Origin of the sequence: Cellulomonas cellasea, assembly GCF_030372105.1 — a bacterium.
GTDB lineage: Bacteria > Actinomycetota > Actinomycetes > Actinomycetales > Cellulomonadaceae > Cellulomonas_A > Cellulomonas_A cellasea_A.
Window position 1 is genome coordinate 56571 of record NZ_JAUDBQ010000008.1, and the last position, 55787, is coordinate 112357.

Genomic DNA, 55787 nt, shown 5'->3' on the forward strand with positions numbered 1-55787 from the left:
CGCGGAGCAGCCAGCCGCCCGCCAGCACTCCGCCGCCCTCCCGCACGTCGGGACCTCCTCCTTGCGCGCACGCGGGCTGTCCTGCGGCTGGCCCGGGCGGAGCCCCGTCATCGAGGGGCTGGACCTCGACGTGCGCCCCGGCCGCTCGATCGCCGTGGTCGGCCCGAGCGGGGCCGGAAAGACGACGCTGCTACTCACCCTCGCAGGCCTGATCCCCGCACGGGCGGGCGACCTCGACGTGGACGGCACGCCGATCAGCGCCCTGGACCACGAGGCGGTCGCACGCCACGTCGTCCTCACGTCGGAGGACGCGCACGTCTTCGAGACCTCCGTCCTGGAGAACCTGCGGGTCGCGCGCGGCGACGTCACCCCCGACGAGGCAGTCGGCGCGCTCGAGCGCGCCGGGTTGGGCCCATGGCTCGCGGCGCTGCCCGACGGCGTGGACACCGAGCTCGGCCCCGACGCGCAGAGCGTCTCCGGGGGCGAGCGCCGCAGGCTCCTGCTGGCCCGGGCGCTGCTGTCCCCCGCGCCGCTGCTGCTGGTGGACGAGCCAGCAGAGCACCTCGACTCGGCCACCGCCGACCGCCTCGTGCGGGACCTGCTCTCCCAGGGGTCCGAGCGCGGCGTGGTGCTGGTCACACATCGCCTCTCCCCGCTCGACTCCGCCGACGAGATCGTGGTGGTTGACGGGGGACGCGTGACGGGACGCGGCAGTCACGCGGCGCTGCTCGCCTCCCACCCGGGCTACCGTGAGGGCTTCGCACGAGAGCACGAGGCACCGGAGGAACGATGACCGACCGCCCGACCAGCGGTGGCGCCACAGTCGACGAGCCATCGACCGGCGACGGTCTGACCGAATTGCTCAACGCCGTCCTGTCTGTCGCCAGCGACCTGGACCTGACGGGCGTGCTCGAGCGGTTCGTGCACCTCAGCGCGGACCTCACCGGCGCCCCCTACGGCGCGATCAACGTGCTCGACAAGCGCGGCGCCTCGACGACGTTCGTGCAGACCGGCGTGCCCGCGGCCATCGCGGCGATGCTCGGCCACCCTCCGCACAAGATCGGCGTGCTCAGCCGGATCCCCGCCGACGGCGTGCTCCTGCTCGACGACCTCACGCAGCACCCGGCATTCGAGGGCTTCCCCGCCGGGCATCCCCCGATGGGCTCGTTCCTGGGCGCCGCCGTTCGCGTGCGCGACCAGGTGTACGGCTACCTCTACCTGTCCGACAAGCCGGGCGGCTTCACGGAGCACGACGCGTCGGTGGTCGTCGCGCTGGCCGCCGCCGCGGGTGTCGCCGTCGCCAACGCGCAGCTCTACACCGAGGCCGCCCGCCGCGAGCACTGGCTGCGCGCCGGCCAGGACATCACCACGATGCTGCTGTCCGGCGTCGACGAGGAGGACGCGCTCGCCCACATCGCGGCCACGGCCCGTGATGTCGCAGACGCCGACACCGCCGCGCTCGCACTGCCCGGCATGGGCGGCGAGCTCATGATCGAGCTGGCCGACGGCCACAACGCGGACAGCCTCATCGGCGAGGTGATGCCGCGCGACGGCCGCTCGTGGTCGGTGATGACCGAGGGCCGCGGCCTGCTCGTCGAGTCCCTGTCGAAGTCCCGCGTCGTGCGCGTGGTGCCCATGCGGGCATTCGGGCCGGCCCTCTTCGCCCCGCTGCAGACCTCGGGCCGCGGCGTCGGCGTCCTCATCCTGCTGCGCCGCATCGGCAGCCCCGCGTTCGACCCGAGCGACCTGGTGACCGCCGAGTCGTTCGCGTCCCAGGCCGCCCTGGCCTTCGTCCTCGCCGAGGCGCGGCATGCGCAGGACGTCGCCGCGCTGCTCGACGAGCGGGAGCGCATCGCCCGCGACTTGCACGACCTCGCCATCCAGCAGCTCTTCGCCACCGGCATGCAGCTCGAGACGGTGCGCCGTCGCGCGGCCCGCGGCGTCGACCCCAGCGAGCTCACGAGCATCGTCGAGGAGGCGCTGGACAACGTCGACGGCTCAGTGCGCCAGATCCGGCAGATCGTCTACGCGCTGCGCGACCCCGACGCCGCCACGGGCCTGGTCGAGCGGCTGCGCCGGGAGGCCAGCCTGGCCCGCACCGGCCTGGGCTTCGCGCCGTCGCTGGTGGTCTCGCTGGACGACGCGACGGTGCCGGACGGCGACTACCTGGAGGCCGACCAGCTCGACGCGCGCGTGGGCGCCGACCTCACCGACGACGTCGTCGCGGTGGTGCGCGAGGGCCTGGCGAACGCGGCACGGCACGCGCACGCCTCGGGCGTCACCGTGCGGGTGTCGGTGCGCGGAGCCGGGCCCACCGGCACGGTGCTGGTCGAGGTGGAGGACGACGGCTCCGGCCTGCCGCCCGTGCGCGACAGGCGATCCGGCACCGGCAACCTGGCGGCCCGCGCGCGGCAGCACGGCGGGTCCTTCAGCCTGGGCGTCTCGCCGAGCGGCGACGGCACCCTGCTGAGCTGGTCAGCCCCGCTGGGCTGACCAGCCCCGACGGGCTCAGCGACCGGTCTCGGCGCGCCAACCGCTGTGCTTGCGGGCCGAGACCCACGCCGCGACCTGGGTCCGGCGCTGCAGGCCCATCTTGGCGAGCAGCGACGTGATGTGGTTCTTGACGGTCTTCTCCGCGACGCCGAGCCGCTCGGCGATCTCACGGTTGGACAGGCCCTCGCCGATCAGGTCGAGCACCTTCATCTCGCTCGGTGTGAGGTTCTCCGTCGGGTCGTCGTGCCCGGCGCGGCGGCGCGTGACGGTCCGCTCGTCGAGCAGCGTCCGGCCGGCAGCCACGGCGCGCACCACCTCGGTGATCTCCGCGCCGCGCACGCTCTTGAGCAGGTAGGCCGACGCCCCGGCCTCGAGGGCGGCGGTGAGCGCGTCGTCGTCGTCGAAGGACGTGAGCACGATGGCCCGCGCCTCGGGGTGGAGCTTGCGGACCGCGGTGATGAGGTCGATGCCGGTGCCGTCGGGCAGCTGCAGGTCGACCAGCAGGATCTGCGGCTGGACCAGCGCGGCACGGCGCACGCCGTCGGCGACCGATCCGGCCTCGGCGATCACTGTCATGCCCTCAGCGCGCTCCACGACCTCCGCGATGCCGCGCCGCACGACCTCGTGGTCGTCGACGATCATCACGGTGATGGGGCCGCTGCGTTCGGGCTTCGGTGCAGGATTCGTGGGGGGCACACCTCATCGTATCCAGGGACTCGGGCACAGCCTCGCGAGACCCACCGATCGGACCGAGTTCGGCTGGGCCTGCGGCTACCAGCGGCCGTTGCGCGGGCGCGGCTGGCAGACCGGGCAGGTGTACGACGACCGGTTCATGAAGGTGTCGCGTCGCACCAGCGTCCCGCAGCGCGGGCAGGGACGCCCCTCCTGGCCGTAGACCGCCAACGAGCGGTCGAAGTACCCCGACGCCCCGTTCACGTCGACGTACAGCGCGTCGAAGCTGGTGCCGCCCTGGGCGAGCGCCTCCCGCATCACCTCGGTGGCGCCGTCCAGGGCCCGCTCCACCTCCGCCCGGCGCAGGGTGTCGGTGGGCCTGGCGTAGTGCAGCCTGGCGCGCCACAGGCCCTCATCGGCGTAGATGTTGCCCACTCCGGAGGCGAGCGTCTGGTCGAGCAGCGCACGCTTGAGGCCCGTCTTGCGCTGCCGGATCCGGGCCACGAGGGCCTCCCGGTCGAGGGCCGGGTCGAGCAAGTCGCGCCCGATGTGCGCCACCGGCTCGGGCACGAGCGGCAGCGGCGACCCGGTCCCGCCAGGGGCGCCGTCGGGGGTGGGCGCCAGCTCGGCCACCGACAGGTGCCCGAAGGTCCGCTGGTCGACGAAGTCCAGGGCGCCGCCGTCGTCCAGCCACAGCCGCACGCGCAGATGCGGATGCGGCTCGGCGGCGGCGGCGTCGGCAGCGGTGCTGCGCACCAGGAGCTGCCCGCTCATGCCCAGGTGCGCCATCAGGGCGGCGTCGGGCAGCTCGGTGTCCGGCGCGTCCAACAGCAGCCACAGGAACTTGCCCCGGCGTGCCGCGGCGTCGAGGCGTCGGCCCCGGAGCCGTCCGGCGAAGTCGAGCGGTCCGCCCTCGTGCCGGCGCACGCTGTAGTCGCGCCGCACCTCGACGTCGGCGATGGCGCGCCCGATCACATGGCGCTCGAGCCCGTCCCTGACGGTCTCGACCTCAGGCAGCTCCGGCATGCCTGGCCCGGCTCAAGCCGAGGGGGCCGTGGAGCGTGGCAACGCCTCGAGGGCGCCGTAGGCGTTCGCGGCGGCCTCCTGCTCGGCGAGCTTCTTCGCCGGGCCGGTGCCGGTCCCCCGCGCCTCCCCGCCGACGATGGCGCGCGCGGTGAACGTGCGCGCGTGGTCGGGGCCCTCGCCCACCACCTCGTAGACCGGGGCGCCCAGGCCCAGCTCCGCGGCGAGCTCCTGCAGGCTGGTCTTCCAGTCGAGCCCGGCGCCCAGATCGGCCGCCGCAGTGAGCGTGGCCCCGACGAGGCGCAACACCACGCCGCGGGCCTCCTCCAGCCCGTGGGCGAGGTAAACGGCGCCGAACAGCGCCTCGAGCGTGTCCGACAGGATCGAGTCCTTGTCGTTGCCCCCGGTCGCGAGCTCGCCCTTGCCGAGCAGCACGTAGGACCCGAGGTCGAGCTCGCGGGCGACGGAGGCCAGCGCGCGCTGCGAGACCGTGGCGGCGCGCATCTTCGCCAGCTCGCCCTCGGACAGCCCCGGGTGCGTGCGGTACAGCGTCTCGGTCACGACGAGCCCCAGCACCGTGTCGCCGAGGAACTCCAGGCGCTCGTTGGTCGGGATGCCGCCCGCCTCATGGGCGAAGGACCTGTGTGTGAGGGACAGCACAAGAAGCTCGGGGTCCAGCTGGACCCCGAGCTTCTCGATGAGCTGTGTGGCCGCGTCGCTCATGACCAGGTCAATGGACGGCGCGTGCGCAGCATGGTGATGCCTCTCAACGGTCGGAAGACCGTCAGCGTGCCTCGTGCTCGGTGCGGACCGCCTCGGCGTAGCGACGGTTGTTGTACGCGCCGCACGACGGGCAGGCGATGTGCGGCTGCTTGTCGGCCTTGCACTGGGGGCAGGTCATGAGCGTCGTGGCAGTGGTCTTCCACTGCGACCGACGCGCACGGGTGTTGCTGCGCGACATCTTGCGCTTCGGAACAGCCACGGCTAGCTCTCTTTCGTCTCGTCGAACGTGCCCTGGAGGCGCCCGAGGGCGGCCCACCGAGGGTCAAGGATCTCATGCGTGTGGTCCGGGTCGTCCGCCAGGCGTGCTCCACACTCGGAGCACAGGCCCGGGCAGTCGGGTCCGCAGAGCGGTTGAAAGGGTAGCGCAGGCACCACCGTGTCCCGAATCGCGGGCTCGATGTCGATCAAGTCGCCCTCGAGCTCGCGCACGTCCTCCTCGTCGTCGCCGTCCTCGACCGCGACCGCCGCACGCTCAGGGTAGACGTACAACTCCTGGAACGGGACGTCGAAGTCCTCGACGACCTCCTCCAGGCAGCGCACGCACTCCCCCACCGCACGGCCGCGGACGGATCCGGTGACCAGGACCCCCTCCATCACAGCCTCGAGCCGGACATCCAGCTCCAGGTCGCTCCCGACAGGGACGCCGATCACCTCGGTGCCGAGATCCTCTGGGGCGGGCACCGTCCGCTGCACGGTCCGCATCGATCCCGGACGTCGTCCGAGCTCATGGGTGTCGAGCACGAAGGGCGAGCGGGGATCGAGGTGTGTCGCGCGCTGCACGGTCCAGGTTCCCGTCATAGAGGTGTCTCGGTCCGCACGATGACCGGCAGGACCAAAGAAGAATCCTACGGCACCGCGGGCCGCGCCCCAAACCGGCGCGGGCTAGCCGTCGGAGCCGGCCAGGCGCCCCGCGAGCTTCGCCCTCCCCGCCTGGACCTGGCTGAGCACCTTGCCGAGGTCGATCTCGAAGTCGGCGAGCCGCCGGTCGCAGTAGTCGTCAGCGTCCCGGCGCAGGCCCTCGGCAGTGCGCTCGGCCTCGGCGATCAGCTCCGCGGCGCGGGCGCGGGCCTGCTCGACGACCTCCTCGCGCTCCACCAGGCGGGCGGCTTGCGCGCGGGCCTCGCGGAGCATGACGTCGGCGGAGGCCTGCGCGGCCTCCCGGGCGGCGTCGGCGTCCGCCAGCACCGCGTCGGCCTGCACGAGCTGCGTGGGCAGCGCGTCCAGCGCCTGGGAGACCAGGTCGAGCAGCTCGGCGCGGTTCACCAGCACCGAGGACGACATCGGCATCGCGCGCGCCGTCTCGATGGAGGCCGCGAGCGCCTCGAGTATCCCCGTCAGCCCCTCGGGCTGGGTCCGGTCCTCGGCGCCGTTGTGGGCGTCTGCCGTCGTCATGTGCTGCCTCCCCCCGCCGGGCGTGCGCCCAGCGCGTCGCGGACCGCCTGGGACACGCCAGGCGGCACCAGGTCGTCGATCTCCCCCCCGAACCGGGCCACGTCCTTGACCAGCGAGGACGCGATGTGGGCGAGGGCGGTGTCGCCGATGACGAACACCGTCTCCACCCCGGTCAGGTGGCGGTTCATGAGGGCCATCGGGGCCTCGGCGTCGAAGTCGGCGCCACCCCGCAGCCCTTTGACCACAGCCACGGCGCCCACCTCGCGCACGAAGTCGGCCAACAGGCCGGGGATCACCTCGACGCGCACCCCGTCGAGGCCGTCGAGGGCCGCGCGTGCCAGCTCGACGCGCACGTCGGCCGGCAGCAGCGCCTTCTTGGACGAGTTCTGGGCGACGCCGACCACCACCTCGTCGAAGAGGCTGTGGGCCCGGCGCACCACGTCCAGGTGGCCGAGGGTGATCGGGTCGAAGGATCCCGGGCAGACGGCTGTGGTCACGGATGCCAACCTACGCGAGCACGTCCCCCGAGGGCTGCGTGACAGGCTGGGCGCTCCACACCCGGGTCTCCCCGTGGGCGCGCTCGTCGAACCGCTCGAGGCCCGCCGGCCAGGTGGGCTCGGGGCTGCGGGTGGACCGCTCCACGACCACCACCGCATCGGGCGACAGGAAGCCGGGCAGCCCGGCGAGCACCGCCGCCAGGTCCTTCTCCGGCACGTCGTACGGCGGGTCGAGCAGCACCAGGTCCCAGGGGTGCGCGGCGCCACGGGCGGTGAACCGCTCCGCGCGGTCTGCGACGACAGTGACCTGGCCGCCGAGGCCCAGCGCGGCGACATTGCGCCGGCACACCTCGACCGCGGGCCGCGCCGCCTCGACGAGGGTGGCGTGCGCCGCGCCCCGGCTGACGGCCTCGAGGCCCAGCGCCCCCGAGCCCGCGTACAGGTCGAGCACCCGCGCGCCGTCGACCACGCCCAGGTGCTCCAGGCGCGCGAACAGCGCCTCCCGCACGCGGTCGCTGGTGGGCCGGGTGCCCTTGGCCGGGACCTGCAGCGTGCGCCCGCCAACGGCGCCGGACACGATCCTGGTCATCGGCGCACCGCCCCGGTGGGCTGCGCGGAGTCCTGGCCGAGCGCGTCGTTCATGCGGTCCATCATCGTGCGGCTCGCTGAGGACACGGCCACGACGATCACCGAGAGCACCATCTGCACCAAGAGCAGCACCGGCAGCACCGAGCCGAGCAGGATGGCGATGGCCACCGGGATCATGCCGAGGATCACCACATCCGGCCCCCGGGACAGCACGGACGCGACCCCCGTGGGCAGCGCGCCCATCGGCGTCGAGACCAACGGGCCCGCCCAGTCCGGGGCCGGCCGGTAGGCCGAGCGGATCGCCGCGCCCGCCCACACAGGCGCCGACGCGATCCCCAGCGCCAGCCAGGTGGGCAGATCGCCCGCCCAGACGCCCACGGCGCCGAACGCGACGATCGACCACAGCAGCATCACCACGCCGGGCACCACCATGCGCCAGCGCCGCACCTGCCCGGCCGGCAGGGGCAGCAGGCGGTCCAGCACGGGCGCCATCTCGGCACGACGGGCGCCCTCGCCGGTGGCCGTCATCGCCACGTAGCCGCCCAGCAGCACCGCGATGAGGAAGCCCACCGGCCCGGCGAGCTGCGGCACCAGCGCCACAAGCACCGGCACGAGGGCCGCGACGGCGATCTGCACCAGGTGCCGGGTCGAGCGGAGCAGCACCATCACGTCGGCCACGACGAGCGCCGCCGGAGCCCCGGACACGCCGCGGAACCGGACCGAGCGCCGCCGGCGGGTGCGGGCGGCGCCATCGGTCAGGGCGCGGCCCAGCTCACGAGAGTCGAGGGACACCACAGCCCCGACGGCGTGGTTGGCCACGGAGCCGCTCTCACGCAGCGACCGGGACGGGATGCGGTCGAGCCTGCGGTCCAGCGTCCAGGCGAGCAGGGCGGCCACGGCCGCCAGGACGCCCAACAGCCAGGCGGGCGCGACGGGCAGCACATCGAGGGTCCAGCCCGCGAGCGCGCCGGCCAGTGCCAGGAGGGGCGCCGCGGCCAGCACCAGGTCGCCCACGAGGGCGGTGGCCCGGCGCGTCACCAACAGCGTCTGCCCGACGCCCGCCGCCAGCACCACCACTGCCGCGCCGAGGGCCGCGCCGAGCGCCGCGCGGACGACCCGGGCGGGATCGTCCGCGGCGAGCAGCCCTGTGTCGAACAGGGCCACGACGACGGCCCCCGCGCCAGCCGCCAGCAGTGGCAGGCGCCGGGACGCCGGGCGCAGCAGGCCGCGCCGGTCCACCGGCAAGGGCAGCCACCAGGCGGCCTCCGCGCCCCCCGCGCCGACCGGGCCGAGCCGCCCCGCCAACGACAGCAGGATGCCGGCCAAGCCCACCACCATGACGGTGACGAGCGACGGCAGGCTGAGCCCCGCGTCGACACCGCCCGCCGGTGGCTTCGGCAGCGCCTCGCGCAGGGTCCCCGCGATGCCCAACGCCATCCCGATGCCGATGGCCATCGAGATCGCCGCGTAGTACACGTCATTGAGGAGCTGCCCGATGCTCGCGCCGGAGCGCTGGTTCGCGGCGGCGGCGGTGTACCGGCGGATCGACCGGCCCGAGGGGGGCGACGAGAGGTCTGCGGGGCCGACGAGGGGCGCGTCCCAGGCGTCGGCCGCCTCGTCGGGCGAGATGTCGTCGGGCGCGCTGTCGTCCGGCGCGAGGTCGTCGGGGTCCACGTGTGCGCTCACAGCACGCCCGGGGCGATCGCCGCGGCGGCGTCCTCGGCGCTCAGCAGCCGGCACTCGTCATCGGCGATCAGCACCGCGCGATCGGCCACCGCGCGCAGCAGCACCGGGTCGTGGGTGGCCAGCAGCACCGAGCCGCCAGCGGCCCGCTCCTCGACCAGGCGCTCCGCGAGCCGGCTGCGCATCGACAGGTCGAGCCGCTGCTCCGGCTCGTCGAGCACCAGCAGCCCGCGCGGGCGCACGAACCCGGCGGCGAGCAGCAGCCGTCGCCGCTGCCCCGAGGACAGCGCCACGGGCAGCGACGTGCCGTGCTCGGTGAGGCCGAAGTCGTCGAGCGCCTGGGCGACCACGTCGTCGGCGTCGCGCACGCCGTGGCCGCGCGCCGTCAGGTACAGGTGCTCCGCCACCGTCAGGGCCGGGAAGTACGCGTCGTCGTCGAGCACGCTGGCGACCCGCTTGCGGAAGCCGGTCTCGCGCTCGTCGACGGGGCGGCCGAACGCCTCCACGGTGCCGCCCGCCGGGTCGAGCAGGCCGAGCACCGCGCGCAGCACCGTGGACTTGCCGGAGCCGTTGGCGCCCACCAGCGCGAGCACCCGGCCGGGCGCGAGCGTGAATGTGACGGGCGCGCAGACGGGATCACCGCCGTACCCGACGAGGAGGTTGCGGGCGCGGACGACAGGAGCCTTGGACACGCGCGCCAGGGTACGCGTCCAGGGCCCCCATGCGCGGGGCCCTGCAGTCGTCGAGGGCAGTCCCCACAGGCCGGGGGCGTGCCGTCAGGCGCGGTCGAGGAACTCCTCGCGCTCCCCCGCGAGCTGCTGGTCGATCGCCGCGCGCAACGCCGGCCAGCCGTCCAGCTCGGGGTCGGCGTCGACGAGCTCGCGGGCGTCGGCGCGCGCGTCGGCGATCACCTGGGCGTCGCGGGTCACCCGCAGCAGCCGCAGCGAGCTCGCGGCGCCGGACTGCGCCGCGCCGAGCACGTCGCCCTCGCGGCGCAGCCCCAAGTCGACGGCGGCCAGCTCGAAGCCGTCCGAGGTGGCGGCGAGGGTGGCGAGCCGCGTCGCGGCAGGAGTGCCGTCGGGCGCGCTCGCGACGAGCAGGCACAGCCCGGGAGCCGAGCCCCGGCCGATCCGCCCCCGGAGCTGGTGGAGCTGGGAGATGCCGAACCGGTCCGCGTCGAGCACCACCATCACGGTGGCCTCGGGCACGTCGACGCCCACCTCGATCACCGTGGTGGACACGAGCACGGGGACGCGTCCGGCGGCGAAGTCCGCGAGCGCCCGCTCCTTCTCGTCCGGGCTCATGCGCCCGTGCAGCTCCCCGACCTGCACTCCTGAGAGCGCCGGGCGGGCCCGCAGCTCTGCGGCGACCTCCACGACGGAGCGCAGCTGGCGGGCTGGCGGGCCGCCGTCACCGGGGCCGCCCGCAGAGCCCCCAAGGCCCTCGAGGAGGTCGTCGGCGAGCAGGTCGGCGCCGTCGTCGTCGCGGCCGCGCCGGGGGGCCTTCTCGTCGTCGGGGTCGATGCGCGGGCACACCACGTACGCCCGCCCGCCGCGGTCCACCTCCTCGCGCACGCGCTGCCAGGCGCGTTCCACCCAGGCGGCGTTGTCCGCGGGCACCACATGCGTGGTGACCCCGCTGCGCCCGGCCGGGATCTCGCGCAGCGTCGAGGTCTCCAGGTCGCCGAACACCGTCATCGCCACGGTGCGCGGGATGGGCGTGGCCGTCATCACCAACAGGTGCGGGGTCTGGGCGGCCTTGGCGCGCAGCAGGTCCCGCTGCTCGACGCCGAAGCGGTGCTGCTCGTCGACGACCACCAGGCCGAGGTCGGCGAACTGCACGGTGTCGGTGAGCAGCGCGTGGGTGCCCACCACGATGCCAGCGCGCCCGCTGGCCGCGTCGAGCAGGTTCTCCCGGCGCGCCGCGGCCCCCTGCGACCCGGTGAGGAGGGCGACCCGGGTGCTCACGTCCGTGCCGCCCAGGAACCCGCCCTCGGCGAGGTCCCCGAGCAGCGCGCGCAGGGTGCGCACATGCTGCGCGGCGAGCACCTCGGTGGGCGCCAGCAGCGCCGCCTGGCCGCCCGCGTCGACGACTTGCAGCATCGCGCGCAACGCCACGACCGTCTTGCCGGAGCCGACCTCGCCCTGCAGCAGGCGCTGCATGGGGTGGGCTCCCGCGAGCTCCTCGGCCAGCACCGCGCCGACCTCGTGCTGCCCGGCGGTCAGCGTGAACGGCAGCCGCTCGTCGAACAGGTCCAGCAGCCGGCCGGGGACCCGGGGCCGTGCCACGGCCTCCTGCTGGGCCGTGCGCGCCCGGCGCCGGGCCAGCTCGGCCTGCAGCACGAACGCCTCCTCGTAGCGCAGCCTCTTCAGCCCGCGGCGCCACTCGTCGTCGTCATAGGGCTCGTGCACGAGCTGTAGCGCCTCGCGCAGCCCCGCCAGGCCGTGCCGCTCGCGCACTTGATCGGGCAGCGGGTCGGGCAGGTCGGCGTCCGTGAGCGGGTCCAGGACGGTGCGCACGCACCGCTGGACGCGCCAGGTGGGGGCCGCGGCGGACGCCGGGTAGATCGGGATGGGACGGCTCGCCTCGACCAGGGCGGCGGCCTCGTCGTCGGCGTCGACGCCCACGAGCTGGTAGTCGGGATGCGTGAGTTGGCGCTGCCCCCGGTAGTCCGAGACCACCCCCGTGAACATCCCGGTACGGCCCGGCAGCAGGCGCTGCTCGTGGAGGCGCAGCGCGCCGCGGCGCTTCGCGAAGAACGTCAGGTGCAGGCTGCGCGAGCCGTCCGTGACGACGGCCTGCAGCATCGCGCCGCCCCGCGAACGCATCTCGCGGACGGTGGCCTGCTGCACCTGCGCCATGACGGTCACGTGCTCGCCGATGGCGAGGCTCGCGAGGTCGGTCAGCGTGCCCGGCTCGGAGTAGCGGCGCGGGTAGTGCCGCAGCAGGTCGCCGGTGGTGCGCAGCCCCAGCTTGGCCAGCGGCGCGGCGCTGCGCTCCCCCAGCACACGGGACAGCGGCTCGTCCATCCGGGCGACGGGCCGCACCACGGCGTCGTCGGGCACGCTCATGCGCAGGCCTCCGGGGTGCTGCGCGCCTCCAGGCAGTGCCGCTCAGCCATCTGCCGGACTCCAGCCATCTGCCGACCGTCCGCCATCAATCGACTCCCAGCCAGGCTCCGGGCAGGCCGTCCCCGGATCCGGCGACGGCCACGGTCAGCTCCAGCTTGTGGCGCTCCGCCGCGGCCTCGATCGCGGCGCACAGCCCGTCGTCGGCCCCGCCCAGGAGCACCGTGAGCGACTCCGGCTGGTCGCCGTGCTCCGCCACGAGCCGGTCGAGCTCCCCGTCCAGCACGCCCGCGTCCAGCGCGCCCGCGTCCAGCGCGCCCGCGTCCGGCTGCCCGACGGCGCCCGTCCGCAGCCGGGCCAGCGCGGCGGCGCACGCCGCGATCCGCCCCGCGGGGTCCCCCGAGCCCGCGTGCAACGCGAGCAGCCCGACCAGCACGCGCAACTCGTCGAAGGCCTCGGCCACATCCACCCGGACCCCCGCCGATGCCAGAGATCGGGCCGCGGAGCGCGCGACGTCGGCGGTGACCGCGTCGCCCGGCAGCAGCACCACATGCCGCGATCCCGCATCGGTGATCGCCCGCTCCACGTGCCGGACGCCGATCTCGGCGGCGTCGCCCCGCACCACCACGACCGCGCCCGCCGAGGCGTGCGTCGCGGCGAGCTCGGCGAAAGACGTGCAGACGACGACTCCGAGCGGCTCGCCGCCGGCGCCCTGGCCAGGCGGGTCGTCGCTCCCCCGGGTGGCCCGGCCGCCTGCGAGGGGCCCGGCGCCGTCGCCCGCCACACCGTCATGCGCCGCATGCCGCTCGCGGTGGTCGGGGGTGAGCAGGCGCACCACCACATGGTCGCGTGCCCCCACGGCCGCCTCGTCGATCGCGCGGGCCGGGGCGTCGGTGTGCACATGCACGTTCCAGACCCCCTCGGAGCCCACCACCGCGACGGAGTCCCCCACAGCCTGCATGCGCGCGCGCAACTGGTCGCCGATGTCCTGCGCGGGGTCCGCGCGGACCAGCAGCATCACCTCGTAGGCGCCCCCGGCCAGCGGGCCGGTGTGCGGCTGTGGCCCTGACACGGGAAGCCAGTCGAGATCGGCGGGCTCGTCGCCCCCGCCCATGACCACCCGGGCGAGGGACTCGACGAGCACCAGCAGCCCGCACGCGCCGGCGTCCAGCACGTGCGCGGCGCGTAGTTGGGGATGCGCCGCGCTGATCGCCCCGAGGCTCGCGCGCCCCTGCTCGGCCGCCGCGCGCAGCACGCCCTCGACGCCCGGGCGCCCGCCCGGCGCGGCGTCCGCCGCCGACGTCGCCGCCTCGGCCATGACACGGGCCAGGGTGAGCACTGTGCCCTCCTGCGGGTCCGCCACCGCGCGCGCCGCGGCGTTCGCGGCGGCGGCGAGGGCCTGGGCGACCTGCGCGCCGTCGGCCTCGGCGGGCAGCGACTCGGCCAGCCCGGCGAGGTACTGGCTGACGATCACGCCCGAGTTGCCGCGGGCCGCGAGGAGGGCCCCGCGGGCGAAAGCGCGTGCCACGACATCCGCGCCGTCGGCCGAGCCCTGCGGGACGGCCGGCGCGGCGGCCTCGGCGGCCCCGCCGGTGACAGTGAGGAGGAGGTTGGTGCCTGTGTCCGAGTCGGCCACCGGGAACACGTTGACCGCGTCGATGCGGTCACGCGCCGCGGCGAGCGCCTCCTGCGCCGCATGCGCCCAGGCGCGCACAGCAGGCCCGTCGAGCAGTGTCACGCGATCTGTCCTCCCTCCGATGGTGCAGCCCCCCCACGATGCCGCATGGCGCCCACGTTTGGGTCCATCGGCGAGGTGGGCTAGTCTGTAGCGGTTGCCCGGCTGCGTCCGGGCACGGGTCGCGCCCCATTCCGGGTTGTGCGCCCGCCCCCGGACCAAAACTTCGCCGCGCTGCGGCGTGTCAAGACCGAATCAGGAGAACACCGTGGCTGCCAACTGCGAAGTCTGCGCCAAGGGCCCGAGCTTCGGGCACAGCATCTCGCACTCTCACGTGCGGACGAAGCGTCGCTGGAACCCGAACATCCAGCGGGTGCGCGCCGTCGTCGCGGGGACCCCGAAGCGGCTCTACGTCTGCACGTCGTGCCTCAAGGCCGGCAAGGTGCAGCGCGCCATCTGAGCTTTCCCGTTTCGCCACGAAGGCCCGTGAGGAGATCCTCACGGGCCTTCGTGCTGCTCAGGCCTGATGCGCCGAGGGGCGATGTGGCAGGGTGAGGGCATGCCGGACGATCTCGACGAGGTGGCCATCCGCATCGCCCTGGTGGACGACGCGCCCGCGATCGCCCGAGTCCACGTGCGGTCGTGGCAGGAGGCCTACGAGAGCATCGTGCCCGCCGCGCACCTGGCCTCGCTCGACCCGCAGACCCGCGCCGAGGAGTGGGCGCGCCACCTGGAGACCGGCCCGCACGACCATGTGCGGACGTGGATCGCCGAGTCGCAGGGCACGCTGCTCGGCTTCGTGACGGTCGGCCCCAGCCGCGACGAGGACGCCCGCCCCCGCGAGCGCGAGATCTACTCGATGTACCTCGATCCCGGGACGTGGGGCCACGGCGTCGCCCGTCACCTGGCCCGCACTGTGGTGCAAGAGGTCGGTGGCGCGTTCCCGCTGTCGCTGTGGGTGCTCGCCGAGAACGAGCGTGCCCGCCACTTCTTCCGCCGCAACGGCTTCCAGGCCGACGGCACCGAGCGCTTCGAGGACGTGGGCGGAGCCGAGTTGCTCCAGGTCCGCTACCGCCGCGGCTGACGACCTACCGGGCGAAGTGGTCCCACCCCGAGCCCTCGACCTCCGGCGCGCTGCCGCCGACGGTCACTGACGCGCTCCCGTCGCCGGGCAGCACCCGCCCGACGCGTCGGAACGGCGCCGGCAACGCCGTCCCCGCCGGGAACGTGGCCAGCAGCCCGTGGTCCTCGCCGCCGGTGAGGACCCAGCCGCGCGCGTCGGCCACCAACGCGTCGGCGACGGCGGCCAGGCGGTCGAGATCGGCGGCGAACGCCTGCTCCACGGGGTCCAGGTCGATCCGCACGCCGCTCGGCCCGGCGATCCGCCCCGCGTCGCGCAGCAGCCCGTCCGAGACGTCCAGCATCGCGCTCGCCCCGGCCCGCGCGGCCGCGGCGCCCGCGCCCACCGGGGGGTCGGGGCGCAGGTAGGAGTCGACCAGCCCGGGGTCCAGGTCGGCGCGGTCCGCGGCCAGCAGGGCCAGGCCTGCGGCGGATCGCCCGCGCACACCCGCGTGGGCGACGACGTCGCCGGGGCGCGCGCCCGATCGGCGCACCGGGACCCGCCCCTCGAGGTCGCCCAGCACCGTCACGGACACCACCACCGCCGGGCCACCGGACAAGTCCCCGCCCACCACGCCGGCGCCGTGCGGGCTGGCGGCGGCGGCGAGCCCCCGCGCGAGGCCCTCCACCCAGGACGCGGGCAGGTCGGCGGGGGCGACGAGCGCCACCACCAGGGCAGTGGGGCGCGCGCCCATCGCGGCGATGTCGGCGAGGTTCTGCGCCGCCGCCCGCCAGCCGACGTCGGCGCCGCTGGACCACTCCCGGCGGAAGTGCCGGCCCTCGACCAGCACGTCCGTGGACACGACCACGTGCCCGTCCGGGGCGAGGACCACTGCCGCGTCGTCGCCCGGCGGCACCACGGTGCCCGGCGCCTGCGGCAGGTGGGGGAAGATCCGGGCGAGGATCGCGTCCTCGGACAGGTCGGCGACGGTCGGGTCGTCGGGTGAGCTCACCGCGTCACGGTATCCCGACCCCGCGGGCCGGACGTCCCCGGGCCCGCCCAGTCCCCCGGACCCGCCCATCGACCCATGGTCGTCGGGCGCCGCCCGGTCGGGTTAGCGTGTCGGCGTGAACCCGGCACACCTGGGGGCAGGCATCCCCGCACGACGACGTCCTCGCCGCCGCGCGACGGCTCCCCGCCCGGCGGCCTCGCTGCTGGCCGCCGTCTCGGGGCTGAGCCTGCTGCTCGCGGGCTGCACCTCCGCGGTGTCGGTGAAGGCCGCGCCCCACGCCCAGGAGCCCGCGTGCGCGAGCATCGTGCTGGCCCTGCCCGACGTCCTCGGCGACCTCGAGCGGATGGACACCACGAGCCAGGCCAGCGCGGCCTGGGGCTCCCCCACGGCGGCCGTGGTGCTGCGCTGCGGGGTGGAGCCGCTCGGGCCCACCACCGACCGCTGCGTCACGGTGGAGACGCCGGGCGGGCCGTCGGTGGACTGGGTCACTGTCGCCGGCGAGCCCGACGCCGACGGCGCCGCTGACTGGACGTTCACCACCTACGGGCGCGAGCCCGCCGTCGAGGTCGTGGTGCCCGCAGCGGTCACCGCGAGCCACTCGACGAGTTTCGTGGACCAGTTCGGGCCGGCGATCGACCAGGTGGAGGCCACCCGGTCCTGCCTGTGATGGCCGCCTGGGACGGCCGCCTGTGACGAGCGCCTGTGCCGGCCGCCGAGGTCAGCGCAGCCCGGTGGGCCGGTGCAGCGCGAGCTGCAGCAGCTCGTCGACCAGCTGCGCATAGGGCAGCCCCGAGGCCTCCCACATGCGCGGGTACATCGAGAAGGGCGTGAAGCCGGGCATCGTGTTGATCTCGTTGACGATCACCTCGCCGGCCTCCGTGACGAACACGTCGACCCGAGCCAGCCCCTCACAGTCGACGGCCTCGAAGGTGCGCACGGCGATGTCGCGCACCTTCTCGACGATCCCGGCGGGCAGGTCGGCCGGGCAGCGCAGCTCGACATCGGCCTCGGCCAGGTACTTGGCCTCGAAGTCGTAGAAGTCGTGCTTGACGTCGGTCACCACGATCTCGCCGGGCAGCGACGCGCGCGGCCGCTCGACGCCGGGGCTGCCGAGCACCGCGCACTCGATCTCGCGGCCGACGATGGCGGCCTCGACGACCACCTTGGGGTCGTGGCGCTGCGCCTCCGCGACGGCGGCTGGCAGGTCCGCCAGGTCCGTGACGCGGGTGATGCCGAGGCTGGACCCCGCGCGCGCGGGCTTGACGAAGAGCGGCAGCCCGAGCGGCTCGACGCGTGCGAGGACGCCGTCCGGGTCGCGGTCGAGCTCGCCGGGCCGCAGCACCGTGTAGGGGCCGACCGGCAGTCCCTGCCCGGCCAGGACGAGCTTCATGTACTGCTTGTCCATCCCGACGGCTGACGCGAGCACCCCCGCGCCGACGTAGCGCAGGTCGGCCAGCTCGAGCATGCCCTGCAGCGTCCCGTCCTCGCCGAACGGCCCGTGGAGCAGCGGGAACACGACGTCGACCCGCCCGAGGTCGCGCGGCAGGCCTCCCCCGTCGAGCACGTGCACCGAGCGCTCGTCGGCGGACTGGGGCAGCAGGATGCGCTCGGGCGCGTCGGCGACCTCGGGCAGCCGGCCGTCGGTGATCGACCAGCGGTCCGGGTCGGGGTCGACGCTCACCCAGCGGCCCGTCGGCGTGATGCCGACGGCGAGCACGTCATACCTGTCGGAGTCGATCGCGCGCAGCACGCCGCCGGCGGTCGCGCAGCTGATCGCGTGCTCCCCCGATCGTCCGCCGAAGAGCAGCAGGACCCGAGGTCGCGCCGCAGTGGCAGAGGTCGGGGGGATGTCGTGGGTTCGCGCGCTCGTCTCCATCGCGTGCGACCTTACCGCGCGCCGCGGCGCAGTCCGGCCGGACCGGACATCTCGCCGCCCTCCCCGCCCGGTCGGATTGGGCGGAACCGCCGCGCGAGTAATCTGCGCGTATGCCCCACGAGCCTGCCGACCTGTCCCCGTCGACCGTCGCGGTGACTGCCGGCCGCCCCGCCCGGACGCAGGGCGGCCCGCTGAACCCGCCACTCGTGCTGTCCTCGACCTACATCTCGACGGGCGTCCCCGGGCCCGACGAGCTGCTGTACGCGCGCGCCGGCACCGAGACGTGGCAGCCGTTCGAGGAGGCGCTCGCGGCGCTCGAGGGCGCGAGGCTGCCGGGCCTGGTCTTCGGCTCGGGGATGGCTGCCATCGCGGCGGCGTTCTCCCTGGTCCCGGTCGGGGGGCGCGTGGTCATGCCGCGCCACTCGTACCAGGTGACCCTCGGCTACGCCCAGGAGCTCACGGCGCGCTCCGGAGTCGACGTCGTCCTCGTGGACATCGACGACACCGCCGCGGTCCTGGCCGAGCTCGCTGCCGCCCCCACGTCGATGCTGTGGGTCGAGTCGCCCACCAACCCGATGCTGGAGGTCGCCGACCTGCCCGCGCTCGTCGCGGGCGCCCACGCCGCCGGCGCCCTGATCGCCGTGGACAACACGTTCGCCACGCCGCTGGGCCAGCGCCCGCTGTCCATGGGCGCGGACCTCGTCGTCCACTCGGTGACCAAGTACCTCGCGGGCCACTCCGACGTCGTGCTCGGCGCGGTGCTGACCGACGACGACGCCCTGCACGCCCGTGTGCTGGCCCACCGCACGCTGCACGGCGCCATCGCGGGGCCGTTCGAGGTGTGGCTGGCACTGCGCGGGCTGCGCACGCTGGCCCTGCGGGTGGAGCGCTCGCAGGCCACGGCCGCCGAGCTCGCCCGCCGCCTGGTGGGGCACCCGGACGTGCTCGAGGTGCGCCACCCGAGCCTGCCGGGCGACCCGGGCCACGAGCGCGCGGCGCGGCTGATGAACGGATTCGGGTCGATTATCGGGGTGCGCCCGCGCGGCGGTGCGGACGCGGCCGACGCGGTGACCCGCGCGGTGCGGCTCTGGGCGCCCGCGACGAGCCTGGGCGGGGTCGAGTCGACGTTGGAGCGCCGGCGCCGGTTCGCCACGGAGTCGCTGACCGTGCCCGAGGACCTGCTGCGGCTGTCCGTCGGCATCGAGGATGTCGAGGACGTGTGGCGCGACCTCGACCAGGCGTTGCGCGCGTCACGCGCCGCCGTGCCCGCCGAGGAGCCCGCAGGGGATCTCGCCGGCGCCTGAGACTGGGCCGTCAGACCCGCTCGGCCTTGTGCGGGCGGGACAGCAGCAGGGGGGCGAGCTCCTCGACGGGCAGCCCCTCGTGCAGCACCTGCACCACCGCGTGGGTGATGGGCATCTCCACGCCCACGGACCGCGCGAGCTCGAGCACCGACCGGGAGCTCTTCACGCCCTCGGCGGTGCCACCCGTGGCCTCGAGCGCCTCGGCGAGGGTCATCCCCCGCCCCAGGTGCACGCCGAGCGTGTGGTTGCGGGAGTCGGGCGAGGCGCACGTCGCCATGAGGTCGCCCATCCCGGCCAGGCCGGGGAAGGTGGCGGGCTGCGCGCCGAGCGCGAGGCCCAGCCGGCTGATCTCGACGAGGCCGCGGGTGATCACCGTGGCCATCGTGTTGTACCCGAGGCCACGGCCCTGCGAGATGCCGACCGCGAGCGCGATGACGTTCTTCACCGCGCCGCACAGCTCGACGCCCACCACGTCGTCGTTGGTGTAAGGCCGGAAGTACGACGACGCGCAGGCCCGCGCGACGAGTGCCGCGGTCTGCTCGCTGGTGGACGCCACGACGGTGGCGGTGGGCTGCCGTTCGGCGATCTCCCGGGCGAGGTTGGGCCCGGAGACGACGGCGACCTGGTCGGCGGGCAGGGCGAGCGCCTCCGCGACGACCTGGCTCATGCGGCGGTCGGTGGCGAGCTCGACGCCCTTCATCAGGCTGACGGCCACGGCCCCGGCCGGGAAGTGCTCGCGCAGCGGCTCGAGGGTGGCGCGGACGCTCTGCGACGGGATGGCGATGGCCACCAGGTCGGCGCCGTCGAGGACGGCCCGGGCGTCGGTGGACGCGGTCATGCCCTCGGGGAGGTCGATGCCGGGCAGGTACCGCTCGTTGCGATGCTCCTGGGTGATCGCCTCGCAGGTGGCCGCGTCACGGCCCCACAGGGCCACCTCGCAGCCCGCGTCGGCCAGCACGGCCCCGAAGGTCGTCCCCCAGCTCCCGGTGCCCAGCACCGCGGCCCGCAGGCCGGCCGCCCCGCCGCTCATGCCCCGCCCTCCTGCCGTGCGCGGCGCGGGTCGAACGTCTCGGCGGGGGCCTTCTCGTCGCGGATCTCCTCGAGCAGCGCGGTGATGGCCGCCATGACCCTGCCGGTGGCCTCGCGCAGCGTCGCGGTGTCCAGCGGCAGGTCGTAGAGATCGTCGAGCACCACGGGCGGGCCCGCCACGACGGTGACCCTCTTGGGCGGGATCGGCCGGAACACCTTGCTGTAGCGGCCGAGCACGTCCTGCGGCCCCCACTGCGCGATCGGGATGACAGGGGCGCGGGTGGTGAGGGCGAGTCGGGCGATGCCCGTCTTGCCGACCATGGGCCACAGGTCCGGGTCGCCGGTCAGGGTGCCCTCGGGGAAGACCGCGACGCACTCCCCCTCGGCGAGCGCGGCGACGGCGGCGTCGAGGGACTGGCCGGCCTGCACCGTGTTGCGGTGCACGGGGATCTGGCCGGTGGCGGCCAGGATGCGCCCCACCACGGGGATCGTGAACAGCGACGACTTCGCGAGGATCTTCGGCGCGACGCCGTTGTCGTACAGGAAGTGCGCGAACGTCAGCGGGTCGAAGTTCGTCATGTGGTTGGCCGCGGCGATGTACCCCCCCGTGGCGGGGAGGTTCTCGACGCCTCGCCACTCACGACGCGTGATCGCCAGCAGCAGCGGCCTGATCACGCGGGCGACGTTGCGGTAGGCGCGGTTGGATCGCTGCGGTGCTCGCACGGTCACGGATGCTACCCGTCCAAGGCGGGAGAGCTCATCCGGTCCCGGCGTGGGCATCCCCGCCCCCGAGCAGGACCTCGTCTCCCTCACGCAGCGCCGCGCCCGGGAGCACCTCGACGTACCCGTCTCGCCGCGCGCCGATGTCGACGTCGAGCCGGCGCGCCTCGCCGCCCGCCGTGGGCACGAGGACGTACTGCCCGTCCTCGTCCTCCCGCACCGCGCCCTCCGGCACGACGAGGGCCTCCTCGCGCGCGACACGGCCCTCCAGGGTGACGATGACCTGCGCCCCGTCCGCGATCCCCGGCTGCGACCCCTGGGGCGCGGCGATGACGATCTCGTCGGAGCCCGCCGCGCCCGATGCGGGCTCCGACGCGCGATCAGCGGCTGCGCCGGTCGCGGCCGCCGCGTGCTGCACCGTCCCGGACATGGCGGCGGACCCGTCGAGGGCCCGCACCTCCACCCGGTCCCCGGCGGTGAACACCGCGTGCTGCCCGGCCTGCGCGCGCACGGTGAAGATGGGCTGGCCGCCGATCAGCACGGCCACGGTCGTCTCGTCGGGGGCGAGCACCGAGCCCAGCTCCGTGATGCTCGTCACGAGCGCGCCGCTGGCGGGGACATGGGCCACCTCGTCGAGCGGCAGCCACGTGCCCGCGTCGTCGCGCGCGCGGGTGAGCTCGCGCCTGGCCTGCTCCCGGTCACGGGCCGACGGGCCGCCCGTCCCGTCCTCCTCCGCGGCCTCCTCGGCGGCCACGAGGGCGGCCCACCGGTCCTCCGCCTGCTCGAGCGCTGCGACGCGCGGCGCCTCCGGGGCAGGCTCCGCGTATCCCACTTGCGCGTACATCGCCGTGATGGCCGCCGCGGTCAGCGGGCCGAAGACGCCGTCGACCTCCCCCGTGTACAGCCCGAGCCCGCCCAGCGCCGCCTGGAGCTGGCGCACGTCCTCCCCGGTGTCCTCGGGGTACAGCGGCCGGTACAGCGGGACGTCGGTGGCCAGCGCGATGATCGGGCGCCCGGAGATCCCGATCAGCACGTTCCCGGACGAGACGATGGTCCCGACGCCCGCCGGCGCGTCCGTCACCACCAGCCGCGCGACGGGCGGGGTGAGCGCTGGCGCGTTGACGGAGATCGTCGTGGTGGCGCGCAGCGTGCCCTGCAGCGTCGGGGCCTCGCCGCCGAGCGCGCGACGCTCCACCACCGCGCGGGTCACGGGGGTGGCCTCGGGCTCGCGCTTCGCCGGCTCGGAGCGCATCGCGGGGCTGAGCAGCGCCACCGCCACGACAGCGGCGGCCATGGCCACGAGCGCCGCCGCCGTCAGCCACGCGGCGGTGCGCGAACGAGCGGAGCGGGCATGGGTCGGGACGGCCCTGCTCATCGTCGCCCCGGGCTCCGGACCCCTGCGCCCGCTGGGGCCGTCACCGTGCGCGCTGTCGCAGTGCGCGGGCGACCCTGCCGGAGGTCGCTGCGACGGGTCGTCTGCACGGGGCCTCCCCACGCCGGAGTGCACGGACGTGGCCGGGGGGTGCCACGTCGCACGCTACCCCTGAACGGTCCGGGCGGCGCTGCGGGAGGGCCTGTGGCTCAGGGGTCGAGCGTCTTGGCGTGCTGCACGACGTCGACGGGCAATCCCATCGCCTCGTGCACCGCCTCCAGCCCGGTCGGCGCCCAGCCCGACCGCTCGTAGAAGCGCCGGGCCCGCGTGTTGCCGGGCATGACCCACAGGACGGCCTCACGGTGCCCCAGGCCGCGCAACTCGTCCTCGGCGGCCGCCAGGAGGGTCGGGCCCACGCCCGTGCCCCACGCGTCCGGATCGACGTAGAGCGCGTACACCTCGCCGTCGGGCACGCTCTCGAACGCCGGCCCGGAGTTCACGAAGCCGACCACGCGCCCGTCGAGGACGCCCACGAGCAGGTGGGGCCGCAACCCGTCGGCCAGGAGCGAGTCCCACCGCCGTTGCGAGTCGGCCACGTCCAGGGCGTCCAGGAACGCGTCGGGCAGCAGGCCGCGGTAGGCGCCGAGCCACGCGGCGACGTGCACCCGGGCCAGGTCGGCCGTGTCGTCGACGCGCGCCGGGCGCACCTGCGCCCGGCGCGTGCCGCCAGCCCCCAGGGGGCCTGCCATGTCGTCAGTCCCGGCTGAACTCGGCCCCCAGGGCTCCGAGCTTCTCCATGAAGTGCTCGTAGCCGCGGTCGATGAGGCTGATGCCGCGCACCGAGGAGGTGCCCTTGGCCGCGAGGGCCGCGATCAGGTGGCTGAACCCGCCGCGCAGGTCCGGCACCACGATGTCCGCGGCGGCGAGCGGCGTCGGCCCGGAGATCACGGCCGAGTGGTAGAAGTTCCGCTGCCCGAAGCGGCAGGGCCGCCCGCCCAGGCACTCCTTGTAGACCTGGATGGTGGCGCCCATGCCGCGCAGCGCGTCGGTGAAGCCGAAGCGGTTCTCGTACACCGTCTCGTGCACGATGGACAGGCCCTTGGCCTGGGTGAGCGCCACGACGAGCGGCTGCTGCCAGTCCGTCATGAACCCGGGGTGCACATCGGTCTCCAGCACGATGGAGTTCAGGTCGCCGCCGGGGTGGAAGAACCGGATGCCCTCGTCGTCCACGGCGAACTCCCCGCCCACCTTGCGGAAGGTGTTGAGGAACGCCGTCATCTCGGGCTGCGTGGCCCCCCGGACGTAGATGTCCCCGCCGGTGGCCAGCGCGGCCGACGCCCACGACGCCGCCTCGATCCGGTCGGAGAGCGCGGTGTGCTGGAAGCCCACGAGGCGGTCCACGCCCTCGATGCGGATCACCCGGTCGGTGTCGACGGAGATGATCGCGCCCATCTTCTGCAGCACGTTGATCAGGTCCATGATCTCGGGCTCGATCGCGGCGTTCGCGAGCTCGGTGATGCCCTCGGCGCGCACCGCCGTCAGCAGGAGCTGCTCGGTGGCGCCCACGCTCGGGTACGGCAGCGCGATCTTGGTGCCCTGCAGCCGGCGCGGCGCCTCGATGTGGATGCCGCCCTCGCGCTTCTCCACGACGGCGCCGAACTGCCGCAGGATGTCGAGGTGGAAGTTGATCGGCCGGTCGCCGATGCGGCAGCCGCCCAGGTCGGGGATGAACGCCTCGCCCAGCCGGTGCAGCAGCGGGCCGCAGAACAGGATCGGGATGCGGCTCGACCCGGCGTGCGCGTCGATGTCGGCGACGTGCGCGGACTCGACGTTCGACGGGTCGAGCACGAGGGTGCCGTTCTCCGCCTGCACGTCCACGCCGTGCAACTGGAGCAGCCCGGTGACGACGCCGACGTCCCTGATCTGGGGGACGTTGCGCAGGGTGCTCGGTGTCTCGCCCAGCAGGGCGGCCACCATGGCCTTCGAGACGAAGTTCTTGGCCCCTCGGACGGTGATCTCACCCGACAGCGGGGTGCCGCCGTTGACGTACAGCAGGTCGCTCATGCACCCATGGTGAACCATGACCGGGCGCGGGACGCAACGGAGGGCCATGAGACGTTCGCCATCCGCCGAACCTTCACATCTGCGACCCGTGTCGACGCGGGCGTGGGCGGGAGACGACGCGAGCCGCCCGCGCGCCTGGACGGCGCGCGGACGGCTCGGGGAGTGCGGGTGGCGCGGGTCGCGGGCGCCCTCGCGGTCAGACGGTGTGCGTGGGTCCCAACTCCACCGGGACGCCCACAGGACGGGCGGCCTGGATCTCAACCTGCGGAAGGTGCTTGGCCGGCAGGGTCTTCGGGCGCCATCCGGCGCGGGACTTCTCGAACTCCGTGATGTCGCCCTCGTGCTGCAGCGTCAGCCCGATGTCGTCGAGGCCCTCGAGCAGGCGCCAGCGCGTGTAGTCGTCGACCTGGAACGGGACGACCACGTCGTCGCACACGATGGTGCGGCTCTCCAGGTCGACAGTCACCTCGGTGCCCGGGCGGGTCTCGAGGATCTTCCAGATGAGCTCGATGTCCTCCTGCGACGCCTGGGCCGCGAGCAGCCCCTGCTTGCCGGAGTTGCCGCGGAAGATGTCCGCGAAGCGCGCCGAGACGACGACCTTGAAGCCGTAGTCCTTGAGCGCCCACACGGCGTGCTCACGCGAGGAGCCGGTGCCGAAGTCCGGGCCGGCGACGAGCACCGAGCCGGAGGTGTACGCGGGCTGGTTCAGGACGAACTCCGGGTCGCCGCGCCAGGCCGCGAACAGGGCGTCCTCGAAGCCGGTGCGCGTGACCCGCTTGAGGTACACGGCGGGGATGATCTGGTCGGTGTCGACGTTGCTGCGGCGCAGCGGGACCCCGACGCCAGTGTGCTGGGTGAACTTCTCCATGATGCGTCTCTCGTTCTCAGTGGGCCGTCGGGGTCAGACGAGCTGCAGGTCGTCGAGCGGGCTGCCGTCGGGGGCGACGACGTCGGGGCCCAGGTCGGAGACCGACGAGAGCGTGCCCCGGATGGCCGTGGCGGCCGCCACGAGCGGCGACACGAGGTGCGTGCGACCGCCCTTGCCCTGCCGGCCCTCGAAGTTGCGGTTCGACGTGGAGGCCGAGCGCTCCCCCGGCGCGAGCTGGTCGGGGTTCATGCCCAGGCACATCGAACAGCCGGCGTTGCGCCACTCGGCGCCGAAGTCGAGGAAGATCCGGTCGAGGCCCTCGGCCTCGGCCTGCAGACGCACCCGGGCCGACGCGGGGACCACCAGGACGCGGACCGACTCGGCCTTGGTGCGGCCCTTGACGAGCTTGGCGACCGAGCGCAGGTCCTCGATGCGTCCGTTGGTGCACGAGCCGATGAAGACGGTGTCCACGGCGATCTCGCGCAGCGGCATGCCGGGCGTCAGGCCCATGTACTCGATGGCGCGCTCGGCGGTCTGGCGCTCGTCCGCGTCGGCGATCTCCGCCGGCACGGGGACGTTCGCCGACAGCGGCAGGCCCTGGCCCGGGTTGGTGCCCCAGGTGACGAAGGGCTCCAGGTCGGCGGCGCGGAGCACCACCTCGGCGTCGAACTGCGCGTCGTCGTCCGTGCGCAGCGTCTTCCAGTACTCGACGGCCTCGTCCCAGTCGGCGCCCTCGGGCGCGTGCGGGCGGCCCTTGAGGTACTCGAACGTCGTCTCGTCGGGGGCGATCATGCCCGCGCGGGCGCCGGCCTCGATCGACATGTTGCAGATGGTCATGCGGGCTTCCATCGACAGCGCGCGGATCGCCTCGCCGCGGTACTCGAGCACGTAGCCCTGGCCGCCGCCGGTGCCGATCTTGGCGATGATCGCCAGGATGATGTCCTTGGACGTGGCGCCCGCGGGCAGCTCGCCGTCGACGGTGATGGCCATCGTCTTGAACGGGGCCAGCGGCAGCGTCTGCGTGGCGAGCACGTGCTCGACCTCGCTGGTGCCGATGCCGAACGCGAGGGCGCCGAACGCCCCGTGCGTCGAGGTGTGCGAGTCGCCGCACACGACCGTCAGGCCGGGCATGGTGAGCCCGAGCTGCGGGCCGACCTGGTGCACGATGCCCTGGTCGGCGTCGCCGAGGGAGTGCAGGCGCACGCCGAACTCGGCGGCGTTGTTGCGCAGCGTCTGGATCTGCGTCCGGCTCGTCACGTCCGCGATGGGGCGGTCGATGTCGAGCGTCGGCGTGTTGTGGTCCTCCGTGGCGATGGTCAGGTCGGGCCGCCGGACGGGGCGCCCGGCGAGCCGGAGACCCTCGAACGCCTGCGGACTCGTGACCTCGTGCACGAGGTGCAGGTCGATGTAGAGGAGGTCGGGTGCGCCATCGGTGCCGCGGCGCACGATGTGTGCGTCCCAAACCTTCTCTGCCAGCGTGCCGGCCATGTGTCGTGTCCTCTCGAAGTGTCCCCCGGGCGGGTGTTACGGGGTGGTATCTCGTCGACTCACTTGCATCTCAGCCTGCGAGACGGCAATATCGACCTATGGACAACTCTAGCGGAGTCGGCGTCCTGGACAAGGCAGCGTCCGTCCTCAGCGCCCTTGAGGCGGGACCGGCGACCCTCGCCCAGCTCGTCACTGCCACTCACCTCGCTCGCCCGACCGCCCACCGACTCGCCGTCGCGCTCGAACACCACCGCCTCGTCGCCCGCGACATGCAGGGCCGGTTCGTGCTCGGACCGCGCCTGTCCGAGCTCTCCACCGCCGCCGGGGAGGACCGGCTGCTCGCCGCCGCCAACCCCGTCCTCACGGCGTTGCGCGACCACACTGGGGAGAGCGCGCAGCTCTACCGCCGACAAGGCGATCAGCGTATCTGCGTCGCCGCCGCCGAACGCCCGATCGGCCTGCGGGACTCGATCCCGGTGGGCGCCACGCTGACGATGCAGGCCGGCTCCGCCGCGCAGATCCTGCTCGCCTGGGAGGAGCCCGACCGGCTGCACCGCGGCCTGCAGGGCGCGAAGTTCACCGCGACGATCCTGTCCGGCGTCCGGCGCCGCGGCTGGGCGCAGTCCGTGTCCGAGCGCGAGGTCGGCGTCGCGTCGGTCTCGGCTCCCGTGCGCGGCCCCTCGGGGCGCATAGTCGCGGCAGTGTCCATCTCCGGCCCGCTCGAGCGGCTCTCCCGCCAGCCCGGCCGCCTGCACGCCGGCGCGGTCGTCTCGGCCGCCAACCGGCTCACCGAGGTGTTGCGCCGCACGGGCGAGTAGGCGCGCACCACTCACGAGGATGACCCAGCGGGACCGGAGGACGGCACAAGCCGACTCCGGTCCCGCTGCGCATGGGGCGCCCGTCGTGCGGCGCGGGCCGGACGCGCGGACGATGGGCCGGAAGAGGCCTGTGCCGCAAGACCGTGCCGGAGGTGGAACCGTGAACGAACGCCCTGAGCGCCCCCAATCCCCCGAGCCGGAGCCGCGCGCGCCGGACCCGCATGGGCGCGCGAGCGTCGACGGCGCGCTGCGCCTGGTGAAGGGCTACACCGAGGCCGAGCGCCCCGAGATCGTCGCCGCCCTGCACAAGCTGGACCCACTCCTGGAGGGGTACACCGCCGAGCAGGTGGACCTGGCGCTGGACCGCAAGGACGCCGAGCACCGCGTCCAGACGGTCACCCTGGTGCTGAGCATCGCCGGGGAGCCGGAGCTCGTCGCCCATGCCGAGGACGCCGACCCGCTGCGCGCGCTGCACATCGCACGGGACGAGTTGGACAGCCAGCTCCGCACGCGCAAGAACAAGCGCGAGCAGCACATCCGCGACCCGCACCGGAGGTGAGCGGGGCCGCGTGACGTACCCCACATCCCGCGCTGCGCGATGAGACACGTGGTGAAAGAACGACGAAGGCCCGGTCACCTGATGGTGACCGGGCCTTTCTCGACGTACCCCCGACCGGATTCGAACCGGCGCTACCGCCGTGAGAGGGCGGCGTGCTAGGCCGCTACACAACGGGGGCCTGCAACACTTGAGCCAACAACCTGCGAGTCTCCTCGTCGGCTGCCGGGTGACAACTCTACCGGATGTTCTCCGGAGCCTTTGCCAACCGCTGGGGTACCAGGACTCGAACCTAGACTAACTGAACCAGAATCAGTCGTGCTGCCAATTACACCATACCCCATGGGGTATGACCCCCACGCTGCCACCCGCCCCTGACCAGCCCTGAGACCTGTCCTGTGCGGGTTTTCCGTGGTTGCCCTACCGCCGGGAAACACTACCCGACTGATCGGGCCGCTCCAAACCGCGCGGCCGTCGGGGGCTGGGCGCTACGCCCCGACCCCCGCCGCCGGGAGCAGGATCTGGTCGATGATCGCGAGGCCCGAGTCGGCGGTGAGCGGCGCGTTCAGGAAGACGGTGTTGTACAGGACCATCGCCGGCAGGGTGAGCGCGAGGAGCCCGAGATCGCGGTCGGGCGCGATCTCGCCGCGCGCCTTGGCACGTTCGAGCAGCACCCAGATCAGCGTCTTCAACGGCTCGAGCAGCCGCTCCCGCACCACGGCGGCCAGTTCGGGCTCGCGCGGGAACGCGGAGCACAGGCCCGCGATGATCCGGCACTTGCGGTCGTCGAGCTGCGGGTCGGCCACGCGGCTCACCGCGATCAGGTCGCCGCGCAGCGTGCCCGTGTCCGGCAACTGGGCCAGGTCTGGGGTGAGGTTCGCGAGGGTCCCCACGGCGTCGACGACGAGGTGCGCCTTGGAGGGCCAGCGCCGGTAGAGCGTCGCCTTCCCCGCCTTGGCGGACGCGGCCACCATCTCGATGGTCATGGCGTCGTACCCGTGCTCGGCGAGGACGTCGAGCGCGGCCTCGAGGATCACCGCGTCTCGCGTGTGGTCCCGCGGCCGTCCGAGCGATGTCGGGACGTGGAGTGCCGCCTCCACCTCGGCGTCGACTGCCCGCTGGAGGTCGCTGATCGCCTGCTTGAAGCCCATGTCGTCGCGTCCCGTCATCCCTCAGGGCCTGGTCGAGAAGCCCATTTCCGCCAGCGTAGGCCATCACATCGATACGAGAGCGTTTCAGAACGAGACCGTTCCGTTCCGAAACGCGTCAGTCTCGTATATGGTCGATTTCTGACGCCTCGCGAGGGGCAGCAGCCGACCCGGGACCGCTGGGCCGGTGACCCACCCGGTAGACCGGACCGCGCTGTGGGCGAGGCCGGCTGATTCGTGAGGAGCTCTCATGGCGTCCTTCCTGTACCGGCTCGGCCGGCTCTCCTTCCGACGGCGGCGGACCGTCATCGCGCTGTGGCTCGCCGTCCTGGCCGCCGTGTGGGCGGGCGCGGCGACACTCTCGGGCCCCACCGCCAACACGTTCTCGGTCCCCGGGACGGAATCGCAGCGAGCCGTCGACCTCCTCGAAGAGCGGTTCCCCGAGGTCGCGGCCGGGAACGTCAGCGCACGCGTCGTCCTCGCCGCTGACGAGGGCTCCCGCCTCGACGACCCCGACGCCGCCGAGGCGGTGCAGGCCGTGCTCGACGAGCTCGCCGAGGCGCCGCAGGTCGCCTCCGTCGTCGACCCGTTCGCGGCCGGCCTCGTGAACCCTGACGCCACCGTCGCACTGATCCAGGTGGCCTATGAGGTGGGCCCCGGCGATGTCACCCCCGAGGCGCGCGACGCGTTGGAGGCCGCCGCGGAGACCGGCCGCGATGCGGGCCTGACCGTCGAGATGGGCGGTGACGTCCTGGATGAGGAGTCCGAGGACGCGAGTGTGCTGATCGGGCTCGCGGTCGCCGCCCTGGTGCTCGTGCTCACATTCGGGTCGTTCGTCGCCGCCGGGCTCCCACTGCTCACGGCCCTGCTGGGCGTGGGCCTCGGAGTGGGAGGCATCGCGATCGCGAGCGGGTTCGTCGGCCTGAGCTCCACGACGCCCACCCTCGCCCTCATGCTCGGCCTGGCCGTCGGCATCGACTACGCGCTGTTCGTCGTCTCCCGCTACCGCGGCGAGCTGGCCGAGGGCCGTGACCCCGAGGATGCGGCTGGCCGGGCCGTGGGCACCGCGGGCTCGGCGGTGGTCTTCGCCGGTCTCACGGTGGTCGTCGCCCTCGCCGCGCTCACCGTCGTGGGGATCCCCGTGATCACCGAGATGGGCCTGGCGGCCGCCGGCACCGTCCTGGTCGCCGTCCTCATCGCCATCAGCCTGCTGCCCGCGCTGCTCGGCGTGGCCCGCAAGCGCATCCGCCCCCGCTCGACCCGCCGCCAGCTCGAGACCGGGGCCGGGCCGGCGAAGCCCGCGCTGGGCCTGCGGTGGGGGCGCGCCGTGGCGCGCCGGCCCATCCCCGTCCTGGTGGCGGCGGTCCTGGGGCTCGGCGTCGTCGCGCTGCCCGCCCTCGACCTGCGCCTCGGACTGCCTGACGGCTCCGCGGCCGCCGAGGGCAGCACCGAGCGCGAGGCGTACGACCTGCTGAGCGACGCCTTCGGCCCAGGCTTCAACGGGCCGCTCACCGTGGTCGTCGACGGCGCGGAGGACCCTGAGCGGGCCGCCGCGGAGGCCGGCGAGGCCATCTCCGGCATGGACGGAGTCGTGGCCGTGTCACCGGCCACGGTGAACCAGGCGGGCGACACAGCGGTGTTCCAAGTCGTCCCGGCGAGCGGGCCGAGCAGCGTCGAGACGCAGGACCTCGTCACCGCGATCCGCGACCGCGCCGAGGGCCTGCGCGACGATATCGGCGCGTCGATCTCGGTCACGGGCCAGACGGCCCTGAACATCGACATCTCCACGACCATGACGGACGCCCTGCTCCCCTACCTGGCGGTCGTCGTCCTCCTCGCGCTCGCCCTGCTGACCCTCGTGTTCCGCTCCGTGCTGGTCCCGCTCAAGGCCGTGCTCGGATTCCTGTTGTCGATCGCGGCCACGTTCGGCGCGGTCGTCGCGGTGTTCCAGTGGGGCTGGGGGGTCGAGGCGTTCGACCTCGCCGCGGCGCCGATCCTCAGCCTGGTGCCGATCCTCGTCATCGGCGTCATCTTCGGGCTCGCCATGGACTACGAGTTCTTCCTGGTGACCCGCATGCGCGAGGAGCATGTCCACGGCGCGGGCCCACGGGAGGCCGTGGTGGTCGGGTTCGGCCACGGCGCCCGGGTCGTGACGGCTGCGGCGGCCATCATGATCAGCGTCTTCGCCGCGTCCATGCTGTCCGACGACTTCATCATCGCCATCCTCGGCTTCGCGTTCACCGTCGCGATCCTCTTCGACGCGTCCGTGGTCCGCATGACGATCGTGCCGGCGGTGATGGCCCTGCTGGGCGAGCGGGCCTGGTGGCTTCCGAGGTGGCTCGACCGCCTCCTGCCGAACGTCGACATCGAGGGCGAGTCGCTGCGCCGCAACCTCGAGGCCGCCGATCGTCGGCCGGTCGAGAAGGCAGCGGTCTGAGCTGAGGGGTCGCCGCGGGGCGGTGGCGTCATGGGCGCCACCGACCCCGCGCCAGGCCCCTACAGTCCGAGCGCCCCGGGCAGCTCGGCCAATGAGCCCACCACGATCACGCCGGCGGCGACGGCCGCCTCGACGTCTCCGTCGGTGATCTCGTGGCGCCGGGCCCCGGGGCGGTCCACCCACACGCCCACCAGTCCCGCGCGCACCGCCGCGGCGGCGTCCACGTCGAGCTCGTCGCCCACGTACGCCGTCCGCGAGGGCTCCGTGCCGAGCCTGCGGCACGCCTCCAGGAAGACCTCGGGCCGCGGCTTGCCGAAGCCGAGCGTGTCGACGCCCACCAGCATGGGGACGGTGTCCCCGAAGCCCGCACGCGCCAGCTTGCCCGTCTGATAGGCAGTGGCCGCATTGGACAGCGCGCCCACCGCGACACCCGCGTCCAGCAGTCCCCGGACGGCCTTCTCGGCGTCGTCCAGCGGCTGCCACGACGAGGAGAACGCCTCCTCGAAGATCGCGTCCCAGGCGTCGTATCCGGCCTCGTCCAATGAGGGGCCGCCGAACGCGGCATGCAGCTCGTTGGCGCGGGTCATGCGCTGGCCGCGGTATGTGGCCTCGCCGCGCGTGTAGGCGGCGTAGTGGCCCCCCGCGTCCCGGCGCCACATGGCCACGACCTCGTGGTCACGCTCGGGGCCTAGGTGGGGCAGGTAGTGGCGCGCTGTGCGCGCCAGCGCCCGGGTGAACGCCCCACGGGTGTCCACCAGGGTGTCGTCGATGTCGAACAGCACTCCGTCGACGCTCATCGCGCCTCACTTCCAGTCGGATCGGGTCCCGGGATGCCCATGCCCGGGAAAGTGCGCGGCGCAGGCGGCCGACGGCCGACCCACCCGCCGGGGACCTCGCGCGCGACCCCGGCCCGGTCCGCGTGCCGCGCCACCACGAGGGCGGCCGCGGCGAATGCGACCACGTCGAGCAGCACGATCCACGGCGACGCCGAGGTGGCGCCCAGGGACGCCTCCAGGTCTCCGTAGGCGATGGCCACGGCGAAGACCACGACGTTGTTGACGGTGTGCACCGCGATCGCGCCCTCCAGTCCACCGGTGCGCCACACGAGCAGGCTCGCCAGCAGGCCGAAGACGAACCGGTCGGCGAAGAGCCACGGGTCCTGGGCGCCGTGCGCGAGGGCGAACAGGGTCGCCGAGACGAGCGCCGGCAGCACGAGCGCGAGCCGCGCGCTCGCACACCAGCTGCCGATGGCCTGGGTGAGCCACCCGCGGAAGAAGTACTCCTCCCCCGCGGCCTGCAACGGGGTGGTCAGCAGCACCACCAGCGCCAGCGCGAGCCACTGCGGCTCGGGCGCGAAGGCCAGCAGGTCGCCGAACGCCCCGGACGTGGCGGCGTCCACCACGATGGCGGCGAGCAGCATCGGGACGAGGACGAGCGCGGCCCGGGTCGTCGAGGCCAGCAGCAACGGCCAACGGAGCCGTCCGGCCACCGAGGAGACGAACCCCGGCCGCCACCGCTGCCCGGCCCACACGGCGAGGCCCGCGATGGGGATGCCCATCGCCAGCGCCAGGTTCGTCGACAGCAGGCCCCAGGGGGTCACGAACCAGGCGTCCTCGACGAACGCCGGAGTGCCCACCGCGCCGCTGAGGCTCAGCAGCGCGTACACCGCCAGCACCAGCGTCAGCCCGATCACCGCGATGAGGCCGGCGCCCAGCACCACAGCGCTGCCCAGCAGCGGCCGCCACCAGCGGTGCCACGGCCCCCGGAGGGCCTGCGGGTACGCGCGGGGCTCCCAGGCTTGCGCGGGCGCCCCCGGAGGCCGGGGAGCGTCCGGTGCAGGCGCAGGCCCAGGCGGCGCCGGGGGCCCGACGCCCGTCATCTGCGGCCCGCGGTCACAGGCTCGCGCGCAGGGCCGCGAGGCGCGTCAGCGTCGACTCCTTGCCGAGGATCTCCATCGACTCGAACAGCGGCGGGGAGACCCTCCGGCCCGAGAGCGCGGTGCGCAGCGGCGTGTACGCGAACCGGGGCTTGATGCCCAGCCCGTCGACGAGCGCGGCCTGCAGCGCGGCCTGGGTGGCCTCGGTGGTGAATCCGTCGGCGGGGATCGCCTCGAGCGCCGCGGTGGCGGCGTCGAGCACAGCCGGGGCCTCCTCGCGGAGCCCGGAGCGGGCATCGTCCTCGACCACGACGGCGTCGTCGGCCACGAAGAAGAAGCCGAGCATGCCGGGCGCCTCGCCGAGCAGCGTCATGCGCTCCTGCACCAGCGGCGCGGCGACGTCGAGCAGCGCGCGGTGCGCGGGCTCCAGGTCGGCGTAGGACGACGCCGGCACGAGGCCCGCGGCGTGCAGGTACGGGACCAGCCGGTCACGGAAGTCGTCGGGGGCCAGCATCCGCAGGTGCGCGGCGTTGATCGCCTCGGCCTTCTTCAGGTCGAAGCGCGCCGGGTTCGGGTTCACGTCCGTGATGTCGAAGGCCGCCACGAGCTCGTCCACCGAGAAGATGTCGTTGTCGGGCGAGATGGACCAGCCGAGCAGCGACAGGTAGTTCAGCAGCCCCTCGGGGGTGAAGCCGCGCTCGCGGTGCAGGAAGAGGTTCGACTCGGGGTCGCGCTTCGAGAGCTTCTTGTTGCCCTCCCCCATGACGTACGGCAGGTGCCCGAACGCGGGCATCACCGTGGCGACCTCGATGGCCAGCAGCGCGCGGTAGAGCGCGACCTGGCGGGGGGTGGAGGAGAGCAGGTCCTCGCCGCGCAGCACGTGCGTGATGCCCATGAGCGCGTCGTCCACCGGGTTGACCAGCGTGTACAGCGGCTGGCCGTTGCCGCGCACGATCACGTAGTCGGGCACCGAGCCCGCCTTGAACGTGATGTCGCCGCGCACCAGGTCGGTGAACGTGATGTCCTCGTCGGGCATCCGCAGGCGCAGCACCGGCTCGCGGCCCTCGGCGCGGTACGCGGCCTTCTGCTCGTCGGTCAGCGCGCGGTCGTAGCCGTCGTAGCCGAGCTTCGGGTCGCGCCCGGCGGCGCGGTGGCGGGCCTCGATCTCCTCGGGCGTCGAGAAGGACTCGTAGGCGAACCCGGCCTCGACGAGACGGCGTGCGACGTCCCGGTACAGGTCCATGCGCTGCGACTGCCGGTACGGCTCATGCGGGCCGCCCACCTCGACGCCCTCGTCCCAGTCCAGGCCCAGCCAGCGCAGCGCGTCGAGGAGCTGGAGGTAGCTCTCCTCGGAGTCGCGCGCCGCGTCGGTGTCCTCGATCCGGAAGACGAACGTTCCGCCGGTGTGCCGCGCGTACGCCCAGTTGAACAGGGCGGTGCGGATCAGCCCGACGTGCGGGGTGCCCGTCGGCGAGGGGCAGAAGCGGACACGGATCGCGGAACCGGTGGGTGCGTCAGAGGCTGCAGAAGTCACGACGCCAGCCTATCCGCGCGGGCCCGCGGTCAGGCGCGGCGCAGCACCGGGTTGCGCAGCACGCCGATGTCCTCGACCTCGACCTCGACGATGTCGCGGGCCTCGATCTGGCTGACCCCGGCGGGCGTGCCCGTGAGGATCACGTCGCCCGGGAGCAACGTGAACACCTCGGAGATGTACGAGACCAGGTACGCCACGTCGAAGATGAGCTGCGACGTGCGGCCGTCCTGCTTGAGCTCGCCGTTGACGCGGGCCCGCACCGCCAGGTCGTCCACGTCCAGGCCGGGCACGATCCACGGGCCGATCGGGCACGAGGTGTCGAAGCCCTTGGCGCGGGTCCACTGCGAGTCCGAGCGCTGCGCGTCACGGGCCGTGACGTCGTTGGCGACGGTGTAGCCGAAGACCTGCGCGAGCGCGTGCTCGGGCGCCACGTTCTTGGTGACCTTGCCGATGACGACTGCCAGCTCGGCCTCGTGGTCGACGTGCTCGGTCCACTCGGGCAGCACGATCGGGTCGTCCGGGCCGATGACCGCGGTGTTCGGCTTGAGGAAGAGCAGCGGCGCCGGGGGCAGCTCGTTGCCCATCTCGGCGACGTGGTCGGCGTAGTTGCGCCCCACGCCGATGATCTTGGAGCGCGGGATGACGGGCGCCAGCAGGCGCACCCCGTCGTCGTCCAGCGGGATCCGCTCGCCGGTCGGCTGGACCGGGGTGTAGATGGGGTCTCCGGTGATGACCAGCAGCTGCTCCGAGCCGGGCTCTCCGTCGACCAGGGCGTAGCGGGGGTCGTCCCCCGTGGTGAACCTCGCGATGCGCACGAGCCAACCCTAGATCAGGCGCGGCGCCTCGGCCGCGCCTGATCAGTCAGTCAGACGCGGGCGATGACCTCGCCGTGCAGGATCGTGAACCAGCCGTCCTCCGCGCGGCCCCACTCGCGCCAGGCCTCGGCCAGGTGCTCGAGGCCGACGTCGTCGGCGAGCCCGTACTCGATGGCCTGCGCGGCGAAGTTCGACGCGACGGCACGGTCGGCCCACAGCTCAGACCACCAGGTGCGGTCCTCCGGGGTGGCGTAGCACCACACCCCGGCGCCGGGCGCGATGCCGGCCGGGTCGAAGCCCGCGGCCCGCACCCAGCTCTGCAGGCGGCGTCCGGCGTCGGCCTCGGCGCCGTTGGCCTGCGTGACCTCGTGGTACAGCGCGAGCCACTCGTCGAGGCCCGGCGAGGCGGGGTACCAGGTCATGGCGGCGTAGTCGGCGTCGCGCACGGCGACGACCCCGCCGGGCTTGGTGGCGCGCTTCATCTCGCGCAGCGCGGCGACGGGGTCGGTGAGGTGCTGCAGCACCTGGTGCGCGTGCACCACGTCGAAGGTCCCGTCGGCGTACGGCAGCTCGTAGACGTCGCCGACCACGAACGTGGCGTTCTCGGCGCCCGCCTCGGCAGCCGCCTCGCGGGCGGCGTCGATGACCGTGGCGGACCTGTCGAGGCCGATGATCTGCGCGGGGGCGATCCGCCCGGCGAAGTCGATGGTGATGGTGCCCGGCCCGCAGCCCACGTCGAGCACGTGCGCGCCTGGCCGCAGGTACGGCAGCAGGTAGCCCGCGGAGTTCTCCGCGGTGCGCCACCTGTGCGAACGCAGCACGCTGTCGTGGTGCCCGTGGGTGTAGACGTCCTGCTTGGCCTGGGTGCTCACACCTCACTGTAATCCGGACACATGACTCCGTTTCAACCGCCGGACCAATTCGTCTCCCAGGATGAGATGCCAGGCGGGGTGAGCCCTGCCGCCTACGCTGGGCGGGTGAGCCAGCCCGTGCATGCCGAGCGCCTCGCGCCGGCGGACTGGCGCCCCCTCGCCGACGCGCACCAGGCCCGCGCCGATGCGCTCACCGCCGCCCACCGCGCCCGCAAGGCGAACTGCGAGCGCCACCCCGTCGACGACTTCCTCTACGACTACTACGGCGTCAAGCCCTCACTGCTGCGCCGCTGGCACCCCGGCGCCGGCGTCACCCTCGCCGCCACGGACGACGGCCCGGCCGAGCACGCCGGCTGGCGCTGGTACCGGGCCGACGCCGACGGCGCCGTGACGCTCGACGTCGAGGCCTTCCTCGCCGACCGCGCCGACACCGTCGCCTACATCCGCGAGCTGCTCACGGCCACCGCCGCCCGCCCCGCCCACACCGGCTGCTTCGGCATGCACGAGTGGGCGATGGTCTACCGGCAGGACGACACCCGCCGCCGGCACACCCTGCCGCTGCGACTCGGCCGCGAGGGCACCGACGCCGTCGTCGAGCAGCACCCCCTGCGCTGCACCCACTTCGACGCGTTCCGCTTCTTCACCCCCGAGGCGGTCCCCCGCAACCGCGAGCCGCTGACCCGCGAGACGCAGGCAGCCCGCGAGCAGCCCGGCTGCCTGCACGCGAACATGGACTGCCTCAAATGGGCGCTCAAACTCGGGCCGCTCGTGCCGGGCGACCTGCTGCTCGACTGCTTCGAGCTCGCGCGGGACATCCGCACTCTCGACATGCAGGCCTCCCCGTACGACGTGTCCTCGCTCGGCGAGCACGCCGTGGCCGTCGAGACCCCCGAGGGGAAGGCCGAGTACGTGCGCCGCCAGCGGGACTACGCCACGCGCTCTAACGAGCTGCGGCGAAGGTTGTTGGACGTCTGCGATCTCGTCCGGGCGTCGGAATGACGTCCGCGAGCGCCGAGCGCCCTGTGGCGGCCGTCCGCCGGTAGCGTGCGGTGGGTGGAGCGCCTCGGGGGGGTCGACGTCGCGCGGGGCCTGGCCGTGCTCGGGATGATCACCGCCCACCTGGCGCCCGGCGCCGCGGGCGACCCGTGGCCGCGTGGCGCCGTGCAGATCGCGGACGGCCGCTCGTCGGCGCTGTTCGTCGTCCTGGCGGGGGTGGCCGTGGCGCTGCTGTCCGGCGGCGCGCAGCCTGTCGAGGGCGCCGAGCGTGCGCGGGCTCGCCGCCGCATCGTCATCCGTGGCGCACTGCTGATCCCGCTGGGCTTGGTGCTGGAGCTGTTCGGGGCTCCGCTGGCGCTGATCCTGCTGCAGTACGCCCTGCTGTTCGTGCTGGTCGGGCCGTTCCTGGGGTTGCGCGCGCGCACGCTGCTGGCGGTCGCCGCGGTGGTGGCCGTGGTGGCGCCGCCGTTGGTCTTCGCGGCACGTGACTGGCTTGTCGCGCAGCCGCCGACCGGCTTCGAGCCGCTCACCGACCTGGTCGTGGGGCCGCACTACCCCGTCGGCGTCTGGATCGCGTACCTGCTGGCAGGGCTGGCCGTGGGGCGGATGGACCTGCGCTCGCCTCGCGTCCGCCGGGTGATGATCCTGCTCGGCGCGGCGATGGCGGCCACCGCGCACCTGCTGTCATGGGCGCTGCTGCAGGCCGGGCCAGCGTCGGCCGGCCTGATGCGGCTGGTGACGACCGAGCCGCACTCGAGCACCGCGTTCGAGGTGGTGGCGAACACCGGCGTGGCGGTCGCCCTGCTCGGCCTGTGCCTGCTGGCGCATGACCGGGCGCCACGCCTGTTCATCCCCCTCGCGGCCACCGGGGCGTTGGCGCTCACGGCCTACGTCGGGCATGTGGTGGTGGTGGGGCTCCTGGGCAGCCACGTGGTGTGGCAGCCGCGCGACGCGATCTGGGCGGCGTTCGTGCTGGTCACGATGGCGTTCTGCACTGCCTGGCGGCTGTGGCTGGGCCGCGGCCCGCTGGAGCGGGCGCTGCACGCGGCCTCGACCCGCGCCGCCGACCTGGGCGCCCCACAGCAGGACGCCGCCGCAGCCGTGGGCCGGTGAGCGCTCGGGCGTCCCCCTCGGCCGCCCGAGCGCTCACCGCCAGTCGAGCAGGGCCTCCCCCGCGTCCACCTGGACGCCCCGCTCCACCCGCCGGGTCAACGACTCCGGCGCCGCCTCCAGCACCACCACGGGGCACACGGGCGACCGTCCGCCGCGCGCCACCGCCGCCGGGTCCCAGGTGAGCAGCGGCTGCCCGGCGGCGACCTCGTCCCCCTCGGCCACACGCAGCGCGAACCCCTCGCCCCCGAGCTGCACGGTGTCGATGCCGAGGTGGACCAGCACCGCCACCGATGCCGAGCCCGCCGGCGCCTCGATGACGAAGGCGTGCGGGTGCAGCTTGACGACGCGGCCGCTGACGGGAGCCAGCACCGTGTCGGAGCCCTCCGCATCGGGCAGGATCGCCATGCCCGGCCCCACCAGCTCGCCGGAGAACACGGGGTCGTCGACGTCGGCGAGCAGCAGGACGGTCCCCCGCACCGGGGCCAGGATCGTGAGGGGGGCCATCAGCGCAGCTCGCCGATGTCCGAGGCGAGCGTGTCCGCCTCCGGGCCCACCACCACCTGGACGACGTTGCCCGACGCCACCACCCCGAACGCGCCAGCGGCCCGCAGGGCCCGCGCGTCGACCAGGGCGCCGTCGGCCACCTCGACCCGCAGCCGGGTGATGCACGGCTCGAGGTCGAGGATGTTCGCGTCACCGCCGAGCGCCTCGACGATCCGCATCGCCTTGCTCGTCGCGGCCCGCTCGCTCATGTCCCGCTCCTTCGTGGTGGCGCCTGCCTGGTGGTCACATCAGCTCCTCGAGGTCGCTGGCCAGGGTGTCGACTCCCGGGCCGACCACCACCTGCACCACGCGCCCGGAGATCATCACCCCGTAGGCGCCCGCGGCCCGCAGCGCCGCCGCGTCGACCTGGCCGGGCGCCTTGACAAGCGACCGCAGCCGGGTGGTGCACGGCTCGATCTCGTCGATGTTGCCGACGCCGCCGAGCGCGGCCAAGATCGCTGCCGCCTGCTCGCGCTGGCTCTGCGGTCCGCGCATCGTCGTCATCTCCTCACTCGACTTCTCACGCCGCTGGGGGCGCGGGTTGGCGGGGCACGAGCACGCGGGTCGGGGCGCCGAGGGGCACCCACACGCTGTAGCGGTCCCCGCGGTAGCAGGCCCGCGAGTAGGCGCACGGCCCGGACTCGGCGAAGGTTCGGCGCTCGGCGCGCAGCACCGCGCGCCTGCCCCGCATGCCGAGCAGTGCCGCCTCCCGGTCGTCGGCCTCGTCGGCGGTGAGCGTCTCCTCGCCCCAGGCCGGGACCAGGCCGAGCCGCCGCAGCGCGTCGTAGACGCTGCCGGGCGCCCCGCCCGCGAAAAGGTCGGGCGCCAGCGCCACCGGCACCCAGGTCTGCTCGATGCTCATGGGCGTCCCGTCGGCGTACCGCACCCGGCACAGGTAGTGCAGCGGCCGCCCGGCGAGGGTGCCCAGCGCCTCGGCCACGTCGGCCGGGGCGGGGACGCGCTCCGCGGCGAGGACTTTGCTGTCGGGGCGCATGCCGCGTCGGCGCATCTCCTCGCCGAAGGTGGTCAGCCGCATCTCGAAGTCGACCCGGCGCGGGGCCACGAAGGTCCCGCGGCCCTGCTCGCGGGCCAGCAGTCCGTCGGCGACCAGGCCGTCGACGGCCTGGCGGACGGTCATGCGGGCGACGCCGAAGCGCTCGGACAACGCGCGCTCGGAGGGGATCGCATCACCGACGTCGAGCTCGCGTGCCACGAGGTCGGCGAGGTACTCCCGGACGGCGAGGTGCTTGCGCTTGCCACTCGCCGTGTGCTGCTCGGACGCGTGCTGCTCGGGTGTGTGCTGCTCGGACGCGTCGGTGGGCTGCTCGGTCTCCATGCGACCGCTCCCTCCGTGCGCGCGCTCCGTGGCGGGCCTCTTGACGTCATCATGAGGTCTAGACCAGTGTGAGCGCAACAGGTCTAGACACGTGTGTCACCCAGCTCGGAGCCGGGACCCGACGCGGTCCGCGACGACCTCCGACGGGCAACGGCAGCGCGCCCCGCCCACGCGCAGCCACCCTCGATCGCGCCGGACGTCAGCACCCAGGAGTGCCCATGACTGCCACCGCCGCCAGCCCTGCCACCACCTCGCGTGGGCTCCCCGGGCTCGCCCAGCTCCAACGCATCGGCCGCTCGCTCATGCTCCCCATCGCCTCGCTGCCCGCGGCGGCGCTGCTGCTGCGCCTCGGGCAGGACGACATGCTCGGCTCCGACGGCCTAGGCGCCCACGCGCCCTGGCTGCTCCCCGTGGCCGACGTGCTCGCCGCGGCCGGCGACGCGCTCTTCGGCCACCTGGCCCTGCTCTTCGCGCTCGGCGTCGCCATCGGCTACGCCCGCAAGTCGGACGGCTCGACGGCGCTCGCGGCCCTCGTCGGGTACCTCGTGTTCGAGGGCGTGTCCGATGCGCTGTCGCCGTACGTGCTCGGCGAGCCGCCCGCGGGCGAGGACCAGGAGCTCATCAACTACGGGGTGCTGGGCGGCATCGTCATCGGCCTCGTCACCGCGCTGCTCTACCAGCGCTACCACCGCATCGCGCTGCCGCCCTACCTCGCGTTCTTCGGCGGCCGCCGATTCGTCCCCATCGTCGCGGCGGTGGCGGCGATCGGCATCGCGGTGGTCGGCGCGCTCGCCTACCCCGTGTTCAGCGCGGCGCTGACGGCGGTGGGCGACTGGGTCACGGGCAGCACGATCCTCGGCGCGTTCGTCTACGGCACCCTCAACCGGCTGCTGCTGCCTTTCGGCCTGCACCACCTGCTGAACTCGCTGCCGTGGTTCCAGTTCGGCTCGTTCACCGACGCCGACGGCGAGGTGTGGAACGGCGACATCGCCCGGTTCCTGCACGGGGACCCCACAGCGGGCGCCTTCATGACGGGGTTCTTCCCGATCATGATGTTCGCGCTGCCCGCCGCCGCCCTGGCGATCGTGCACACGTCACATGCGCGGAATCGCAAGCTCGTCGCGGGGATCATGGGATCGGCCGCGCTGGTCGCGTTCGTCACCGGCGTCACGGAGCCGCTCGAGTTCGCGTTCGTGTACGTCGCGTACCCGCTGTATGTGATCCACGCGGTGCTCACGGGCACCTCGCTCGCCCTGGTCAACGCGCTGGGCATCCGCGACGGGTTCGGCTTCTCCGCTGGGGCTATCGACTATCTGCTGAACTTCCGCATCGCCGAGCGGCCGTTGTTGCTGCTCGTGATCGGGCTGGGCTATGGGGTCCTCTACTACGTGCTGTTCCGCTGGGTCATCACGCGGTGGAACCTGCGGACGCCGGGGCGCGAGCCCGATGACGAGCCCGCCGACGGCCTGCTGGACGCTGCCGCGAGCGCCCCGGCCACCGCGGCCCAGCCGTCCGAGCCCGACGACGACGCCGTCCCCGCCGACCGGCACACACCCTGAGCCGCGCCATTCCCACGACTCCCCACAGGCCCCTCGCCCGCGCGGGACCGGCCCACGGCCAGGCCTGGGACACTGGGCCCGTGCCCGAATCACGTCTGACCCTCACCGAGCGGATCCCCGCCGACCCCCACGACCCCGACGCGCTGTACGAGGCGTTCACGGGCTGGGCGGCGGACGAGGGCCTGGACCTGTACCCGCACCAAGCGGAGGCACTGCTCGAGCTGGTCTCCGGCTCGCACGTGATCCTCTCGACCCCCACGGGCTCTGGGAAGTCGCTGGTGGCCGTGGCGGCGCACTTCGTGGCGCTGGCGCAGGGCCGCCGCACGTACTACACCGCCCCGCTCAAGGCGCTGGTCAGCGAGAAGTTCTTCGCGCTGGTCGCGGCCTTCGGCTCCGAGAACGTCGGTATGATGACGGGCGATTCGGCGGTGAACCCGCAGGCGCCGATCATCTGCTGCACTGCCGAGATCCTGGCCAACACCGCGCTGCGCGAGGGGCCCGACGCGGACGTCGGGCAGGTGGTGATGGACGAGTTCCACTTCTACGCCGACCCGCAACGCGGCTGGGCGTGGCAGGTGCCGCTGCTGGAGCTCACCTCCGCGCAGTTCGTGCTGATGTCCGCCACACTCGGCGACGTCGCGTTCTTCGCCGAGGACATCACGCGGCGCACAGGCGGCGACGTCGCCGTCATCGCGAACGCCGAGCGCCCCGTGCCGCTCACCTTCAGCTACGCCGTCGAGCCGCTGCACGAGCTGCTCGAGGAGCTGGTGCAGACCAAACGCGCCCCCGTGTACGTGGTGCACTTCACGCAGAAGGAGGCCGTCGAGCGCGCCCAGTCGCTGCTGTCGATGAACCTCGCGACGCGTGAGCAGAAGGACGCCATCGCCGCCGAGCTGGGCGCCTTCCGGTTCGGCCCCGGCTTCGGCAAGACGCTGTCGCGGCTGCTGCGCCACGGCATCGGCATCCACCACGCCGGGATGCTGCCCAAGTACCGCCGGGTCGTCGAGCGACTGACGCAGAAGGGCCTGCTCAAGGTGGTGTGCGGCACCGACACCCTGGGCGTCGGGATCAACGTGCCCATCCGCACCGTCGTGCTCACCTCGCTGGTCAAGTACGACGGGGTGCGCATGCGACACCTCTCGGCGCGGGAGTTCCACCAAATCGCGGGCCGGGCGGGCCGCGCGGGGTACGACACGGTCGGCGAGGTCATCGTGATGGCCCCCGAGCACGTCATCGAGAACCGCAAGCTGCTGGCCAAGGCGGGCGACGACCCGAAGAAGATCAAGAAGATCGTCCGCAAGAAGGCCCCCGAGGGCGCCGTCAACTGGACGGACAAGACCTTCGAGCGCCTGCGCGACGCCCCGCCCGAGCCGCTGACCTCCAGCTTCGCGGTGAGCCACGCGATGGTGCTCAACGTGCTCGCGCGCGAGGGCGACCCCGTGGCCGCGATGACCCGGCTGCTCACCGACAACCATGAGCCCGAGGCGCACCGCTCCGGGCACATCCGCCGGGCCATCTCGATCTACCTGTCGCTGCGCACCGCCGGCGTCGTCGAGCGCGTGGCCCTGCCGGACGACGGCTCGGGCCGGCGCCCCACCCCGCGCACCGTGCGGCTCACCGTCGACATCCCCGCGAACTTCGCGCTCAACCAGCCGCTGTCGCCCTTCGCCTTCGCGGCCCTCGACCTGCTCGACCGCGAGGACCCGTCCTACGCGCACGACGTCGTGTCGATCATCGAGGCCACCCTCGACGACCCGCGCCAGGTGCTCGCCGCCCAGCAGAACAAGGCGCGCGGCGAGGCCATCGGCGCCATGAAGGCCGACGGCATCGAGTACGACGAGCGGATGGCCCTGCTGGAGGAGGTCACCTACCCGCGCCCGCTCGCCGAGCTGCTCGGCGCGGCGTTCATGACCTACCGCAAGACCAACCCGTGGATCGCCGACCACGAGCTCTCCCCCAAGTCCGTGGTCCGGGAGATGCACGAGAAGGCCATGACGTTCGCGGAGTACGTCTCCGCGTACTCCCTCGACCGCACCGAGGGCGTGCTGCTGCGCTACCTGGCCGACGCCTACCGCGCCCTGCGGCAGACCGTGCCCGACGACGCCCGCACCGAGGAGCTCCACGAGATCGTCGAGTGGCTCGGCGAGCTGGTCCGCCGCACCGACTCGAGCCTGCTCGACGAGTGGGAGCGGCTGCGCAACCCGCTCGACGAGGAGGGCGCCGACGCGCCCGGCGGCGTGGACGACGACACCCCGCCGCCCGTCACCGCCAACCCCCGGGCCTTCCGCGCCCTGGTGCGCGGCGCGATGTTCCGGCGCGTCGACCTCGCCGCGCGCGAGAAGTACGGCGCCCTGGCGGCGCTCGGGGACCTCGACGCCGACGGCGCCCCCTGGGACTCCGAGCGGTGGGCGCAGGCCCTCGACCCGTACTACGACGACCACGACGAGATCCTCACCGGCGGTGCCGCGCGCGGCCCGGCGCTGTTCCAGGTCACCCCGGGCGCCACGACCTGGCAGGTGCGGCAGATGCTCGACGACCCCGAGGGCGACCACGACTGGCGCATCGACGCCGTGGTGGACCTCGCCGCGTCGGACGCCGCCGGGGAGGTCGTGCTGCGGATCACGGACGTCGGCCCGCTGTAAGCGCCTCGCAGCGCCCGACGCCCGTCGGGCGCTGCCCGGCCCGCCCGGTCACCCGAGCCGTCCTAGGCTGGACTCGTGGCCAAGAGCTCCAAGCACAGCCCGTCCGGCACCCCCGCCCTCGTGACGCTCGCCGAGTCCGGCGTCGCGCACACGGCGCACCCGTATGAGCACGACCCCACCGGCGACGTGGGCTACGGCCTGGAAGCCGCGCAGGTGCTCGGCGTGCCGCCCGAGCAGGTCTACAAGACCCTCATGACGTCAGTGGACGGCGTGCTCATCGTCGCGGTGGTGCCGGTGACCGGCAAGCTCGACCTCAAGGCGCTCGCGCAGGCCGTGGGCGGCAAGAAGGCCGTCATGGCGGAGAAGGCCGCCGCCGAGCGCGCCACCGGCTACGTGGTGGGCGGCATCTCGCCGCTGGGCCAGCGCCATGCCCACCCGACGGTCATCGACGAGACGGTGTGGCTCTTCGACACGGTGTTCGTCTCCGGCGGGCGCCGGGGCCTGGACGTCGAGCTCTCCCCCGCCGACCTGGTGCGGCTGACATCAGCCACGGTGGCGGACATCGGCCGCGAGGACTGAGCCGGCCTGTGAGGACGCGCCGGCCGTGACGACCGAGCCTCAGCGGCCGTAGCCGGCGAACGCCCGGTCGGTGCTGACGATCTGCTTGCCGAGCGGCATCAGCGAGATCGGCACCATCTTGAAGTTCGCGATGCCCAGCGGGATCCCGATGATCGTCACGCACTGCGCGATGCCCGTGAGGATGTGCTCGAGGGCGAGCCACCAGCCCGCGACGATGAGCCAGATCACGTTGCCGATGGTCGACATCGCGCCCGCGGTCGGCTTGTCCACCACCGTGCGGCCGAACGGCCACAGCACGTAGTTGGCCATCCGGAACGAGGCGATGCCGAAGGGGATCGTCACGATGAGCACGCAGCAGATGACGCCGGCGACGACGTATCCCACCGCGAGCCAGAATCCGGCCAGGACGAGCCAGATGAGGTTGAGCAGCGTCTTCATCTCCCCAGTGTCCTCCTGGGCTGGCGCGGGCGACATCGGGGACCACCCTGAGCCGCCCCCGATGAGCCGTGGCGCCAGAGCCCCAGGGCGCCGGGCTAAGGTCCTCGGCATGAGCGCGCAGCACCCTGGGGACATCGCCTCGCGACTAGCCGGAGTCCGGTCCAGGGTCGCCGCCGCCGAGCGGGCCGCGGGGCGGGCGCCCGGCTCCGTGCGCCTCCTCCTCGCCACCAAGACGATCCCGCTCGAGGGCGTCCGGGCGGCCCTCCTGGCCGACGCCGCCGCCCGCGCCGACGACTCTGCGGCCTCCCCCGTGCTCATCGGCGAGAACCGGGTGCAGGAGCTCGTCGCGAAGGCCCCGCACCTGCTCGACCTGGCCCCCGAGGTGCACCTGATCGGCCCGCTGCAGTCCAACAAGGTCAACCAGGCGCTGAGCGCCGCGTCCTGCGTCGAGAGCGTCGACTCCCTGGCGCTCGCGCAGAAGCTCGCCACCCGCTGCACGGCGGCTGGCCGCGTCCTGGACGTGATGGTGCAGGTCAACGTCTCCGGGGAGGCCACCAAGCACGGCGTCCACCCGGACGACGCCGTCCGCACGGCCCTCGACGTGGCGGGGCTCGACGGGCTCCGGCTCCGCGGGCTCATGACCGTCGGCGCGCACTCCCCCGACCCCGACCGGGTGCGCTCCGGGTACCGGCTGCTGCGGGCGATCCGCGACGAGGTGCGCGACTCCGGGGCTCCTGGCACGGCGAGCGCCGTCGAGTTGTCGATGGGCATGAGCGGCGACCTGGAGCTCGCCGTCGCGGAGGGCGCCACGATCGTGCGCGTCGGCACCGCCGTGTTCGGCTCCCGGCCGACCCCCTAACGGCCTGACCCGCTGACCTGCCAGCAGTGCGATTGACAGCCCCCACCCCCGGGCTGACGGTGGATCATGAGCCAATCCGACAGCACCGCACCTGACAGCGCTGCGCCGCCACCGGCCCCCTCCGACGCCTGGCCGACCCTGCGCGCCGACGCATGGGCGGACACCCGCGACACCCTGCACATGTGGACGCAGATCATCGGCAAGGTCCGCATGGAGCAGTCGCCGATGCTCAACCACTGGTGGCAGGTGCCGCTGTACGTGACGGCTCGCGGACTGTCCACGTCGGCCTTCGCGAACGGCTCACACCTCGTGGATATCGAGTTCGACTTCGTGGAGCACGAGCTGCGGGCGCGCTCCACCGACGGCCGCTCGAGCAGCGTCTCGCTGGCGCCCAAGTCGGTGGCGCAGTTCTACGACGAGGCGCTCGCCGCGCTGGCCCGGATCGGGCTCGACGCGCACATCAGCACCGTGCCGAACGAGGTGGAGAACCAGGTCCCGTACCCGCAGGACGAGCACCACGCGTCGTATGACGCCGGGGCGGTGGAGACGTTCTGGCGCCAGCTCGTCGCGGCTCACCAGGTCATGAGCGAGTTCCGCTCGCCGTTCATCGGCAAGGCGAGCCCGGTGAACTTCTTCTGGGGCGGGTTCGACATGGTGGTCACGGTCTTCTCCGGGCGACCGGCGCCCACCTGGACCGGCACACCGCTGAACGTCCCCGCGTCGGTGATGGCCGAGGCCGAGTCGCATCAGAACAGCAATGCAGGGTTCTGGCCGGGAGGCGGCGAGGAGGGCCAGTTCTACGCCTACTCCTACCCCGAGCCGCCGGGGTACGCCGATCAGCCGGTGGAGCCGGCGGGCGCGCATTACGACCACTCGGCGGGCGAGTTCCTGCTGCCGTACGCCGCCGTGCGCGACGCCCCCGACCCCGCCGCCGCCCTGCTCGCGTTCTACGACAGCACGTACCGCGCGGCCGCCGATCTAGCGGACTGGGACCGGCAGGCTCTCGAGACGACCTGGCCCGACGAGCCGCGACTCTGACTCACCCCGGCGCTCGCCGAGGGCGGACGGCTCAGACCGGGACCGCGCTCCATGCCCACGCCAACGCGGTGTCGACCAGCTCGACCCGCCGGCCGTCCATCAGGGAGCCGAGGTCCACCCACTCGGCGCCCGAGCCCCAGGCCGTGACGTCGTCGACCACGAGGTTGCCCATGACGCGGGCGGCGTAGACGACCTTCAACAGGTGCAGGTCCGTCGGCCCGCGCCGCCCAATGGGCGCCGTCCCCGATCCGCGCGAGGAGTCGACGCCGAGCAGCGCCCCGACCTCCACGACGAAGCCGGTGGACTGGAGCACCTCGCGGCGCGCGGCGTCCGCGGGCCCCTCACCGAAGTCGAGGGGGCCGCCAGGCAGCGTCCAGGCGAGGCCGTGCGATCCGCGCCGTCGGGTCAGCAGCGCGCGCCCGCGCTCAAGGCAGAGGACGTGCGCGGACACCCGCACCCCTCGCTGGGGGTTGGTGACGTGGGGCATGCCAGGCTCCTCCCGGTTCCCCCCCGGCACGGATCCTTTGTATGACGAACCGTAGCAAACGTGCGTCAACCGCAGAGCGCGTCGTCCGGGTCGTGTCCGGTGCGCGGCGTGAGCGTCGGGGCGGGAGGCGAGTCGGCGGGCGCGGAGGTGCTCGGCGCGCCCGACGGGTCGAGCGTCGCGGACTGGTCGGGCGTCGCGGCCGTCGGGTCGACCACTGGCTCATCCGCCGCGATGCGCGCCCACAGCACGTCGGCCTCCTCGGTCCACAGCACCCGGCCCGAGCCCGGCTTCGGCTCGGCCGGCACCGTCACGAAGGTGACGTCGGACGGGTCGAGGCCGCGCAGCCGCCAGCCGAGCCCGGCGAGGTTCCGCACCGACGCCAGGTCCCCGGAGAGCGTCAGCGCCCTGGTCCCCTCCTCGAGGAACCCCGCGACACTGCGCGGACTGGTCAGCACGTCGGAGGACGTCACCTTGCGCACCAGCGCCGCGATGAACTTCTGCTGTCGGGGGATCCGTTGGGTGTCGGAGTTGTCGGAGCCCGTGACGTACCTGGCCCGCACGTAGTCCAACGCCTCGTCGCCGGTGAGGTCGTGCCACCCGGCCGACAGGTTCAGGTCCGTGTTGCGGTGGGTGTCGCGAATCGCCTCGGGGACGCACATCCGCACCCCGCCGATGGCATCGACCATCCCCTCGAAGCCCGCGAAGTCCACGATGGCGAAATCGGCGCCGACGTCGATGCCGGTGTTCTCCGCCACGGTGGCGGCCGTGCACAGGCCGGCCAGCCCGGGGTCACCTGAGGCGCCGCCGGTGGAGAACGCGGCGTTGAACTTGTCCTTCGTCGCGGCCGACATGCTGCCGTCGGGGTCGCGATCGAGGTGGCACGCCGGGATGCGCACCTCGGAGTCACGGGGGATCGAGACGACCTCGACGCGGCTGCGGTCGGCGGACACGTGCACCAGCAGCGCGGTGTCGGAGCGCATGCCCCCCACCACCCCGCCGATGTCCCCGTTCTCCCCGCCGCGGTCGTCGGAGCCGATCACCAGGACGTTCAGCGGCCGCCCGTCCCACGCGTCGGTGTCGGGCGGGGCGGTGGTCGTCGCGTCATCGCGGGCGACCAGGTCGCCCAGGTCGCCGACGGTGCGGACGTTGCCCTGCAGTCGCAGCACGGCGAAGCCGGCGAGGGAGCCGCCGAACACGAGGGTCGCGGCCAGGACCAGGCACAGCGTCCACCACGGGGATCGGCGGCGGGCGGGTGTCGTGGAGTGGCGGGGCGTCGAGGCGCGTCGAGGCCTCTCCGGCCTCGCGGGCCGGGCTCCGCCGGGCTGCGAGCCCGCGGCGCCTGGGCCCCCCGCGTCACGGTTCACACCGCCACGCTAGGCGCCCCTCGCCGTTCGCGCCCGAGATCAGCAGTCGCCCGCCGGTCAGGGCACGCGGGCGGTCCACTCCGGGTCGGCGAACTTCGTGTCGACCAGCGCGCGGGCGCGGTCCAGCTCCTGGGGCGTCAGCGTGGAGTCCACGGTCCGGTACCGGGCGCGGAACGACTCCTTGAACGCCTCGATGACCTGCTCGCGCGGCATCCCGGTCTGCGAGCGGACGGGGTCCACGCGCTTGTTGGCGCTCGTCGTCCCCTTGTCAGAGAGCTTCTCCCGGCCGATGCGCAGCACCTCGAGCATCTTGTCCGCGTCGATGTCGTAGGCCATCGTCACGTGATGCAGCACCGCGCCGCCGGCCAGCCGCTTCTGCGCCGACCCGGCGAGCTTCCCGGCCGGTGAGGCGATGTCGTTGAGCCCCGAGATCGTCGCCTTGACCCCGACGTCGGCGAGGGCGCCCAGCACCCAGTCGTTGAGGAACGCGTAGGACTGCTCGAACGTCAGGCCGTCCACGAGCGAGGCGGGCACCACGAGCGCGAAGGTGATGCAGTTGCCCGCCTCCATGAACATCGCCCCGCCGCCGGAGATGCGCCGCACCACCGTCACGCCGTGGCGCGCGGCGCCCTCGGGGTCCACCTCGTTGCGCAGCGACTGGAACGAGCCGATCACCACGGCGGGCTCCACCCACTCCCAGAACCGCAACGTCGGGCCGCGCCGCCCGGCGGCGAGCTCCTCGGTGAGCACCTGGTCGAGCGCCGCGTTGAACGCGGCCGTCTGCGGCGCCTCGTGGATCAGCTCGAACGTGTGGTCATGCCAGCCGGTCGCGTGGCCGAGGGCGCGTCGGACGGCGATCGCCACAGACTCGGCGTCGAAGCCGACCATCGTCGCCCCGCCCGGCAGCTCGCCGTCTGCCTCGGCGGCCACGAGGGCTGCGTCGATGCTCGCCGCGAGCTCGGACGCCCGCGTCGTGTCGGGCTGGCCGATGAGCCCGCGCTCGATCACGGCCAACGCCTCGTCGGGCTCGAGGAAGAAGTCGCCGCTGACAGAGGCCCTGGTCAGGACGCCTCCGTCCACCTCGACGTCGACTGCCACGAGCTTGCCACCGGGAACCTTGTACTCACCATGCACGCCCTCAGCCTAAGGTCCGAAGGTGGGGGCCCCGGGCCACCGCCCTCGGAGTCCGCGGCGCGCGCGATGGGCAGCGGCGGGATGCTCACGGCAGCGCGGCGGCGGCGCGCGCCTGCTCCTGCATCATCGCGTCGAGGTCGGCCTCGGAGCCCAACTGCTGCCGCGCCCTCACCGGGTCGTCGCCCGCGTCCACGCTCGCCGTCCAGGTGACGATGACGTTGCCGACCAGCAGGTGTCCGTGGAACTGGGCCTGCGGGCTGGCGCCCGGCGAGGTCACGTCGACGGCTTGGGCGAGGGAGGGGAAGAACCCCTGGTCCTCGAGCGCGGGGGACGCGATGACCTGCGCCTCCCCATCGGCCCCCAGGATCCGGTACTCCGGGCAGCCGTCCACCACTGTGACGAGCGTGCGGAAGGCGTCCTCGGCGGCGGCGGTGCTCTCCAGCAGAGTCACCTGCTGCACGAACACGACCTGCTCGTTGCCCCAGGAGCGCTGGTCGAAGGCCGCGGGCGGCCCCATGACGACTGTCGCGGCGACAGTGCAGGACTCCGGGGACACCTGCTCCCCCGCGGCCAGCCCCCATGGCACGGCGCCCTGCCCCACCTCCTCGATGCCGTCCGCGGCTCCCGGGAGGGCCTCCTCGAGCGTCTGCGCTGTGACGAACAATGAGTCCAACGTGGTCGCGTCGAAGGTCGGGGAGCCCGTCACCGGCGAGGGGCCCGGCGTCAGCAGCCCGGTCCCGGTGTCCACCAGGCTCGGCAGGGTGCTGCCGCCGGCGCCATTGCCCCACACGCGCAGGAGCAGGACGCCGACGACCAGCGCCGTGACCACCGCAGCCCCCCACCACCAGCGCGCCCGCCGCCGTGGCCTCGCCGAGGCGTCACCGGCAGCCGTTCCGGGTGGCTCGGGGACGTTCGCGGACACCGTGGGCTCCCTGCCTCGAAGGGCTGTTTCGACCCTAGGACGCCCGGCGGGAGCGGTCGAGCCGAGCCGCTAGCGCGGGGCGACCCCGTGGTTCCGCAGCCCCCAGATCGCCGAGTCGGTCAGCGCCTCCCACGACGCCTCGATGATGTTGGGGCCCACGCCCACGGTGCTCCAGGACGTCTGCCCGTCGGTGGTCTCGATGAGCACCCGGGTCACCGCGTCGGTGCCGTGCATCGCGTCGAGGATGCGCACCTTGAAGTCGATGAGCTGGAACGCCTCGAGCTCCGGGTAGACGCGCACCAACGCCTGGCGCAGCGCGTGGTCGAGCGCGTTGACCGGCCCGTTCCCCTCGCCGGTGCACACGTGCCGCTCGCCGCCCGCGTGGAGCTTGACGGTCGCCTCGGCGGTCGCGGGGACGCCCCGGCTGCCCGCGCGCTCCACGATCGCCCGCCAGCTCTCCACCGTGAAGTAGCCGGGCCGGGCGCCGTCGATCTCCTCGACGAGCAGCAGCTCGAAGGACGCGTCGGCGGCGTCGAAGGTGTAGCCGTTCGCCTCAGCCTCCTTGACGCGTTGAGTCACGCGGGTGAGCAGCTCGCCCTGGCCGGCGAGGTCGAAGCCCAGCTCTCGGCCCTTGAGCTCGATGGTGGCGCGCCCGGCCATGTCGGAGATGAGCATGCGCATGTCGTTGCCGACGGCCACGGGGTCGATGTGCTGGTACAGGTCGGGGTCGACCTTGATCGCGCTCGCGTGGATGCCGGCCTTGTGCGCGAACGCGGAGGCGCCCACGTACGGCTGCCGCGCGAACGGCGCGATGTTGGTGATCTCGCTGATGGCGTGCGCGATGCGGGTCATCTCGCGCAGGCCCCCCGACTCGGCGCCGTCGGTGGCGAGCAGCTCGTGGCCGCCCTTGAGCTCGAGGTTCGCGACGACGGCGAGCAGGTCGGCGTTGCCGGTGCGCTCTCCGTACCCGTTGACGGTGCCCTGCACATGCGTGCACCCCGCCGCCACGGCTGCCAGGGAGTTGGCCACCGCGCAGCCGGAGTCGTTGTGCGCGTGGACGCCGAGGATCGCGTGGGGCCCGACGGCGGCGCGGACCTCGCCGACGATCTGCCCGACCCAATCGGGGAGCATGCCGCCATTGGTGTCGCACAGCGCGACGACCTCCGCGCCGGCCTCGAACGCGGCCAGCACCGCGGACAGCGAGTACGCCGGGTCGTCGCGGTAGCCGTCGAAGAAGTGCTCGGCGTCGATGACCACGCGCCGGCCCTCACGCGTCAGGAACTCGACGGTGTCGGTGATCATCGCGAGGTTCTCCGCGCCGGTGGTGCGCAAGGCCCGCTCGGCGTGGCGCAGGTCGCTCTTCGCGACGAGCGTGACCACCGGGGCCTCGGAGTCGAGGAGCGCGCGCACCTGCGGGTCCTGCCACGCCTCGGAGCCCGCCTTGCGGGTCGACCCGAACGCGGCGAGCACCGCGTTGCGCAGGGTGAGCTCCTTGGCGGCGCGGGCGAAGAACTCGGTGTCCTTGGGGATGGCGCCGGGCCAGCCGCCCTCGATGAAGCCGACTCCGAGCTCGTCGAGCAGCGGCGCGATGGCCAGCTTGTCGGCGACGGACAGGTTCATGCCCTCTTGCTGGGCGCCGTCGCGCAGCGTCGTGTCGTAGACGTGGAACGGGAGGCCGGGGCCGGTGGTGCTGCTGCTCACGGTGGTCTCTCTCCAGGCGAGTGGCGGGTGGCGGCATGCCGCGGCCCCTGGCTCTCAGGGCCGCGCGCCAGTCCCGGGACGGTGCGTCACTCCAGGATGGTGCGTCGCGGCCGCGCGCGGGATGGTGCGCGGCAACAAAAAAACCCCCCGAGGGTGCGGGAGGTTGGCGCGTCTGCGGGTGGGCAGACGCGCTACGCGATGATGAGGCGGTACGACGTGTGAGGTGTCACGCGCGCCATCTTGCCACACCCGTCCGCTGGGCGGGCCCGACACGCGCCGGTCTCGCCTGGCGCACCAGACGGACGCACCAGACGGACGCACCGGACGGGCCACAGCGCGATGCCGTGGCCCGTCCCGGAGCGCCGAGTTCCGCCGTGCTCAGAGCAGGCGGTGCAGCCAGCCGTGCCGGTCCGCGGCACGGCCGTACTGGATGTCCATGAGCTCGCTGCGCACGCTCGACGTGACGGGACCCGCCGAGCCGTCGCCGACAGTGAGGTCGAAGCCCTGCCCGCCGAGCCGCCCGATGGGTGTGACCACAGCGGCGGTGCCGCAGGCGAAGACCTCCGCCACCGAGCCGTCCGCGAGCCCGGCGCGGAGCTCCGCGAGCGGGATCGGCCGCTCGCGGACCTCATGGCCGGCATCCCGCACGAGCTGCAGGATCGACGAGCGCGTGACGCCCTCGAGGATCGATCCCGACAGCTCCGGGGTGGAGACGCTCCCGTCGGCGTGCACGAGGAACACGTTCATGCCGCCGAGCTCCTCGACCAGCGTGTTCGTCGAGGCGTCGAGGAAGCAGACCTGGTCGTAGCCCAGCGCATAGGCCTCCTGCTGCGGCAGCAGGCTCGCGGCGTAGTTGCCCCCGCACTTGGCGGCCCCGGTGCCCCCGGCGCCGGCGCGGTGGTAGTCCTCGGCGACCCAGATGGACACCGGCTTCACACCGCTCGCGAAGTACGGGCCCACGGGGGACGCGATGACCAGGTACTCGGCGGCGCGGGACGGCCGCACGCCGAGGAAGGCCTCCGACGCGTACATGAAGGGCCGCAGGTAGAGGCTGGTCTCCTCGCCCGAGGGCACCCATGCGGCGTCGGTGGCGACGAGCGCCGCGAGGGAGCCGAGGAAGTCCTCCTCGGACAGCTCGGGCAGCGCGAGCCGCCGCGCCGAGCGCGCGAACCGCTCGGCGTTGGCCGACGGCCGGAACGTCCACACCGAGCCGTCGGCGTGGCGGTACGCCTTCATGCCCTCGAAGATCTCCTGGGCGTAGTGCAGCACCGCCGTCGCGGGGTCCAGCAGCAGCGGGCCGTACGCCTCCACGCGTCGGTCATGCCACCCCTTGTCCTCCGACCAGGAGATCCGCGCCATGTGGTCGGTGAAGACCGTGCCGAACCGCGGCGCGGCCAGGGCGGCGGCGCGGTCCTCGTCAGAGGTGGGCGTGGCAGTGGGGCGGATCTCGAAGCTCGAGAGCGAAGTGGGGGTCGTCGTGCTCATGGTTTGGCCTTTCACCAGGGACTGCTCTGACGTTACCGGGTGAGGACGGCCGTGGGGACAGGCTCGGGGGTCAGCCGGCGATGCGCGCGGCGAGGTCCTTGCCCACCTCGGCCGTCGACCGTACTCGGCCGTCGAGGTTGGCGCGCTCGGCGATGTCGGCGGCGACGGCGGCCTCGACCTTGGCGGACGCGTCGGGCAGCCCCAGGTGGTCGAGCAGCATGGCGACGGACAGCACCGTGGCGGTCGGGTCGGCCTTGCCCTGGCCCGCGATGTCGGGAGCGGAGCCGTGCACGGGCTCGAACATGCTGGGCGTGGTGCGCTCGGGGTTGATGTTGGCCGACGCGGCGAGGCCGATCCCGCCGGTGATGGCGGCGGCGAGGTCGGTGATGATGTCGCCGAAGAGGTTGTCGGTGACGATCACGTCGAAGCGCGACGGGTTGGTCACCATGAAGATGGTGGCGGCGTCGACGTGCAGGTAGTCGACGGTGACGTCGGGGAACTCCGCGTTGACGGCCTCCACCGTGCGGCGCCACAGGTGGCCGGCGTGCACCAGCACGTTGTGCTTGTGCACCAGCGTGAGCTTCTTGCGCGGGCGCGCGGCGGCGCGGGCGAACGCGTCGCGGACGACCCGCTCGACGCCGAAGGCGGTGTTGACGCTGACCTCGTTGGCGACCTCGGCGGGGGTGCCGACGCGGATCGCGCCGCCGTTGCCGACGTAGGGGCCCTCGGTGCCCTCGCGGACCACCACGAAGTCGATGTCGCCGGGGTTCGCGAGCGGGGAGGCCACACCGGGGTACAGGCGGCTGGGGCGCAGGTTGACGTAGTGGTCGAGCGCGAAGCGGAGCTTGAGCAGCAGGCCCCGCTCCAG

55 protein-coding genes and 2 tRNA genes (2 of these 57 cut by a window edge) are annotated in these 55787 nt (G+C 73.6%); 16 read left to right on the forward strand and 41 right to left on the reverse strand.

From position 1 onward, the window contains the following. Both cydC and QUV83_RS09255 read left to right on the forward strand, forming a co-directional pair. Positions 1-793 carry the final stretch of a thiol reductant ABC exporter subunit CydC gene (cydC, locus tag QUV83_RS09250; RefSeq protein WP_289564086.1) on the forward strand. It extends 1121 nt beyond the left edge of the window, so the window shows 793 of its 1914 coding nt (coding positions 1122-1914); its start codon lies off the left edge, out of view; the stop codon is at positions 791-793. Next, on the forward strand, positions 790-2493 hold the full coding sequence (locus QUV83_RS09255) for a GAF domain-containing sensor histidine kinase (protein WP_289564088.1): 1704 nt from the start codon (positions 790-792) through the stop codon (positions 2491-2493). Before cydC ends, QUV83_RS09255 begins: the two co-directional genes overlap by 4 nt. 15 nt (positions 2494-2508) lie before the next feature. Here QUV83_RS09255 and QUV83_RS09260 read toward each other — a convergent pair whose 3' ends face one another. The 12 genes from QUV83_RS09260 to QUV83_RS09315 all read right to left on the reverse strand — a co-directional run bounded on the left by QUV83_RS09260 (position 2509) and on the right by QUV83_RS09315 (position 13937). After that, complete coding sequence (locus QUV83_RS09260; RefSeq protein ID WP_289564091.1) at positions 2509-3135, reverse strand: response regulator; 627 nt, start codon at positions 3133-3135, stop codon at positions 2509-2511. A 129-nt stretch (positions 3136-3264) separates the two neighbouring features. Further along, the gene (mutM, locus tag QUV83_RS09265) at positions 3265-4191 is read right to left on the reverse strand and encodes a bifunctional DNA-formamidopyrimidine glycosylase/DNA-(apurinic or apyrimidinic site) lyase (RefSeq protein ID WP_289564093.1); all 927 of its coding nucleotides are present in this window, start codon (positions 4189-4191) and stop codon (positions 3265-3267) included. Between the two features lie 12 nt (positions 4192-4203). Beyond that, positions 4204-4911, reverse strand: a complete 708-nt coding sequence (gene rnc / locus QUV83_RS09270; RefSeq protein ID WP_289564095.1) for a ribonuclease III — start codon at positions 4909-4911, stop codon at positions 4204-4206. 61 nt (positions 4912-4972) lie between these two features. After that, on the reverse strand, positions 4973-5170 hold the full coding sequence (gene rpmF / locus QUV83_RS09275) for a 50S ribosomal protein L32 (RefSeq protein ID WP_066587526.1): 198 nt from the start codon (positions 5168-5170) through the stop codon (positions 4973-4975). A 2-nt stretch (positions 5171-5172) separates the two neighbouring features. Further along, a complete protein-coding gene (locus QUV83_RS09280) occupies positions 5173-5769 on the reverse strand; it encodes a YceD family protein (protein ID WP_289564098.1) in 597 nt (198 codons plus the stop codon). An 84-nt stretch (positions 5770-5853) separates the two neighbouring features. Next, a complete protein-coding gene (locus QUV83_RS09285) occupies positions 5854-6363 on the reverse strand; it encodes a hypothetical protein (RefSeq protein WP_289564101.1) in 510 nt (169 codons plus the stop codon). After that, positions 6360-6860, reverse strand: a complete 501-nt coding sequence (coaD, locus tag QUV83_RS09290) for a pantetheine-phosphate adenylyltransferase (protein ID WP_289564103.1) — start codon at positions 6858-6860, stop codon at positions 6360-6362. The genes QUV83_RS09285 and coaD overlap by 4 nt, the downstream gene beginning before the upstream one ends. 10 nt (positions 6861-6870) lie before the next feature. Next, positions 6871-7449 (reverse strand): 16S rRNA (guanine(966)-N(2))-methyltransferase RsmD, encoded by a 579-nt coding sequence (gene rsmD, locus QUV83_RS09295; RefSeq protein ID WP_289564105.1) that lies wholly within the window; start codon positions 7447-7449, stop codon positions 6871-6873. Then, positions 7446-9134 carry a DUF6297 family protein gene (locus QUV83_RS09300; RefSeq protein WP_289564107.1) on the reverse strand — a complete coding sequence of 563 codons (1689 nt, stop codon included), beginning with the start codon at positions 9132-9134 and terminating at the stop codon, positions 7446-7448. Before QUV83_RS09300 ends, rsmD begins: the two co-directional genes overlap by 4 nt. After that, the gene (locus tag QUV83_RS09305) at positions 9131-9823 is read right to left on the reverse strand and encodes an ABC transporter ATP-binding protein (RefSeq protein ID WP_289564109.1); all 693 of its coding nucleotides are present in this window, start codon (positions 9821-9823) and stop codon (positions 9131-9133) included. Before QUV83_RS09305 ends, QUV83_RS09300 begins: the two co-directional genes overlap by 4 nt. A gap of 84 nt (positions 9824-9907) precedes the next feature. Then, on the reverse strand, positions 9908-12202 hold the full coding sequence (locus QUV83_RS09310; RefSeq protein ID WP_289564111.1) for an ATP-dependent DNA helicase RecG: 2295 nt from the start codon (positions 12200-12202) through the stop codon (positions 9908-9910). A gap of 85 nt (positions 12203-12287) precedes the next feature. Then, complete coding sequence (locus tag QUV83_RS09315; protein WP_289564113.1) at positions 12288-13937, reverse strand: DAK2 domain-containing protein; 1650 nt, start codon at positions 13935-13937, stop codon at positions 12288-12290. Positions 13938-14142: 205 nt separating this feature from the next. On the opposite strand from QUV83_RS09315, the gene rpmB reads away from it, so the two are divergent. Next, positions 14143-14334 carry a 50S ribosomal protein L28 gene (rpmB, locus tag QUV83_RS09320; RefSeq protein WP_066587508.1) on the forward strand — a complete coding sequence of 64 codons (192 nt, stop codon included), beginning with the start codon at positions 14143-14145 and terminating at the stop codon, positions 14332-14334. Positions 14335-14433: 99 nt separating this feature from the next. After that, a complete protein-coding gene (locus QUV83_RS09325; protein WP_289564116.1) occupies positions 14434-14958 on the forward strand; it encodes a GNAT family N-acetyltransferase in 525 nt (174 codons plus the stop codon). Between the two features lie 4 nt (positions 14959-14962). Here the strand turns inward: QUV83_RS09325 and QUV83_RS09330 are convergent, their stop codons facing one another. Next, complete coding sequence (locus tag QUV83_RS09330; RefSeq protein ID WP_289564117.1) at positions 14963-15946, reverse strand: thiamine-phosphate kinase; 984 nt, start codon at positions 15944-15946, stop codon at positions 14963-14965. Positions 15947-16061: 115 nt separating this feature from the next. Here QUV83_RS09330 and QUV83_RS09335 point away from each other — a divergent pair, with 115 nt between their 5' ends. After that, complete coding sequence (locus tag QUV83_RS09335; RefSeq protein ID WP_289564118.1) at positions 16062-16613, forward strand: DUF3515 family protein; 552 nt, start codon at positions 16062-16064, stop codon at positions 16611-16613. Positions 16614-16664: 51 nt separating this feature from the next. Here the strand turns inward: QUV83_RS09335 and QUV83_RS09340 are convergent, their stop codons facing one another. Then, positions 16665-17822 (reverse strand): D-alanine--D-alanine ligase family protein, encoded by a 1158-nt coding sequence (locus QUV83_RS09340; RefSeq protein WP_289564120.1) that lies wholly within the window; start codon positions 17820-17822, stop codon positions 16665-16667. A 110-nt stretch (positions 17823-17932) separates the two neighbouring features. Here QUV83_RS09340 and QUV83_RS09345 point away from each other — a divergent pair, with 110 nt between their 5' ends. Next, positions 17933-19126 carry a trans-sulfuration enzyme family protein gene (locus QUV83_RS09345; RefSeq protein ID WP_289564122.1) on the forward strand — a complete coding sequence of 398 codons (1194 nt, stop codon included), beginning with the start codon at positions 17933-17935 and terminating at the stop codon, positions 19124-19126. 10 nt (positions 19127-19136) lie between these two features. Here QUV83_RS09345 and QUV83_RS09350 read toward each other — a convergent pair whose 3' ends face one another. The 7 genes from QUV83_RS09350 to leuC form a co-directional block, all read right to left on the reverse strand. After that, positions 19137-20156 (reverse strand): NAD(P)H-dependent glycerol-3-phosphate dehydrogenase, encoded by a 1020-nt coding sequence (locus tag QUV83_RS09350; RefSeq protein WP_289564124.1) that lies wholly within the window; start codon positions 20154-20156, stop codon positions 19137-19139. After that, positions 20153-20878: a lysophospholipid acyltransferase family protein gene (locus tag QUV83_RS09355; protein WP_289564126.1), complete on the reverse strand. Its 726-nt coding sequence runs from the start codon at positions 20876-20878 to the stop codon at positions 20153-20155. Before QUV83_RS09355 ends, QUV83_RS09350 begins: the two co-directional genes overlap by 4 nt. A gap of 34 nt (positions 20879-20912) precedes the next feature. Further along, positions 20913-22250, reverse strand: a complete 1338-nt coding sequence (locus QUV83_RS09360) for a peptidoglycan-binding protein (RefSeq protein WP_289564127.1) — start codon at positions 22248-22250, stop codon at positions 20913-20915. A 206-nt stretch (positions 22251-22456) separates the two neighbouring features. Continuing rightward, entirely contained in the window at positions 22457-22996 is a 540-nt protein-coding gene (locus tag QUV83_RS09365; protein ID WP_289564128.1) for a GNAT family N-acetyltransferase, read from the reverse strand. 4 nt (positions 22997-23000) lie between these two features. Further along, positions 23001-24311 carry a UDP-N-acetylglucosamine 1-carboxyvinyltransferase gene (murA, locus tag QUV83_RS09370; RefSeq protein ID WP_289564130.1) on the reverse strand — a complete coding sequence of 437 codons (1311 nt, stop codon included), beginning with the start codon at positions 24309-24311 and terminating at the stop codon, positions 23001-23003. A gap of 196 nt (positions 24312-24507) precedes the next feature. Next, entirely contained in the window at positions 24508-25179 is a 672-nt protein-coding gene (leuD, locus tag QUV83_RS09375) for a 3-isopropylmalate dehydratase small subunit (RefSeq protein WP_289564132.1), read from the reverse strand. Positions 25180-25212: 33 nt separating this feature from the next. Further along, positions 25213-26667, reverse strand: coding sequence for a 3-isopropylmalate dehydratase large subunit (gene leuC, locus QUV83_RS09380; protein ID WP_289564135.1), 1455 nt, complete (start codon positions 26665-26667; stop codon positions 25213-25215). A 98-nt stretch (positions 26668-26765) separates the two neighbouring features. On the opposite strand from leuC, the gene QUV83_RS09385 reads away from it, so the two are divergent. Together QUV83_RS09385 and QUV83_RS09390 are read left to right on the forward strand one after the other, a co-directional pair. Further along, a complete protein-coding gene (locus tag QUV83_RS09385; RefSeq protein WP_066587483.1) occupies positions 26766-27485 on the forward strand; it encodes an IclR family transcriptional regulator in 720 nt (239 codons plus the stop codon). Between the two features lie 160 nt (positions 27486-27645). Beyond that, positions 27646-28044 carry a hypothetical protein gene (locus tag QUV83_RS09390; RefSeq protein WP_289564137.1) on the forward strand — a complete coding sequence of 133 codons (399 nt, stop codon included), beginning with the start codon at positions 27646-27648 and terminating at the stop codon, positions 28042-28044. 105 nt (positions 28045-28149) lie between these two features. Here QUV83_RS09390 and QUV83_RS09395 read toward each other — a convergent pair. The 3 genes from QUV83_RS09395 to QUV83_RS09405 all read right to left on the reverse strand — a co-directional run bounded on the left by QUV83_RS09395 (position 28150) and on the right by QUV83_RS09405 (position 29210). Next, positions 28150-28222: transfer RNA gene (locus QUV83_RS09395), tRNA-Glu, on the reverse strand. A 90-nt stretch (positions 28223-28312) separates the two neighbouring features. After that, positions 28313-28384 (reverse strand) — tRNA-Gln (locus QUV83_RS09400). A gap of 145 nt (positions 28385-28529) precedes the next feature. Further along, the gene (locus QUV83_RS09405) at positions 28530-29210 is read right to left on the reverse strand and encodes a TetR/AcrR family transcriptional regulator (protein WP_289564139.1); all 681 of its coding nucleotides are present in this window, start codon (positions 29208-29210) and stop codon (positions 28530-28532) included. A gap of 229 nt (positions 29211-29439) precedes the next feature. On the opposite strand from QUV83_RS09405, the gene QUV83_RS09410 reads away from it, so the two are divergent. Next, complete coding sequence (locus tag QUV83_RS09410; protein WP_289564141.1) at positions 29440-31626, forward strand: MMPL family transporter; 2187 nt, start codon at positions 29440-29442, stop codon at positions 31624-31626. 59 nt (positions 31627-31685) lie between these two features. Here the strand turns inward: QUV83_RS09410 and QUV83_RS09415 are convergent, their stop codons facing one another. The 5 genes from QUV83_RS09415 to QUV83_RS09435 all read right to left on the reverse strand — a co-directional run bounded on the left by QUV83_RS09415 (position 31686) and on the right by QUV83_RS09435 (position 36723). Further along, positions 31686-32423 (reverse strand): HAD family hydrolase, encoded by a 738-nt coding sequence (locus QUV83_RS09415; protein ID WP_289564143.1) that lies wholly within the window; start codon positions 32421-32423, stop codon positions 31686-31688. Then, positions 32420-33343: a CPBP family intramembrane glutamic endopeptidase gene (locus tag QUV83_RS09420; protein ID WP_289564145.1), complete on the reverse strand. Its 924-nt coding sequence runs from the start codon at positions 33341-33343 to the stop codon at positions 32420-32422. Before QUV83_RS09420 ends, QUV83_RS09415 begins: the two co-directional genes overlap by 4 nt. Before the next feature lie 175 nt (positions 33344-33518). Continuing rightward, positions 33519-35036: a glutamate--tRNA ligase gene (gene gltX / locus QUV83_RS09425; protein ID WP_289564147.1), complete on the reverse strand. Its 1518-nt coding sequence runs from the start codon at positions 35034-35036 to the stop codon at positions 33519-33521. Between the two features lie 29 nt (positions 35037-35065). Beyond that, a complete protein-coding gene (locus QUV83_RS09430) occupies positions 35066-35851 on the reverse strand; it encodes a fumarylacetoacetate hydrolase family protein (protein WP_289564149.1) in 786 nt (261 codons plus the stop codon). Between the two features lie 50 nt (positions 35852-35901). Then, positions 35902-36723: a class I SAM-dependent methyltransferase gene (locus QUV83_RS09435; protein ID WP_289564151.1), complete on the reverse strand. Its 822-nt coding sequence runs from the start codon at positions 36721-36723 to the stop codon at positions 35902-35904. Between the two features lie 105 nt (positions 36724-36828). Here QUV83_RS09435 and QUV83_RS09440 point away from each other — a divergent pair, with 105 nt between their 5' ends. Together QUV83_RS09440 and QUV83_RS09445 are read left to right on the forward strand one after the other, a co-directional pair. Beyond that, on the forward strand, positions 36829-37722 hold the full coding sequence (locus tag QUV83_RS09440; RefSeq protein ID WP_289564153.1) for a 3-methyladenine DNA glycosylase: 894 nt from the start codon (positions 36829-36831) through the stop codon (positions 37720-37722). 54 nt (positions 37723-37776) lie between these two features. Next, positions 37777-38832 carry a heparan-alpha-glucosaminide N-acetyltransferase domain-containing protein gene (locus QUV83_RS09445; RefSeq protein WP_289564155.1) on the forward strand — a complete coding sequence of 352 codons (1056 nt, stop codon included), beginning with the start codon at positions 37777-37779 and terminating at the stop codon, positions 38830-38832. 33 nt (positions 38833-38865) lie between these two features. On the opposite strand, the gene QUV83_RS09450 is transcribed toward QUV83_RS09445, so the two are convergent. Genes QUV83_RS09450 through QUV83_RS09465 form a run of 4 tightly spaced genes read right to left on the reverse strand, consistent with a single transcriptional unit; the run spans position 38866 to position 40711 of the window. Then, complete coding sequence (locus tag QUV83_RS09450) at positions 38866-39336, reverse strand: PTS sugar transporter subunit IIA (protein ID WP_289564157.1); 471 nt, start codon at positions 39334-39336, stop codon at positions 38866-38868. Beyond that, positions 39336-39584 carry a glucose PTS transporter subunit EIIB gene (locus QUV83_RS09455; protein WP_289564159.1) on the reverse strand — a complete coding sequence of 83 codons (249 nt, stop codon included), beginning with the start codon at positions 39582-39584 and terminating at the stop codon, positions 39336-39338. Before QUV83_RS09455 ends, QUV83_RS09450 begins: the two co-directional genes overlap by 1 nt. 34 nt (positions 39585-39618) lie before the next feature. Then, on the reverse strand, positions 39619-39870 hold the full coding sequence (locus QUV83_RS09460; protein ID WP_289564161.1) for a glucose PTS transporter subunit EIIB: 252 nt from the start codon (positions 39868-39870) through the stop codon (positions 39619-39621). Positions 39871-39895: 25 nt separating this feature from the next. Continuing rightward, entirely contained in the window at positions 39896-40711 is an 816-nt protein-coding gene (locus tag QUV83_RS09465; RefSeq protein ID WP_289564163.1) for a GntR family transcriptional regulator, read from the reverse strand. Between the two features lie 218 nt (positions 40712-40929). Between QUV83_RS09465 and QUV83_RS09470 the strand changes: the two genes are divergently transcribed. From QUV83_RS09470 to ybaK, 3 genes are all read left to right on the forward strand, one after another. Beyond that, positions 40930-42270, forward strand: coding sequence for a PTS transporter subunit EIIC (locus tag QUV83_RS09470; protein ID WP_289564164.1), 1341 nt, complete (start codon positions 40930-40932; stop codon positions 42268-42270). Positions 42271-42365: 95 nt separating this feature from the next. Then, the gene (locus tag QUV83_RS09475) at positions 42366-44912 is read left to right on the forward strand and encodes a DEAD/DEAH box helicase (protein ID WP_436231900.1); all 2547 of its coding nucleotides are present in this window, start codon (positions 42366-42368) and stop codon (positions 44910-44912) included. Between the two features lie 75 nt (positions 44913-44987). Further along, positions 44988-45491 (forward strand): Cys-tRNA(Pro) deacylase, encoded by a 504-nt coding sequence (gene ybaK, locus QUV83_RS09480; protein ID WP_289564167.1) that lies wholly within the window; start codon positions 44988-44990, stop codon positions 45489-45491. Between the two features lie 39 nt (positions 45492-45530). Here ybaK and QUV83_RS09485 read toward each other — a convergent pair whose 3' ends face one another. Further along, positions 45531-45929, reverse strand: a complete 399-nt coding sequence (locus tag QUV83_RS09485; protein ID WP_066589393.1) for a YccF domain-containing protein — start codon at positions 45927-45929, stop codon at positions 45531-45533. A 109-nt stretch (positions 45930-46038) separates the two neighbouring features. Between QUV83_RS09485 and QUV83_RS09490 the strand changes: the two genes are divergently transcribed. Then, a complete protein-coding gene (locus QUV83_RS09490; protein ID WP_289564171.1) occupies positions 46039-46788 on the forward strand; it encodes a YggS family pyridoxal phosphate-dependent enzyme in 750 nt (249 codons plus the stop codon). A gap of 66 nt (positions 46789-46854) precedes the next feature. Beyond that, positions 46855-47826 (forward strand): DUF5996 family protein, encoded by a 972-nt coding sequence (locus QUV83_RS09495; protein ID WP_289564173.1) that lies wholly within the window; start codon positions 46855-46857, stop codon positions 47824-47826. 31 nt (positions 47827-47857) lie between these two features. On the opposite strand, the gene QUV83_RS09500 is transcribed toward QUV83_RS09495, so the two are convergent. From QUV83_RS09500 to QUV83_RS09530, 7 genes are all read right to left on the reverse strand, one after another. Continuing rightward, positions 47858-48313: an NUDIX domain-containing protein gene (locus QUV83_RS09500; protein ID WP_289564174.1), complete on the reverse strand. Its 456-nt coding sequence runs from the start codon at positions 48311-48313 to the stop codon at positions 47858-47860. 65 nt (positions 48314-48378) lie between these two features. Next, positions 48379-49677 carry an LCP family protein gene (locus tag QUV83_RS09505; RefSeq protein ID WP_289564176.1) on the reverse strand — a complete coding sequence of 433 codons (1299 nt, stop codon included), beginning with the start codon at positions 49675-49677 and terminating at the stop codon, positions 48379-48381. 57 nt (positions 49678-49734) lie between these two features. Next, on the reverse strand, positions 49735-50811 hold the full coding sequence (locus QUV83_RS09510; RefSeq protein WP_289564178.1) for a lipoate--protein ligase family protein: 1077 nt from the start codon (positions 50809-50811) through the stop codon (positions 49735-49737). A gap of 85 nt (positions 50812-50896) precedes the next feature. After that, positions 50897-51733, reverse strand: a complete 837-nt coding sequence (locus tag QUV83_RS09515) for a hypothetical protein (protein WP_289564179.1) — start codon at positions 51731-51733, stop codon at positions 50897-50899. 69 nt (positions 51734-51802) lie between these two features. Next, a complete protein-coding gene (gene cimA, locus QUV83_RS09520) occupies positions 51803-53434 on the reverse strand; it encodes a citramalate synthase (RefSeq protein ID WP_289564180.1) in 1632 nt (543 codons plus the stop codon). 378 nt (positions 53435-53812) lie between these two features. Then, complete coding sequence (locus QUV83_RS09525) at positions 53813-54919, reverse strand: branched-chain amino acid aminotransferase (RefSeq protein WP_289564182.1); 1107 nt, start codon at positions 54917-54919, stop codon at positions 53813-53815. 70 nt (positions 54920-54989) lie between these two features. Further along, positions 54990-55787: the 3' portion of a 3-isopropylmalate dehydrogenase gene (locus QUV83_RS09530; RefSeq protein WP_289564183.1), read on the reverse strand. The gene runs 270 nt beyond the window's last position; the window shows 798 of its 1068 coding nt (coding positions 271-1068); its start codon lies off the right edge, out of view; it ends in the stop codon at positions 54990-54992.

Bases quoted from the DNA above. Each gene is read 5' to 3' on its own strand.
- QUV83_RS09410 (WP_289564141.1), top strand. From the start codon at position 29,440: ATGGCGTCCTTCCTGTACCGGCTCGGCCGGCTCTCCTTCCGACGGCGG.
- QUV83_RS09255 (WP_289564088.1), top strand. From the start codon at position 790: ATGACCGACCGCCCGACCAGCGGTGGCGCCACAGTCGACGAGCCATCG.
- rnc (WP_289564095.1), bottom strand. From the start codon at position 4,911: ATGAGCGACGCGGCCACACAGCTCATCGAGAAGCTCGGGGTCCAGCTG.
- QUV83_RS09350 (WP_289564124.1), bottom strand. From the start codon at position 20,156: ATGAGCGGCGGGGCGGCCGGCCTGCGGGCCGCGGTGCTGGGCACCGGG.
- QUV83_RS09280 (WP_289564098.1), bottom strand. From the start codon at position 5,769: ATGACGGGAACCTGGACCGTGCAGCGCGCGACACACCTCGATCCCCGC.
- QUV83_RS09385 (WP_066587483.1), top strand. From the start codon at position 26,766: ATGGACAACTCTAGCGGAGTCGGCGTCCTGGACAAGGCAGCGTCCGTC.
- QUV83_RS09325 (WP_289564116.1), top strand. From the start codon at position 14,434: ATGCCGGACGATCTCGACGAGGTGGCCATCCGCATCGCCCTGGTGGAC.
- QUV83_RS09450 (WP_289564157.1), bottom strand. From the start codon at position 39,336: ATGGCCCCCCTCACGATCCTGGCCCCGGTGCGGGGGACCGTCCTGCTG.
- QUV83_RS09465 (WP_289564163.1), bottom strand. From the start codon at position 40,711: ATGGAGACCGAGCAGCCCACCGACGCGTCCGAGCAGCACACACCCGAG.
- QUV83_RS09485 (WP_066589393.1), bottom strand. From the start codon at position 45,929: ATGAAGACGCTGCTCAACCTCATCTGGCTCGTCCTGGCCGGATTCTGG.
- QUV83_RS09310 (WP_289564111.1), bottom strand. From the start codon at position 12,202: ATGAGCGTGCCCGACGACGCCGTGGTGCGGCCCGTCGCCCGGATGGAC.
- mutM (WP_289564093.1), bottom strand. From the start codon at position 4,191: ATGCCGGAGCTGCCTGAGGTCGAGACCGTCAGGGACGGGCTCGAGCGC.
- murA (WP_289564130.1), bottom strand. From the start codon at position 24,311: ATGAGCGACCTGCTGTACGTCAACGGCGGCACCCCGCTGTCGGGTGAG.
- QUV83_RS09525 (WP_289564182.1), bottom strand. From the start codon at position 54,919: ATGAGCACGACGACCCCCACTTCGCTCTCGAGCTTCGAGATCCGCCCC.
- QUV83_RS09460 (WP_289564161.1), bottom strand. From the start codon at position 39,870: ATGCGCGGACCGCAGAGCCAGCGCGAGCAGGCGGCAGCGATCTTGGCC.
- QUV83_RS09455 (WP_289564159.1), bottom strand. From the start codon at position 39,584: ATGAGCGAGCGGGCCGCGACGAGCAAGGCGATGCGGATCGTCGAGGCG.
- QUV83_RS09360 (WP_289564127.1), bottom strand. From the start codon at position 22,250: ATGAGCAGGGCCGTCCCGACCCATGCCCGCTCCGCTCGTTCGCGCACC.
- QUV83_RS09470 (WP_289564164.1), top strand. From the start codon at position 40,930: ATGACTGCCACCGCCGCCAGCCCTGCCACCACCTCGCGTGGGCTCCCC.
- QUV83_RS09415 (WP_289564143.1), bottom strand. From the start codon at position 32,423: ATGAGCGTCGACGGAGTGCTGTTCGACATCGACGACACCCTGGTGGAC.
- QUV83_RS09495 (WP_289564173.1), top strand. From the start codon at position 46,855: ATGAGCCAATCCGACAGCACCGCACCTGACAGCGCTGCGCCGCCACCG.
- QUV83_RS09345 (WP_289564122.1), top strand. From the start codon at position 17,933: ATGCCCCACGAGCCTGCCGACCTGTCCCCGTCGACCGTCGCGGTGACT.
- leuC (WP_289564135.1), bottom strand. From the start codon at position 26,667: ATGGCCGGCACGCTGGCAGAGAAGGTTTGGGACGCACACATCGTGCGC.
- QUV83_RS09285 (WP_289564101.1), bottom strand. From the start codon at position 6,363: ATGACGACGGCAGACGCCCACAACGGCGCCGAGGACCGGACCCAGCCC.
- QUV83_RS09365 (WP_289564128.1), bottom strand. From the start codon at position 22,996: ATGGCAGGCCCCCTGGGGGCTGGCGGCACGCGCCGGGCGCAGGTGCGC.
- QUV83_RS09500 (WP_289564174.1), bottom strand. From the start codon at position 48,313: ATGCCCCACGTCACCAACCCCCAGCGAGGGGTGCGGGTGTCCGCGCAC.
- QUV83_RS09340 (WP_289564120.1), bottom strand. From the start codon at position 17,822: ATGGAGACGAGCGCGCGAACCCACGACATCCCCCCGACCTCTGCCACT.
- leuD (WP_289564132.1), bottom strand. From the start codon at position 25,179: ATGGAGAAGTTCACCCAGCACACTGGCGTCGGGGTCCCGCTGCGCCGC.
- QUV83_RS09405 (WP_289564139.1), bottom strand. From the start codon at position 29,210: ATGACGGGACGCGACGACATGGGCTTCAAGCAGGCGATCAGCGACCTC.
- rsmD (WP_289564105.1), bottom strand. From the start codon at position 7,449: ATGACCAGGATCGTGTCCGGCGCCGTTGGCGGGCGCACGCTGCAGGTC.
- QUV83_RS09260 (WP_289564091.1), bottom strand. From the start codon at position 3,135: ATGATCGTCGACGACCACGAGGTCGTGCGGCGCGGCATCGCGGAGGTC.
- QUV83_RS09490 (WP_289564171.1), top strand. From the start codon at position 46,039: ATGAGCGCGCAGCACCCTGGGGACATCGCCTCGCGACTAGCCGGAGTC.